Source organism: Streptosporangium sp. NPDC000396, from assembly GCF_042898655.1.
Taxonomy (GTDB): Bacteria; Actinomycetota; Actinomycetes; order Streptosporangiales; family Streptosporangiaceae; genus Streptosporangium.
Map to the genome: position 1 here is coordinate 169,203 of NZ_JBIAZA010000006.1, position 56,784 is coordinate 225,986.

Genomic DNA, 56,784 nt, shown 5'->3' on the forward strand with positions numbered 1-56,784 from the left:
GCCGCGTAGTCGTACGGCATGTCCGGAAGGGTGTACTCACCCATGGGTCTACCTCCTCGTTGATCACTGCCCTCCGGACACTATTGCAAGTGATTTGCATTTGCATCAGACCTGCGACCTAGGCCTGATTACTGTTGCGAATTATTCGCAACTGCTCCATGATGGCGGTGTCAGTTTGGTCCAGGGGGTCTCGTGTCTGTCGGACTGACGTCCGGCGTGGAGCCGGTCACCCGCAGCGTTCCGGTTGATCTACGAGGCGGTGTTCGCAGCACCGCCGTGGCACGAGACCCCCGACCAGATCGAGGTGTTCACCACCTGCATGCCCTCCCGCGTCGGGTGCCCGAAGATGTACCCCTTCTGCTCCGCCTCGGTGTTGCGGAGGCGGAGCCGGGCGCGGTCCACCCCGAAGTAGGCCTGGTGGCCGCCCTGCCGCTTCTCCATGACGATCGCGAAAACCGTCGCCGGCCCGATGCCGTGCACGGCCGTGACCGTCTCCACGTAGCCCTTCGCGGCCCACTTCTCCCAGAACACCTGATACTTCTTGGCTGTCAGGTTGTGCGCGGTCACGTACACGACATGAGATCCACCGGGACCCGCCGAGACCCGCGAGGCAGGGCTCAGGCGCCCGCGTATGACCAGCCCGTCCAGGACTCCACCGCGACGAGGACGACAGGACCTCGCGGCGGGCGGTCACGGTACTGCGGGTAGCGCTCCGCGAGGCGTGCCAGGGCCCGTTCCCGGGCCGGTCCCTCCTCGGCGATCCGCGCCCTTCCGTCGGCGCGAACCCACCACAGCCGTGACCAGTCGTCGTCGTAGTGGTCCACCAGCAGGCACACCCGATCGTTGGCGGCGATGTTGCGCAGACGGCGGAGGTTCGTCGTGCGCTTCGGCTTGTGATCGATCGCGAAGGCGATCACGTCGTCGTCCACGTCGAAGGTGACGGGCACCAGATGCGGCGTGCCGTACGCGTCGGCCGTGGCCAGTCTGGCGACCCGGGCGGTCTGGAACCTCGCGCGTGCCCGGAACTCGTCCACCCGGCCATCATCCCCGCGACGGTGCCGGGCTCACCCGAGGGAGACGCGGAAAACGGGAATCCCGAGCTCTGACGCGATGTGCGCGAAGGACGTGCGCCTCGAAGCGGGCTTCGAACCGGCTTTGAACCGGGCTTGAACCGGGCTTCGAACAGAAAGGCCCGGCTCGTGAGGAGCCGGGCCTTTCGGGGGGCGATGGGATCAGCGGCGGCCGATGGACAGGACGGGGCCGGTCGCATCGGCGAAGAAGTCTTCGCCCTTGTCGTCGACGACGATGAAGGCGGGGAAGTCCTCGACCTCGATCTTCCAGACGGCTTCCATGCCGAGTTCGGGATATTCCAGGACCTCGACCTTCCTGATGCAGTCTTGGGCGAGGCGGGCGGCGGGGCCGCCGATGGAGCCGAGGTAGAAGCCGCCGTAGGTCTTGCAGGCGTCGGTGACCTGCTTGGAGCGGTTGCCCTTGGCAAGCATGATCATGGAGCCGCCCGCGGCCTGGAAGCGTTCGACGTAGGAGTCCATGCGACCGGCGGTGGTGGGGCCGAAGGACCCGGAGGCGTAACCCTCGGGGGTCTTGGCGGGACCGGCGTAGTAGACCGCGTGGTCCTTGAGGTACTGCGGCATCTCGCCGCCGGCGTCGAGAAGCTCGCCGATCTTGGCGTGGGCGATGTCGCGGGCGACGACGAGGGGACCGGTCAGGGACAGGCGGGTCTTGACCGGATACTTCGTCAGCTCGGCGAGGATCTCCGGCATCGGGCGGTTGAGGTCGATGCGCACGACGTCGTCGGACAGGTGCTCGTCGGTGGTCTCCGGCAGGAACCTCGCCGGGTCGGTCTCCAGCTGCTCCAGGAAGATCCCCTCGGGGGTGATCTTGGCCAGGGCCTGGCGGTCGGCGCTGCAGGAGACCGCGATGGCGACCGGGCAGGAGGCGCCGTGGCGGGGCAGGCGGATGACGCGGACGTCGTGGCAGAAGTATTTGCCGCCGAACTGCGCGCCGATGCCGAGCTTCTGGGTGAGCTCGAAGACCTTGGCCTCCAGCTCGACGTCACGGAAGCCGTGGCCGCTGGGGGAGCCCTCGGTGGGGATGGTGTCCAGGTAGCGGGCGCTGGCGTACTTGGCGGTCTTCAGGGCGAACTCGGCGGAGGTGCCGCCGACGACGATCGCCAGGTGGTACGGCGGGCACGCGGCGGTGCCCAGGGAGCGGATCTTCTCCTCCAGGAACTGGAGCATCCGCTTCTCGTTGAGGACCGCCTTGGTCTCCTGGTACAGGAACGACTTGTTGGCGCTGCCGCCGCCCTTGGCCATGAAGAGCAGCTTGTACTCGTCGGCGTGGCCCCCGGGGTCTTCGGCGTAGAGCTCGATCTGCGCGGGGAGGTTGGAACCGGTGTTCTTCTCCTCCCACATGGTGATGGGGGCCATCTGGGAGTAGCGCAGGTTCAGCTTGGTGTAGGCGTCGTAGACGCCGCGGGAGATGTGCTCGGCGTCGGCGCCGTCGGTGAGCACGTGGCGGCCGCGCTTGCCCATCACGATCGCCGTGCCGGTGTCCTGGCACATCGGGAGCACGCCGCCGGCCGAGATCGAGGCGTTCTTCAGCAGGTCGAGGGCGACGAAGCGGTCGTTCCCGCTGGACTCGGGGTCGTCGATGATCTTGCGCAGCTGGGCGAGGTGGGATGACCGGAGATAGTGGGAGATGTCGTGGATCGCCGTCTCGGTCAGCAGCCGGAGGGCCTCGGGGTCGACCTCCAGGAACCTGCGGCCCGCGGCCTCGACTACGCGCACCCCCTCGGAGCTGATCAGACGGTACTGCGTCTCATCCGGCCCCATGGGGAGCAGGTCGGTGTAGTCGAACTCGGGCATCGTCTTCGATCCTCCGTGCCAGGGGCCTTCTCTGGTCCTCCTAGAGGGTAAGGCCTCCTGCGCGGCGGTCTGGAGCGCCGTACACGCCAGCCGTACGCACCAAGGGCGGCATGAAGGCGGAAATAAGTATTTGGCACAACCATTAGCCGCCCATGGCATCCATTGTCCCCTTATGTCCGAAAACACGGGGGAAGCTAGAGGAGGGACCGGGCCGTGCCCGGGGGATGCCGGAGGAAGTCATGACTACCGGAAACATCATCACTACCGGAAACATCGTTATGATCGCGATCATCGCGGTTGCCGTGGTGGTCGGTCTCGTTGTCTCGCTGATCACAATCACGCTCAGGAACATCAGGGAGACCGGCGGGCAGACCCCTCAGTGGCCGGTGAGCTGGCCTGAGCGGGAGGTGAACCTGCCCCAGCAGCGGCTGGAACCGTCGCAGGAGAGCGTTTCCCAGCAGCGGGAGGAGTTGCCGCAGCCGAAGACGAACCAACCGCGCTGAGGCCGATGAGGATCCCGGCGACCACCAGGGCGGCTCCGGCCAGGTCGGGCGCGGAGGGCGTGCCCAGGCCGAGAGCCGCGCCGGTGACGATGGCGCCGACCGGGATCAGCCCGGCGAACAGCCCCGCGGTTCCGGCGCCGATCCGGGGCAGCGCGTCGTACCAGAGGAAGAACGCCACGGTGGTCACGATCACCGACTGGTAGCCGAGGCCCAGGGCCTCGGGAAGGGTCGGCGCGCGGAACATGGCGGTGCCGTCCACGAGCAGGCCGATGACCACCAGCAGCGGTACCGCCAGCGCGGCCGAGTAGGCCGAGACGCGGACGGCCCCCAGCTTGGGCAGCAGCGGAATGGCCAGCAGCGAGAAGCAGACCTCGCAGAACAGCGCGCCCAGCGACCACAGCAGCCCCGGCAGGTCGCCGCTGCCCAGCCCGGTCGCCAGCGTCGCCCCGGCCACCACGACCGCCGAGCCCCCGACGACGCGCGGCGACGGACGGCCGCCGAGCAGGGCCAGAGCCAGGGGAACGGTGCCGAGCACGGTGCCGACCAGGGCGGGGCCGCCGCGCCGGGTGGCCTCGATCACGCAGACATTGAAGATCACCAGGCCGAACAGCGACAGCGCGGCCAGCAGCCCGGTCTCACGGGGCGTCAGCCGTACGAACCGCAGGCCCGAGAATCGGGCGGCGGCCAGCAGGGCGACGGCGGCGAGCAGGTAGCGGAGGGCCTGGCCGCCGTAGACCGGATAGTCCTGGATCGTGCCCGAGACCCCCGCCAGGGTGCCCACCAGGAACATCGCTCCCGCCGCCTGAGCCAGGTGGCGAGCCTCCGGGCGGAGGGCGGTGGTGGTGACATCTGCGTTCATGTCGGGAATGCTAGGAAGTCAATGGTTCCCTTGAGGGGTCCAATGAAACGGCGATACAGAGGACCAATTGGCCGACCTGCATGTGATCATCGACCGGGCGGCAGGGGGGCTCGCCGGCCAGCTCGCTCGTGAGCTGCGCGAGGCCGTACGGCAGGGCAGGCTCCCGGCGGGAGAGCGGCTGCCCGCCAGCCGGGAGCTGGCCAGGGACCTGGGACTGTCGCGCGGGGTGGTCGTGGAGGCCTACGAGCAGCTCGCCGCGGAGGGGTTCCTGATCTCGCGGGTCGGCGCGGGCACCACCGTGGCCCCGGCGGCGGGCCGGCCTCCGGCGGACTCCTCCCGCGACCCCCTGGTGCCGGCCTGCGAGCCGTACTACGGGCGCCGTTCCACCTCTCCCGACCTGGGAGCCTTCCCCCGGGAGCGGTGGCTCGCCTCGATCAGGCGGGCGCTCGCCACCCTGCCCGCCGACGCGCTGGACTACGGCGACCCCGGCGGCATCCCGGAACTGCGCGTGGAACTGGCCGCCTATCTGGGCAGGGTCCGCGCGGCGGACGTCACCCCGGACAACCTGGTGATCGTGGGCGGAGTGGCCCAGGGGGTGAGCCTCACGGTCCAGGCGCTCGCCGGGCAGCTCCCCGTAGGCCGGGCCAGCCACGACCTGAACTGGTTCGTCGACCGGATCGCGCATCCCGCACCGCCGCCGGGCCGGATCCGCCTGGCGGTCGAAGATCCGGTCAGCATGCGCCAGCTTCCCCTGCTCCACGCGGCGGGGGCCGACCTGGTGACGGTCCCGGTGGACGGGGAGGGCATCGACGTCGGGGCCCTGGCCGCGACCGGGGCGCGGGCGGTGTTGCTCACGCCCGCTCACCAGTACCCCACCGGAGTGGTGCTCTCCCCCTGCCGCCGGGGCAGGCTGATCGAGTGGGCCGCCGACACCGGCGCGATGATCATTGAGGATGACTACGACGCGGAGTTCCGCTTCGACCGTGACCCGGTGGGCTGCCTGCAGGGGCTCGTCCCCGGCCGGGCGATCCTGGTGGGGAGCGTGAGCAAGTCCCTGGCCCCGGGGCTCCGGCTGGGCTGGGTGGTGGCCCCGCCCGAGATCGCCGAGTCGGTACGGCGGGCCCGCGGCGAGCTGGACCTGGGCTCACCCGTCCTGGAGCAGTACGCGCTGGCGGACCTCATCAGGAGCGGCGGTTACGACCGGCACCTGAGGAAGATGCGCAGGGATTACCGCGCCCGGCGTGACGCCTTCGTGCGGGCGCTGGCCGAACACCTGCCCGAGATCACGGTGCACGGCGTCTCCGCCGGGCTGCACCTGTTCGCCGAGCTGCCCGGCGGCTGGGACGAGCTGTCGGCCGCCGAGACGGCCCAGGCCTGCGGCCTCGCCGCGGAGCCGGTGGGCCCGATGCGGAACTCTCCGGGTCCGCCCGCCCTGGTCATGGGCTTCGCCCGGCTTCCCGTCCACCGCGCCGACGATGCCGTCCGCGCTTTCGCGAACCGTCTTCCACGCTGACCCGGAGTCGCCTCCGCGCCGGCCGCGGGGCCGCCCGTGCGAAGGGCCAGGTCACCTCGCCTCCTCGCAAATGATAGATCGTCCGAATGTCCTTACAAATCCTTGACGGCTTCCGGCACCTTCGCTTAGAACTGGCTTAGAACTGACGGTCAGCTGCTTTCCCCTCGGAGGCATCATGCGTGTTGGTCTGCTGGGGCTCGGCAGGATCGGGGCCTTCCACGCCGCGACCCTGGCCGGGCATCCATGGGTCGACGAGTTGGTCGTGACCGACGCGGACGGCGCGCGGGCGGCCGAGGTGGCCGCCAGGCTCGGCGCCACGGTCGGAGACGCCTTCGACGTCGACGCCGTGGTCATCGCCACCCCCACCGCCACCCATGCCGATCTGCTGATGCGCGCCTGCGCCCAGGGGGTGCCGGTGTTCTGCGAGAAACCGGCCGCGCCGAGCGTGGAGGACACGGTCAGGGTGCTCAAGGCGGCCAAGCAGAGCGGGACGGTCGTGCACATCGGCTTCCAGCGCCGTTTCGACGCCGGTTACATCCACGCGAGAAACGCCCTGCGCAACGGCGAACTCGGCACGCTGCACCGGGTGCACATGATCACAGCCGACCCCCGGCCGCCCGCGCCCGGCTACATCCCGATGTCCGGCGGCATCTACCGCGACTGCCACATCCACGACTTCGACATCCTGCGCTGGGTCACCGGCCGCGAGGCGGACACCGTCTACGCGACCGGTTCGAACCGGGGCGAGGCCTTCTTCGCCGAGGCCGGAGACGTCGACAACAGCGCCGCGCTGCTCACCCTGGACGACGGCACGCTGGTCACGCTCCAGGGCTCGCGCTACAACGGCGCCGGATACGACGTGCGGATGGAGCTGGCCGGCACCCTGCGGACCCAGGCGGTCGGCCTCGACCCTCGCACGCCGCTGACCAGCGCCGAGGGGCTGCAGCCCACGGGCGAGCCGTGGCCGGACTTCGTCACCAGGTTCGAGGCCGCGTACGTCGCCGAGCTCGGCGCGTTCCTCGGCGCCGCGCGCGGCGAGATCGACAGCCCCTGCACCGTCGAGGACGCCTTGGCCGCGCTCTATCTCGCCGAGGCCGCCGAGCTTTCCCGGCGCGAGGGGCGTCCGGTCCGCGTGTCGGAGGTGGTCCGGTGACTTCCCTCCCACGGCTGAAGCCCGAGGCCGCCACGTCCAAGGAGTCGCGATGAAGACGGCCGGTGCCCCCATCTCCTGGGGTGTCTGCGAGGTCCCCGGCTGGGGTCACCAGCTGGACCGCTCCCGGGTGCTCGCCGAGATGCGGGAGCTGGGCCTGACGGCCACCGAGCTGGGCCCCGAGGGGTTCCTGCCGTCCTCGCCGCCGCGGCGCCGCTCCCTGCTTTCCGAGTACGGCCTGCGCGCGGTCGGCGGGTTCCTCCCCGTGGTCCTGCACGACCCCCGGTACGACCCGCTCCCCGAGGTCCGCGACGCCATGCGGGCCTTCATGGAGGGTGACGTGGAGGTGGTCGTGCTGGCCGCGTCCACCGGCGCCGACGGCTACGACGCCAAACCGGTCCTGGACGCGGGCGGCTGGCACACCCTGCTGGCCAACCTGGGGCGGATCCTGGAGAACGCCGGGGAGTTCGGCCGCACGGTCACCCTCCACCCGCACGTCGGGACCATGGTGGAGAACGCGGAGGAGGTGGACCGGGTGCTCGACGGCAGCGCGGTTCCCCTCTGCCTGGACACCGGTCACCTGCTCATCGGCGGCACCGACCCCGGCGAACTGGTCACCCGCGCCGCCGGGCGGATCGCACATGTCCACCTCAAAGACGTGGACGCCGTGCTCGCCGGGCGGGTCAGGGCGGGGGAGCTGACTTACACCGAGGCGGTGAAGGCGGGCGTCTACCGCCCGCTCGGCCAGGGTGACGTGGACGTCCCGGGCATCGTCGCCGGTCTGACGGCCGCCGGATACTCGGGCTGGTACGTCATGGAGCAGGACGTCGTCCTCGACTCCGGGGACGCCGACCCCAAGGAGGACGTCCGCGCGAGCCTGGCATATCTGAGAGGGCTCGCGGCCGAACCGGTCGAGACGGCCGGGCCGGACGGAGGGCACGGCGATGCCCGATCGGGCACCGCCGAGCCGCGAATCGAGGGACGTTCATGATCGATGTTCTGACCATGGGCCGGGTCGGGGTGGACGTCTACCCGCTCCAGGTGGGGGTGTCCCTGCGGGAGGTGGAGACCTTCGGCAAATACCTGGGCGGCAGCCCGACCAACGTGGCCGTGGCGGCGGCCCGCCTGGGCCGCTCCAGCGCGGTGATCACCAGGACCGGGGCGGATCCGTTCGGGCTGTTCATCCATGACGCGCTCGGCGAATACGGGGTCGACGACCGCTACGTCGCCGCGGTGCCTGATCTGCCCACCCCCGTGACGTTCTGCGAGATCCGGCCGCCGGACGACTTCCCGATCTTCTTCTACCGCCATCCCAAGGCTCCCGACCTGGAGATCTCCCCGGACGAGCTGGACCTTGAGGCCATCGCCGGGACCCGGCTGTTCTGGGCGACCGTCACCGGGCTGTCCCAGGAGCCGTCCAGGGCCGCGCACTTCGCGGCCTGGCGGGCCCGGGGGCGCATGCCGTACACGGTGCTGGACCTCGACTACCGCCCGATGTTCTGGCCGGGCCTCGCGGAGGCACACGACCAGGTGCGTGCGGCGCTCGGCCAGGTCACGGTGGCGGTCGGCAACATCGACGAGGTCGAGGTCGCCACCGGCACCCGCAAGCCGCACCAGGCGGCCAGGGCCCTGCTGGACGCGGGCGTGGAGCTGGCGATCGTGAAGCAGGGCGGCGACGGGGTGCTCGGCATGACCTCCGAGGAGACCGTGGAGGTGCCGCCGGTGCCGGTCGAGGTGGTCAACGGGCTCGGCGCGGGAGACGCCTTCGGCGGGGCGCTCTGCCACGGGCTGCTCGAAGGCTGGTCGCTGGAAGACACGCTGAGGTTCGCCAACGCGGCCGGGGCGATCGTCGCGGGGCGGCTGGCCTGCGCGCCCGCGATGCCCACGGCCGACGAGGTGCGGGACATGCTCGGCGCGGAAGCGCCGGGCCGTACGAAAGGGGGCGAGCGATGAGCGCAGCCGGAGGCCTGAGCGAGGAGGACTACCGGAACCTGCTCGACACCCGTGCGCGTTCCCCCTGGCGGATCGCCGAGGCGGCGGTGGCCCGCCGGCGCAGGAACCTGCTGGAGGAACGCGACCGGCTCCTCATCATCGCGGCCGACCATCCCGCCCGCGGCTCCCTCGGCGCGGGGAACCGGCCCTTCGCCATGGGCAGCCGCGTCGGCCTGCTGGAACGGCTGTGCGTGGCGCTGTCCAGGCCCGGCGTGGACGGACTGCTGGCCACCCCTGACATCGTCGAGGACCTGCTGCTGCTCGGCGCGCTGGAGGGGAAGCTCGTCATCGGGTCGATGAACCGCGGCGGTGTGCAGGGCACGGTGTTCGAGTTCGACGACCGCTTCACCGCCTACGACACCGCCTCGATCGTCCGGATGGGCCTGGACGGCGGCAAGATGCTCTGCCGGATCGGCCTGGACGAGCCGGCCACCGCCGACACGCTGGAGTCCTGCAGCCGGGCGATCACCGACCTGGCCTCGCACGGCCTGGTCGCGATGGTCGAGCCGTTCTGGTCGCGGAGGGTGGACGGCGTGATCGCCCACGACCTGTCCGCCGAGGGCGTCATACGGTCGATGCACATCGGCCAGGGTCTGGGCGCGACCTCCGCGCACACCTGGCTGAAGATCCCGGTGGTCGAGGACATGGAACGGGTGATGTCCGCCACCACGCTGCCGACCCTGCTCCTCGGCGGCGATCCCGGGATCGCCGCCGAGCAGGCCTACGCCGCCTGGCGCGACGCGCTCAGGCTCCCCGGCGTCCGGGGGCTTGTGGTGGGCCGCGCGTTGCTGTACCCCTCCGATGACGACGTGGCCGCGGCCGTGGACACCGCCGCGGCGATGCTGGAGGTGGCATGAACGAACGATCGGGCAAGCACACTGCTGAAACGTCATGTCTCGACGAGCCGCGAGCCGAGGAGAAGCCATGACCTTCATCCCGGCCGGTAGCACGGCACTGACGCCGTGGGCGCTGTTGATCACTCCTGAGTCGGCCGGGTGGACCTACACCGGGCTCCGCCTGCTCCACCTGTCCGGTGAGAGCGTCGACTTCACCACCGGTGACGAGGAGATGCTGGTCCTGCCGCTGTCGGGCTCGTGCGCGGTCGAGTGCGACGGCGTACGGCTCTCGCTGGAGGGCCGGACCTCGGTCTTCCACGCGGTCAGCGACTTCGCCTACCTGCCCGTCGGCGCGACCGTCCGGATCACCGGTCAGGGCCGCTTCGCGTTTCCCGCGGCCCGTGCGAGCAGGAGCTTCCCCGTCCGGTACGGCGCGGCGCGCGAGGTCCCCGTCGAGGTGCGCGGCGCAGGCCAGGCCAGCCGCCAGGTCAACAACTTCTGCGCGCCCGACGCCTTCGACTGCGACAAGCTCGTCGCGGTCGAGGTGCTGACCCCGGGGGGCAACTGGTCGTCCTACCCGCCGCACAAGCACGACTCGGCGTCCGAGCACGAGGCCGTGCTGGAGGAGATCTACTACTTCGAGGGCGGTCCCGGTTACCAGCGGGTCTACGGCACCCACGACGTGCTCACCGAGGTGTCGTGCGGAGACGTGGTGCTCGTCCCCCATGGCTATCACGGCCCGTCGATGGCCGCCCCCGGCTACGACCTCTACTACCTGAACGTGCTGGCCGGACCCGCCCCGAAGCGGTCCATGGCCTTCTGCGACGACCCCCGGCACGCGTGGATCCGCTCCACCTGGGCCGAGCAGGCGATCGACCCCAGGGTTCCCATGACGAAGGCGTTGGGATGAGACTCACGGTGGCACAGGCGCTCGTGCGGTTCCTCGGGAACCAGTGGTCCGAGCGCGACGGTGTCGAACAGCGGCTGGTGGCGGGGTGCTTCGGCATCTTCGGCCACGGCAATGTGGCGGGGATCGGTCAGGCGCTGGCCGAGCAGGGAGCCGGGACCGCGGGCGTCCTGCCGTACTATCTGGCCCGCAACGAGCAGGCCATGGTCCACACCGCGGTCGGCTACGCGCGGACGCGAGAGCGCCTGTCCACCTTCGCCTGCACCACCTCCGTCGGTCCGGGCGCCACCAACCTGGTCACCGGCGCGGCGCTGGCCACGATCAACCGGATCCCGGTGCTGCTGCTCCCCGGCGACGTCTTCGCCACCCGCGTCGCCAACCCGGTGCTCCAGGAGCTGGAGGACCCTCGTTCCTACGACGTGAGCGTCAACGACACCCTGCGGCCGGTCTCCCGGTTCTTCGACCGGATCAACCGGCCCGAGCAGCTCCCCTCGGCGCTGCTGGCCGCCATGCGGGTGCTGACCGATCCGGCCGAGACCGGCGCGGTCACCCTCGCGCTGCCCCAGGACGTGCAGGCGGAGGCCTACGACTGGCCCGAGGAGCTGTTCGCCCGCCGGGTGTGGCATGTTGCCCGCCCGGTGCCCGAACCGGCCGCGCTGGCACGGGCGCTGGACCTGCTGCGGGGATCGCGGCGGCCGTTGATCGTGGCCGGGGGCGGGGTGATCTACAGCGGGGCGTCGGAGCCGCTGGCCGCCTTCGCCGCCCGGCACGGCGTCCCGGTGGCGGAGACCCAGGCCGGCAAGGGAGCCGTGCCGTACGACCATCCCCGCGCGGTCGGCGCGATCGGGCACACGGGCACCGCCGCGGCCAACGCCCTGGCGCGCGACGCGGACCTGGTCATCGGCGTCGGCACCCGCTACAGCGACTTCACCACAGCCTCCCGGACCCTGTTCGGCCGGGCCGCGTTCCTGAACGTGAACGTGGCCGCCTTCGACGCCGCCAAGCACGCGGGTGAGATGCTCGTCGCCGACGCCCGCGAGGCGCTGCGGGCTCTGGACCCCGGCGACTGGACCGCCGATCCCGGCTGGACCGCCAGGGCCGCGGAGCTGACCCGCGACTGGCAGGAGCGGGTGTCCCTGGTCACCACGGGAGACACGCTGACCCAGCCGGTCATGCTCGGCGTCCTCAACGAGGTGGCCCGGCCGACGGACGTGGTGGTCAACGCGGCCGGGTCGATGCCCGGTGACCTGCACAAGCTGTGGCGTGCCGCCGACCCCGGGGCCTACCACGTGGAGTACGGCTACTCCTGCATGGGCTACGAGATCGCCGGAGGACTCGGGGTGAAGCTGGCCGCGCCGGAACGCGAGGTGTTCGTGCTGGTCGGCGACGGGTCCTACCTGATGATGGCCCAGGAGCTCGCCACCGCCGTGCAGGAGGGCGTCAAGCTCGTCGTGGTCCTGGTCGACAACAAGGGCTTCGCCTCCATCGGCAACCTGTCGGAGTCGGTCGGGGCCCGGCGCCTGGGCACGGCCTACCGGATGCGCGGCGCCACGGGCGAACTGGACGGCGCGTTCCTCCCGGTGGACCTGGCGGCCAACGCGGCCAGTCTCGGGGCCGAGGTCCTGCGCGCGGACGGCCCCGAGTCCCTGCGGGTGGCCCTGACCAAGGCCCGCGAGTCCGCGCACACCACCGTCGTCTACGTCGAGACCGTTCCCGGTCCCGGCCCGGACACCACGGCCTGGTGGGACGTCCCGGTGGCGGAGGTGTCGGAGCTGCCGGAGGCGCGGCGGGCCCGGCTGGACTACGAGCGGGCCAAGCGGGCCCAGCGGCCCTATCTCTGAGCCGCGAGCTCCTTCGTCTCCGGCTGGAAGCCCCTGGCCAGCAGCACGATCACGGCCACCAGGGCCACCGCGGGCACGAACGCCTCCCGCACCCCCACGGTGTCGTTGATGGTGCCGACCACGGCGGCGCCGACGAGGAAGCCGACGTAGTTGAACATGTTGACCCGCGCGATCGCCGTCTCGGCCCCGGCGCCGAGACGGCCCGCCGCCGAGAACGACTGCGGCGCGATCACCGACAGGCCGATGCCGACCAGGCCGAACGACAGGACGGCCACGAGGACGCTGGGGACGGCGACGACGCCGAGCATGCCCACGGCCGCGATCACCGCGCCCGCCCGGACGACCGGTGCCGGGCCGTACCTGCGCACGGCGAGGTCGCCCGGAACCCGCGCGAGGAGCATGGCCGCCTGGTAGACGAAGTAGGCGAAGGGCACCAGCCAGCCGCTCGCCGACAGCGCCTTCTCCATGTAGACGGTGCTGTAGTTGGAGACCGCCGCGTCGCCGACGTAGAGGAAGGCCATCGCCAGGCAGAGCGGGATGATCGGCCGCCATGGAACCCTGGCCGCCGTCTGTACGGCATGCGCCGTCGCCCGCTCCTCGTCCCGGTCGTAGAGCCGGGGAAGCATGATGATCGAGATCGCGGCGCCGATCGCGACCGGGATGGAGAACGACCAGCCCAGGCTCGTCCCGAGCTCGCTGAAGGCGGAGTTGAACCCGGCGCCCAGCATCGAGCCGACGCTCCAGACGGCGTGGAAACCGGTCAGCACGCTTATGCCGTAGCGGCGCTCGACCGCGACCGCCTGCATGTTCATGGCCGCGTCCACGGCCCCGACGAACAGGCCGAAGACGGCGCTGAGCAGGTAGAGCCCGATGAGCTGGTCGTTCCATCCGGAAAGGGCCACGATGACGCAGACGCCCACCTGGGAGATCCGCAGGACCGGGCCGCTGCCGTACTTGCCGGCCAGGACCCCGGCGATGCCGCTCCCGACACCGGCGATCACCGGCACGAGCAGCAGGACGAGCATGAGGTCGCCGTCGCTCAGCTTGAATCTGTGCTGCAGGTCGGTCACATGGGTGAGCAGCGTGGCGAAGCAGATGCCCTGGACGAAGAACGAGGCCCAGGTCGCCACCCGTGCCTGCTTGTCGCGTGGGGTCGGCACCACGACCTCCGTGGAACATGAGGGGGGTTCAAGTTCCCGTCAGGTTAGGGGTGTCTTCTCCGGCGGTCAATGGCCGATCACCGTGAAAGGCAGACGGTCACCGTGAAAGGCGTCCGATCGCTGTGGCAGGCAGACGGTCACCGTGAAAGGCGTCCGATCGCTGTGGCAGGCAGACGGTCACCGTGAAAGGCGTCCGATCGCTGTGGCAGGCGTCGGATCGCCGCGGCAGGCGTTCGATCGCTGTGGCAGGCGTCCGGGAGGCGAAGATTTCCGGGTACGGCGAAGCCACCCGCCGATCTCGCCGCTCCGCGGGGTCCGGCGAATATCGTCGAAGGGTGGATGGTTTCCAGTTTCCGATCATGCGCAACCACGGGCACGAGCCGCGCCCCGGAGATCTTCGGGCGGGAGACTCCGACCGGGAACGGGTGGCCGCCGTGCTGAACGACGCGCTCGCCGACGGGCGGCTGGACCACGACGAGCACGAGCAGCGACTCGGAGCGCTCTACCGGGCCCGCACGCTGGGCGAGCTCACCGCCCTCACCGCCGACCTGCTCCCGGCCGAGGCCCAGCCGCTGCGGACCGACGTCCAGCCGGTGGCGGCGTTCTTCGGTTCCGCGGAACGCTCGGGCCGCTGGGTGGTGCCCACCCGCTACTCCGTCACCGCGATCTGCGCCAACGTCACACTCGACCTGTGCGAGGCGCTTCTCCAGTCCAGCCGTGTGACCCTCCAGGTCACCGTGATGGCCGCGACCCTCACACTGATCGTCCCGGAGGGCGTCCGGATCGAGATGCCCGCCTCCACGGTCATGGGCGGCAAGAAGAACCAGGTCCCGCCCTCGCCGGACGGCCCGGTCATCGAGATCGCCGGGCTCGTCACCCTGGGCAGCATCGTCGCCAAGTCGCCCAAACGCCCGCGCCGCCCCTGGTTCCGCCGCTGACCGGCGGAACCGGGAACGACGGAGGGATCAGCTCGCGCTGTCGAAGTTGATCGCGCTGTAGGCGCGCAGCTTCCAGAGCTGGTGCTCGCTCTCGATCTTGCGGATCGTGCCGGAACGGCCCCGCATGACCAGAGAGTTGGTGATGGCGCGGCCACCGCGGTAGCGGACCCCCTGCATGAGCTCCCCGTCGGTGATCCCGCTGGCCGCGAAGAACACGTCGTCGGAGCGGACCAGGTCGTCGGTGGTCAGCGTGGCGTCCAGGTCGTGACCCGCGTCCAGCGCCCGGCGGCGCTCGGCGTCGTCCCGCGGCCACAGCTTGCCCTGGATGACTCCGCCCAGGCACTTGAGCGCGCAGGCCGCGATGATGCCCTCGGGAGTGCCGCCGATGCCGAGCATCAGGTCCACACCGGTGTCCGCGCGAGCAGCTGTGATCGCTCCGGCCACGTCGCCGTCGGTGATGAGCTTCATCCGCGCGCCGGCCTCGCGGACCTCCCTGATGATCTTCTCGTGGCGCGGCCGGTCGAGGATGACCACGGTCACGTCCGACGGCTGGCACCCCTTGGCGCGCGCCACCACGGCGATGTTGTGGGCCACCGGCGCGTTGATGTCCACCGACGCGGCGGCCTCGGGACCGGTGACCAGCTTGTCCATGTAGAAGACAGCTGACGGGTCGTACATCGAGCCACGCTCGCTGACCGCGATGACCGAGATCCCGTTGGGCATGCCGAGCGCGGTGAGCCGGGTGCCGTCGATCGGGTCCACCGCGACGTCGCACTCGGCGCCGCTGCCGTCGCCGACCTGCTCGCCGTTGTAGAGCATCGGCGCGTTGTCCTTCTCGCCCTCGCCGATCACCACCACGCCGTTCATCGACACGGTGTTGATCAGCTGGCGCATCGCGTTCACGGCGGCGCCGTCGGCGCCGTTCTTGTCGCCGCGGCCGACCCAGCGGGCCGCGGCCATCGCGGCCGCCTCGGTGACCCGGACCAGTTCGAGCGCGAGGTTGCGATCGGGTGCGTGTTCACCCGTGGCGAGCGCGGCGGGGACGGACGTCTCATCGGACATGGTGAAAGCCCCTCTCATGGATTACTGCAACGATCGTAGTTGGCCCCCTCTCACCGGGTTGAGGAGGATAATCTGCCCACCATGAGCAGCGACACGGAACGGCTAGTGACAGGCGCGAGTGCACGGACCTCCGAGCGGGGTGCCGCCACACGGGTCGCACTCCTCGCGGCGGCCAGGGAGGTCTTCGTCACGAGCGGTTTCGCGGATGCAGGGGTCACCGACGTCGTCTCCCGGGCGGGAGCGAGCGTCGGCAGCCTCTACCACCACTTCTCCGGCAAGGCCGATCTCTATCTGACCCTCTTCGAGGAGTTCCAGGCCCGGCAGGCCCAGCGAACCAAGCAGGCCGTCCAGGAGGCCCGCGCCGGAGGCGAGACCGATCCGATGCGGCTGTTCATCGCCGGCGCCCGCGCCTACCTGGAGGGCTGTCTGGCCGAGCGCGAGATCTCCGCGCTGTTCCTGCGCGGCGACGGGCCGCCCGGGTTCGAGGTCATCATGCGCGACCGGCTGCGCCAGTGGACCAAGCGCAACGCCGCGCTGTTCGGGGGAGACGAGGGCCCCCTGGTCGTGGTCCTGACCGGCGCGCTCGCCGCGGCCGTCTCCGAGGTCGCCCTGTCGGAGGACGAGGAGGCCTCCCGGGATCTCGCCGACGGCGTGCTGTCCATCATCGGGCGGATCGGCCGCCCCTGAGGCCGGGCCACCCCGTTGAACGACTAGTCTCGATAGTCGTGCGAAAGTTCACTCAGGGTTTCTACGGCTACGCGTTCGCGATGCTGGTCTGCCTCGCCGCCGTCGGCCTCTTCCTACTGGTCACACCCCAGAGCAGGACCGAGCGCATCCCCAAGGTCGACTACTCGATCGACGTGGCCAACCTGCGCCGCACCGCGCCCTACCAGGTGTGGACGCCCGAACCGGCGCCCGCCGGCTGGATTCCGACCAGTTCGCGGGCGACCACGGAGAAGGGCGTGACGACCTGGAAGCTCGGCTTCGCCACCGCCGGGCGCCCCGGCGCGACGCGCTCCCACGCCATGCTCGCCCAGAGCGACGAGAAGCCCCCGGCCGAGTTCGCCAACCGGATGGCCAACACCAGCGAGGTCACCGGCAGCGTCCAGATCAACGGCGTGACCTGGGAGCAGCGCTTCCGCGAGGACAAGAACCAGCGATCTCTCATCCGGCTTCTGCCCGAGGCCACCGTCGTCGTCACCGGCACCGCCCAGTGGGATGAGCTGTCCGCCCTGGCCGGATCCCTCAAGCAGCAGGCGAAGGCCACACCGTAGCGCCGTCCGGCGACCGCCCCGCTTCTCGGGGGATGATTTCCCACTCCGGCTTTCAGGGAAGATCTTGCGCTCCGGCGCCCCAGAGACGATCTCCCGCCCCGGCCTTCGGAAGTTTTCAGAGACGATCACCCGTCCCGGCCTCGGAGACGATCTCCGGCCCCGGCCTTCAGAAGGGCGCCCCCGGAGTGAGATCGGGTTGCTTGCGCTGCGCCATGGCGGCGGCGAGCTTCACCCTGGCGCCCTGAAGCCACTCCTCACACAACGCCGCCAGCTTCTCGCCGCGCTCCCACAGCTCGATCGACTGCTCCAGCGTGAGCCCGCCCGCTTCGAGACGGCGGACCACCTCGGTCAGCTCCTCACGCGCCTGCTCGTAGGACGGCGTCTTCTCATCTGACGGTGTCTTCTCATCGGCCACGTACCCACCTTAGGTCGTGCCCGCGGATCTTTCGTCTCACGATCCGCGAGACGCTCCGCCGCCGCTCCCCGGCAGCCGCCTCATGCCTGCGACCTGGAAGACTGCATGAATGACTGTTCGTGACGCGACTTGCGCGGACATCCCCGAGCTGATCCGCCTGCGGGAGATCCTGGCCGATCGCATGGCTCAGGACGGCACCTACCCGGTCGACGCCCAATGGCAGGAGGCCTACGCCGACGACCTCAGGGAGCGCCTGGGCAGCGACGACATGGCCGTCCGTGTGGTGGACGCGCCCGAGGGCGGGCTGGCCGCCTGCGGGGTCGGTCTCATCTTCGAGCGTCTGCCCGGCCCCGGCCTTCCCGACGGCCGATACGGCTACATTCAGGGCATGACGACCGACCCCGGCCACCGGCGCCGCGGGCACAGCCGGGCCATCATGGTCGCGCTCATGGAGTGGTACCGGGAGCGCGAGGTCCGCAGGGTGGACCTGCACGCCACCTCGGACGGAGAGCCGCTCTACCGGGAGTTCGGCTTCGTCGAGGACGGCTACCCCTCGCTCACGTGGCGGGATCCTTCTTGACCGCCACCACCGCCACCCGGTCGTCGGAGAACCGGACCATCAGCTCGTCGCCCGGGGCGACGTCGCGCGCGAGCCGTACGACGTCGCCCGGGGGACGCTGCACGATCGCGTAGCCGCGTTCCAGGGTGGCGGCGGGGGACAGGGCGACCAGGCGCGCTCGCAGGTGTTCCAGGGAGTCCTGGGCGCGGTCCAGGGAACCGGTGAGGGAGCGCCTCACCCGATCCCTGAGCTGCTCGGCCTGCTCGGCTCTGCGCTCGATCTCGCGGACCGGGTCGGCCAGCGAGGGGCGGGAGCGGACCGCCGCCAGCCAGGCCGTCTCGCGGTCCAGCCAGCCGCCGGCCACTCGCCGGCCCCGGTCGCGAAGCTGGCGGATGAGCGTGAGCTGCTCGCCGACGTCCGGCACGACCTTTTTGGCCGCGTCCGTGGGTGTGGACGCCCGCAGGTCGGCGACCAGGTCGAGCAGCGGGTTGTCCTGCTCGTGGCCGATCGCGCTGACCACCGGCGTCCGGCACGCGGCCACCGCCCGGATCAGCGACTCGTCGGAGAAGGGCAGCAGGTCCTCCATCGACCCACCGCCCCGCGCGATCACGATGACGTCGATCTCGCCGTCCGCGTCGAACTTGCGCAGCGCCTCGGTGACCTCGGTGACCGCGTACGGCCCCTGCACGGCCACGGGCTCGACCTTGAACCGCACCGCGGGCCAGCGGCGCCGCGAGTTTTCCAGCACGTCGCGCTCGGCGGCCGAGTCACGGCCGCAGATCAGCCCGATCGTGCCCGGCAGGAACGGCAGCCGCCGCTTGCGGTCGACTCCGAAAAGCCCCTCGGAGGCGAGCACCTGGCGCAGCCGCTCAAGCCGGGCCAGCAACTCGCCGACGCCGACCGGGCGCATCTCCAGCGCGGTGAACGCGAAGGACCCCTTGTTGACCCAGAAGTCCGGCTTCAGATTCATGACGACCCGGGCACCGTCCACCGGCCGGGGGACGGTCGCCTCGTAGACGCCACGCGGGCAGGTGACCCGGGCGGACATGTTCGCCACCGGGTCGCGCAGGGTCAGGAACACCGTGCCGCCGCGGGCGGTCAGCTCGGTGATCTGTCCCTCCACCCAGACGGTGCCGAGCTTGCCGATCCAACCGCCGACCATCTGCAGCACGGTGCGAACCGGGAGGGGCTGCTCCGGTGTGGTCTTCGAGCTCATGGTCGGGAGCCTACGCGCCGGCCGCCGTTATTCGGCGGCTTCCAGCTTGGCCAGCCGGTTCTCGTACATCCGCACGACCTCCGCGCGAGCCGTGGTGGCCCGCTCGTAGGTGAGGAGTTCCCGGATCTGCTCGGCCGTCTTGCCGCGCATGCGGGCGCGCAGGGACGCGATCGTCAGCTGGGCGTAGCCGGGCATCGGTTCGGCGGGCACGGTGATCGCGTCGGTGGCGGGCGTCGCCACTGCGGGCTCCGCGACCTTGGTCTCCGTGACCTCGGCCACCGTGGTGTCAGCCGTCTCGGGGGTGGCGATCTCGACCTTCGCGACCTCGACCTTCACGGCCGCGGGAGCGGCGGCCTCGGGCGCGGCCTCCTCGGTCTCGGGGGTGGCGGTCCTGGTCGCCGGAACCTCGATGGTCTCGGTCTCGGAGACGGCGGCTTCGGCCTGCTCAGCCTCGGCTTTCTCGGGCTGGGCCTTCTCGGGCTGGACCTTCTCAGCTTCGGCCTTCTCGGCTTCGGCGGTCTCGGCCGCGGGGGCGGCGGTCTCGGTCGCCTCGACTTCGGCGGGCTTGGTCTCGGGAGTGGTGGCTTCGGCCTTTTCGGGCTCGGTCGCCTTGGGCTCGGCCTTCTCAGCCTCGGTCGCCTTGGGCTCGGTCGCCTTGGGCTTGGCCGGGGAGAAGATCACGGGCTCGGGGCGGGCCTTGACGCCGTTGACTCCGGCGTCGCCGTCCTTGGGGGAGGTGCTCTCCGGGCGGGGGGCGAAGATGACCGGCTTCCGGCGGACCGGCTTCTCCTCGTCGGCTTCGACGTCGTCCAGCTGGTCGGCGGCTTCCTGACGAGGCTCGTCGAGGTCCTCGTCCTGGCCGGCGAGGCGCTTGATCCTGTTCTTGACGCGGTCGCCGAGCAGCAGGGCCTGGCCCACCCCGCTCAACGCGGACTGGAACACGAAGAGCGGCAGATCCTTGGCCTTCTCTTTGAACTCCTCGCGCCCGGAAAGCGCTTCGCGGACGTTTTTGGTGACATTGCGGAAGATGTCGGGGACTGACATGTCGTCTCCCTGGGAGGTTTGCACTGGACACATAGTCTGGCAGGACTGTGCCGTATGAGGTCATAGGCCCTACTGGACAGGTGGGGCAGGCGCTCCACGTAGCATAAGAACATGACTTCTGAGACCCCCGCGACCCGACGCGTACTTGTGGCGAAGCCCCGTGGTTACTGCGCGGGGGTCGACCGTGCGGTCCAAGCGGTGGAGAAGGCCCTTGAGCAGTACGGCGCGCCGATCTTCGTCCGCAAGCAGATTGTCCACAACACCCACGTCGTCAAGACGCTGGAAGAGCGTGGAGCGGTTTTCGTCGAGGAGACCGAGGAGGTGCCCGAAGGCGCCATCGTGGTCTTCTCCGCCCACGGAGTCTCCCCTGAGGTCCACCGGCAGGCCGCCCAGCGCCACCTGAAGACGATCGACGCCACCTGCCCGCTGGTGACCAAGGTGCACAACGAGGCCAAGCGTTTCGCCTCCCAGGACTACGACATCCTGCTCATCGGCCACGAGGGCCACGAGGAGGTCGAGGGCACCGCTGGTGAGGCGCCCGACCACATCCAGCTCGTCGACGGCCTCGACTCGGTCGGCACCGTCCAGGTGAAGGACCCTACCCGGCTGGTGTGGCTGTCGCAGACCACGCTGTCGGTGGACGAGACGGTCGAGACGGTCTCACGGCTCAAGGAGCGCTTCCCCAACCTGATCGACCCGCCGAGCGACGACATCTGCTACGCCACCCAGAACCGCCAGGTCGCGGTGAAGGAGATCGCCGCCCAGGCCCAGCTGGTCATCGTCGTCGGCTCGGAGAACTCCTCCAACTCCAAGCGACTGGTCGAGGTCGCCCTCGATCACGGGGCCGACGCCGCCTACCTGGTCGACGACGCCTCCTTCATCAAGGACGAGTGGCTCGGCGGCGTCACCACGGTCGGCGTGACCAGTGGCGCCTCGGTCCCCGACGAGCTCGTCGCCGGAGTTCTGGACCGTCTCGCCGGGCACGGCTTCAACGACGTCGAAGAGGTCGAGTCCATCGAGGAGAGCGTGCGCTTCGCGCTCCCGCACGAGCTCCGCAAGGATCTGCGCGTCACCGTCTGACCCGGACCCCGCGCCGGTCCCGCCCCGCGCGCCGGTTCCACTCCCTGGGCCGGTTCCGTCCCCGGGTTGATCCAGACCCCGCGCCGGCCCAGGTCTTGCTCTGATCCGATTCCTGGGCCTTCCCACGCCGTACGGTCGCACCGCGACGCGGCCGTACGGCGGCCGGGCGCCCCGCCCGCCTTCGCGCCGGGGGCGTCTTCGCGGTGCTGTCGCGCCCTACTTGCCTTCGCGCGGCGTGCCGTACACCTTGGGCTCGAAGTAACCCTCGGGCTCGGGAACGAAACTCACCCCGCCCTTCGAGCGGGGGACGTCGGGGCCGGCCGCTCGCAGTTCCTCACGCAGCTCCCGGACGCACCGGGCGAGCCCGCGGCGCCAGGCGATGATCAGAACCAGGAGCGAGCCGCCGAACAGCCAGGGCGCGCCGGCGGACAGCGCCGTGAACATGCCCAGGCCGAGAGACTGGATGGGCGAGGGCGTGGTCAAGGACCGGACCGCCTCGATGACCAGCGTGGCCGCGAAGAAGATCAACGGTGGGGACACCACCAGGGAAAGCAGGTCCCGCCGGTTCAGCAGCGACACCGCGACCACACAGCCCGCCACGAAGGCCAGACCGATGAGCGCCGACAGCCCGAGAAACGCCTGTAAGACGCTGCCCGCCAACGTGCACGCCAGCACGAACGCCACCGCGCCCCGGGCGGTCAGCCGGATGCCGCCACTCCGGTTCTGCTCACTCATGCGATCACCCCGCCAAGCGGCTGCCCATCGCCTCGCTCGTCCACCAGTCGCCCCCCTCGACCTCGGCTCCTCATCGCAACTCCCCGCGCCTCCAGTGTCCGGCCATCGGCGCCTTCAGGGAACGGCTTCTAGGGCAGGTCGTTCGTCAACTTACCGTTCAGCCGGGACATGAGAGACGAGCTTGGCTCCTCTTCTTGTAGTAGTTCGGGTGAGGTCAGCGCACGTGGCAGATCCTCGACCGTCTGGGGGGTGTCGAGTTCGGCCTCGACCAGCCCCAGATCGTTCAGCTTGCGCGCGCTCACCAGCACCCGGGTCTCCAGGGAGCCGACCGTCCGGTTGTAGGACTCCACCGCGCGGCTCAGCGATCGGCCCATCGTCTCCATGTTTCGTCCCATGCTGCTCAGTCGCTCATAGAGTTCCTTGCCCAGCTCGAAGACCGCCCGGGCGTTCTCGCTGAGCGCGGCCTGCTGCCAGGCGTACTGAGCGGTGCGGAGCATGGTGATCAACGTGGTGGGCGTGGCGATGTGGATTCGCCGCCGCATGGCGTACTCCAGCAGGGCCGGGTCGCGTTCCAGGGCCGGAGACAGGAAGGCCTCTCCCGGGATGAACAGCACCACGAACTCCGGTGCCGGGCTGAACGCCTGCCAGTAGGACTTGGCGGCCAGCCGGTCGACGTGCTCGCGCACGTGCCGGGCATGCGAGTCGAGCCGAGCCGCCTGGTGGTCGGGGTCGGCGGACTCCGCCGCCTCCAGGTAGGCGCTCAGGGAAACCTTGGAATCGACCACGATGTTCTTGCCGCCGGCCAGCCGTACGACCATGTCAGGTCGCAGGGCCCCGTTGACGGTGGTGACGCTCGCCTGCTCGTCGAAGTCACAGAACCGCTGCATCCCGGCGATCTCCGCGACCCGGCGGAGCTGCAGCTCTCCCCACCGGCCCCGGGCCTCCGGCCGCTGCAGGGCCCGCACCAGGGCGTTCGTCTGCGCGCGGAGCTGGTCGTTGCTCTCCCGGACGACGTCGATGTGCTTGGCCAGCTCGGCGTGAGCCACACGCTGGCCCGCCTGCGTGTCGCGCAGCTGCGTCTCGACGCGGGCCAAAGTGTCCTTCAGCGGCTCGATCAGGTGCTCGACGGCCTGCTTGCGCTGCTCCAGCTCTCCGGCCGCCTCGGCACGGCCGGCGGCCAGCCGGGTCTCGGCCAGTTCGAGGAACCGCAGGTTGTTGACGTCGAGCGCGCGGGCCGACAGAGCCTGGAACCGTTCGGCGAGCTGTCCCTCGACATAGGCGACCTTCTCCTCGGCGGCTCTGGCCCTGGCCTCGGCGTCCGCCAGGCGTGCGCTGACGTCCGCCGTTCCCGCGGAGGCACGCGCCCGGCCCAGGAGGAACCCGATCGCCAGTCCCGCGACGAGCCCCACGGCGAGCTGGAAAGCGAGTGCCATGACGTCCATCACGGAATGATCGCAGGCCCGCGGACTCCTGGCCTCCCGACACGCCTTTCGGACCGGCCGTCGCATTCCCCTTGTGCGAACGCGTCCTGTCACCCAGAGTTTTCCCTTGAGCACGGAAGGTGGTGGATCTGCGAGTATGCACAGCTCGCGTTCGAAAACGGTGCTGTCGTTGGGCGCCACGATCGTCCTCGTGCTGACCGCGGTCGTCGTGACGAGCGCGTTCATCGCCGGGCGCGCCGACCGGCAGCCCGAACCGACGGGGGAAAGCGTGTCCCCGCCCCCGCTGACCTGGAAGAAGGGGGCCTGCGTGAAGCGTGAGGGCGCCAGGTTCGACCTGGCGCCCTGCGAGGCGGCCGACGGGAAGGTGACCTCCGTGGTCGGCGCCTGGGCGCCGGACTGCCCGGCGGACACCGACGAACTCGTCAAGATCGAGCCCGCCGCCATGTCACCTTCCGCGGCCTCCGCCATATCAGCCGCATCCGCCGCCTCCGAGGCGTCCTCCCCGGGGCGCGGGACGGCGGTGGAGGCCCCGCACGACTTCGGTGCCGGCCGTACGGCCTGCGTCCGGGACCTCGACCCCCCGCACCCCGGCGATCCCGGTGAAGGGGGCGGGGTGCTCCGCGCGGGCGACTGCGTGGCGCTGGGCGGCAATGAGCGGCCGTGCTCCGAGGAAGGCTGGTACGGCAGGGCGCTGGCCGTGGTGGAGCGGGCCGGGCAGTGCCCGCGACGCACACTTGACGCGTTCACCGTCGGCCCCCGGGTGGTCGCCTGCCTGGGCGAGGGCGGCCGGGTTCTCGCGGTGGGCGACTGCGTGACACGGCCGCGCGGCCGTCTGGTGAGCCGCGGGGCGCTCGACAGGGTTCCCTGCGGTTCCGCGCGGGCCTGGGCGAAGGTGACCGCCAGAACCGGGTCCCAGGATCGCTGCCCGGACGGCTCCGATCGCTACCTGCGGGTGCGTGAACGCGACGTCCCCCGCCCGGTGACATGCCTGCGGCGGGTGTAGCACCGGGTGATTCCCCGTAAACTCGGCTTACGTGAGCCTGAGCATCGGCATCGTCGGATTGCCCAACGTCGGCAAGTCCACGCTTTTCAACGCGCTGACCAAGACCGCCAACGCCCTGGCGGCGAACTATCCGTTCGCCACCATCGAGCCCAACGTGGGCATCGTCGGCGTTCCCGACTCGCGCCTGGAGAAGCTGGCTGAGATCTTCGGTTCCGCGAAGATCCTTCCGGCGAAGGTCGAGTTCGTCGACATCGCCGGGCTGGTCCGCGGCGCCTCGGAAGGGCAGGGGCGGGGTAACCAGTTCCTCGCCAACATCCGCGAGACCGACGCCATCTGCCAGGTGATCCGGGTCTTCAGCGACCCCGACGTGACCCACGTGGACGGCGAGGTCGCCCCCGAGCGCGACATCGAGACGATCAACACCGAGTTGATCCTCGCCGACCTGCAGACGCTGGAGAAGGCCATTCCGCGCCTCCAGAAGGAGTCCAGGACCAACAAGGACCGCAAGTCCGTCCTGGAGGCCGCCGAGGCGGCCGTCAAGCTCCTCGACGGCGGCACCACCCTGTACGCCGGGGCCAAGGGCGCCGGGATCGACGTGGCCGATCTGCGTGAGCTTCACCTGCTGACCGCCAAGCCGTTCCTCTACGTGTTCAACCTCGACGCCGACGAGCTGGTGGACGAGGAGCTGCGGGCCAAGCTGTCCGCGATCGTCGCGCCGGCCGAGGCCGTCTTCCTGGACGCCAAGATCGAGTCCGAGCTCGTCGAGCTTCCCGATGACGAGGCGCTCGAACTCCTGCAGTCCGTCGGCCAGGAGGAGTCCGGTCTGGCCCAGCTGGCCCGCGTCGGGTTCGAGACCCTCGGTCTGCAGACCTACCTGACCGCCGGTCCCAAGGAGACTCGGGCCTGGACGATCCGCAGGGGCGCCACCGCGCCCGAGGCGGCGGGGGTCATCCACACCGACTTCCAGCGCGGCTTCATCAAGGCGGAGATCGTCTCCTTCGACGAGCTGGTGGAGGCGGGCTCCATCGCCGCCGCCCGCCAGGTGGGCAAGGCCCGTATCGAAGGCAAGGACTACGTGATGCGCGACGGCGACGTCGTGGAGTTCCGCTTCAACGTCTGAGCGGACGTGTATTCGCGGCTGGGGAGGCTTAGGGCGTGATCGAAGTCCGCTGTGACGTAGGAGCCGGCCTGACGGCACGGAGCGGATCAGAGATCGACAACGAGTGAGGTCTCCGGTAGGTGGTTGGTCGACCAAGACGAACCACCTACCGAGACCTCGTGGCCGGCTGAGCGGTGACGAGGCGGTTCGACCTGACCGATGCGCAGTGGGCGGTGCTGGAACCGCTGCTGCCTGTGCCGAAGCGGTCGGGGCGGCCGTGGTTGTTCAGCAAGCGGCAGTTGATCGACGGGATCCGCCGACGGGTGCGTGTCGGGGTGGCCTGGCGCGATGTGCCCGCCTGCTACGGATCCTGGCCGGCGGTGTATGCGCTCTTGCGGCGATTTCAGCGTGAGGGCACCTGGCAGCAAATCCTGACCACGCTGCAGATGCCGGCGCTCAAGCAGATCTCCTGGCACGACGGCGTCTACGGCGACGTGCTCTGAGACACCGGCGTCACCAAACAGGACAACTCCTCGGTCGGCAGACACGATGTCCTCACACCGGTCGCCAAGCGCATCACTGAGACAGCCAGGCATACGCGGCTTCAGCGCCTACGTCTGTCAAGGCCATCCCGCACTATCGTTGCGGCATGAACACCCCGGCGGCGGAAGCCAACATCGACGACGATCTTGTTGACCGCCTGATCCGCACGCAGCACCCGGATCTGGTGGGCCCGCTCACCCCCGTCGCCAACGGCTGGGACAACGTCATCTACCGCCTGGGGACGGACCTGTCCGTACGACTGCCGCGCCGCCAGGTCGCCGTCGACCTCATCGTCAACGAGCAACGCTGGCTGCCAGTCCTGGCCGAGTACGTCGAGGTCGCGCTGCCCATACCCGTCAGGACCGGCGTGCCCGGCGGGGGCTACCCGTGGCCGTGGACGATCGCGCCCTGGTTCGAAGGCCGCACGGCCGCCGACGTGCCGCCGCCCGCCCGCTCCAGCATCGCCGTTCCGCTGGCCGACTTCATGACAGGCCTCCACCGGCCCGCACCGCCTGACGCACCGCGTAACCCCGTCCGCGGCGTCCCACTCGCCGCCCGCGACGAAGCGGTACGGCAACGCCTACAGTCCATTTCCCGATCAGCTGAGCTTCTCCCCCTTTGGGAGAAACTGGCCGCCCTCCCGCCCTGGCAGGGCCCCGCGCTTTGGCTCCACGGCGACCCGCACCCGGGAAATCTCCTGCTCAATGGGGAAGAGCTGGCGGCTGTCCTGGACTTCGGCGATCTCACCAGCGGCGATCCCGCCACCGACCTGGCCGCCGCGTGGCTGGTGTTCGACGAGAACGCGCGCGAGGTCTTCCGATCACGCGTGGACGCCGACGAGGTGACCTGGGAGCGCGCACGGGGCTGGGCCCTCGCCATGGGCACTGCTCTGGCCGCCCATTCGGCCGACAACCCCAGCATGGCGGCCATCGGCGATCACGTCCTCGACCAGGTGCTTTTGACCTAGAGGTGCTACGCAGCGCTCGATAGAGCACGGGGTTGAGGAGTCTGGGACAGCAGAACGACCGCCGCGTTCCGCAGTTCGGTCCTCGGCCGACGGCCACAGGTGCGCGTAGGTGTCGCTGGCCGGGTAGCGGCGGTCTTGGCCTACTGCTCGCAACAGATGCCGACGGTGCCCTGCTCCTGCTTCGCCGTACCGACAACGACCTGTGGACCATCCCCACGGGCGGCATCAAGACGGGCGAGACCGTCGCCGAGTGCGGCGTCCGCGAGTGCCGCGAGGAAACCGGCCTTGAGATCGAAATCACGGGTCTTGTGGGGATCTTCTCCGACCCCGGACATGTGATCGCCTACATGCACGGAGACAAGATCGACGAGGTGCGACAGCCGATCAACGTCTGTCTGCGAGGGCACGTGACAGGCGGCAAGATCCAGCCGAATCCTCGCGAATCCCGCGAAGTGCGCTGGGTGGACGCGGGCCAACTCGACGACTACGCGATCCATCCTGCTCTGCGACGGCGGATCGACTGGGGACTTCACCACCAAGATCCACACGTAGGATGACGCTTTCCAGGCAAGGTGACGCCTCGCCGGTCGATGACCGGTGGGGCGTTCGCTTGTGGATCAACGGCTGGGTGGTCCGCAAGTAGTCCGCAGACAGTCGGCAAAACGGCCGTCTTCGATCATCGTTGCCCCACGCTTCTCAACGGTCGAAACCGCAGGTCAGTGTGGGTGTTCTGACTCTGACCGCAGGTAGACGAGCCGCTGTCGGACGTTCCGCTTCAACGTCTGATCGCGTGAAATGACACCGCATCTTTGACCCGGCAAACATGCAGGTCAAAAGGGGTCGGCCCCTCCGGGGGGCCCCTTCATCATGCCTGTGCTGGATATTCTGACGCGGGGTCAGTGGGGATCAGGTGTCGTAAACGGTGGAGCGGTGTCCGACATGCACAACCCATACCACCAGTTCGCCGTTGTCGATCGTGTAGACGATCCGGTAGTCACCCACCCGTAGGCGGCGGCGGTCGGGCTGGGACACGAGTGCGGTGGTGTTGAAGCCGAGCGGGTCGCTTTCCAGTTCTGTCAGCTTGGCCAGGATGCGGAGCGCCATGTCCCGTGGGATCTTGCGTAGCTCTGCTTGAGCCTCGGGCCGGAAGACGGTGCGGTACTCACTCACTGCGCGCCAGCGTCTCCCTCATGATGTCCTCGATGGGGATGCCGGCCGAGGGATTCGCCATGCGCTCGTCGATGATCCGGTTAATCTCGCGCTCTTCCCATTCCTGGTACTTCCGCAGTACCTCGATGGATACGACGGCGGCCACTTCCTTGCCTCGGCGCGTGATCACGGTGGGCACGTCGTCGCGGTCAGCCCGCTCCACAACCTCGGCCAGGTGGGCGCGCACGTCGCGGATGGATTCTATGGGCATCTGACTCATGCGCTCAAGAGTACCGAGTGTTCCATGTGTACACAATGTGCGACTAGGGTTGGGTGTCGCTGCGGTCGGGCCTGCTGGATGCGCTGAATGAGATCTCCCAGAAGCTTGTTTTCACAGGTCGGAGCGTTGTGCGGCACGTTTCGTTGCAACGTCTGACGCCGTGTGCGCGAGAGAACGGGCCTGGTCCTCCGACCAGGCCCGTTCTGTCGTTGGTGACGCTGCGTGATGTATTTACGATAAATACGCAGGTCGCGACAGTCACGGCGCCGTTTGGACAGCAATGCGTGGCGTTTGAGTAATCAGCCCATGCGTTGGCCAGGCGTAACGTACTTTCTCCCACGGTGTCGACGGAGGTGGGGTCCGAAGGCGGTTCTAGACCTGGTTTGCTCAGTAACGACGATGCCTGCAGCATAGGCGTGGCTTTCCTGGAACAATCAGTGGGGCGGTTAGAGTAAGTGCTTCACCATGGCTAACGGGATCGGGAGTAATACGACACCGCGCCAGCCGGGGGATTGGCGCGAGCGGAGGCAAGATGGCTCGAAGGGCAACGGTCCAGCGTGATCCTCGGATTGCTGGCGACCCTGAGCTGTTGGCATACCCAGGAGCGTCCCACGACCCTGAGTTCGACCGCGCCCCGGCGCGCGGCCGTGGCGTGCCATCCCGTGGCCGCTGGGCTGGCGGAGGCGGGCGCTGGCTCGTATGGACCGGCCGTGCGGTGCTTTGGGCATTAATCGTGGTCATCGTGGTGAACGGGGTCCGTGCACCTTTTGAACGCTTTACTCGGCAGAACGCCGCCGGCGGATCCACCCCGGTTCCCACGGACTCCCAATTCCCCATCAGCCGGGCGACCTCTTTCGCCAGCCAGTTCGCCGCCGTCTATCTGAATTTCGAGGCCGTCCGTTCACAGGAAAGGGCGGCGAGACTCGCGCCCTACCTGCCCGAAGGCGCCGAACCGCAGTTCGGCTGGGACGGGCTCGGCCGGATGTCCGCCGGAGCGGTCCAGCCGTACGGCACGGAGGTCGTCGACAAGGACAACGCCGTCGTGACCCTGGCGTTCCAGGCGGGAAGCCGCCGCCAGCTCCTGTCCGTGCCGGTGTACTACGACAGCGCGACGAACAAGCTCGTGGTCTCCGGGCGGCCGGGGATCCTCCCCGCGCCGACGCCGGCGAAACTGCCCCCCGTGGGCGAGGGCGATCGCGACGACGCCGCGGAGGCCGAGCTCCAGACATCGCTGGCCAACTTCTTCAAGGCCTACGCCGCGAGCGACGACGCCTCCCTGCAGCAATACGCCGCCGCCGGGGTCACCCTGGAGGGGTTCGACGGCGCCTTCACCTTCGTGCAGCTCAAGGATCTCGTCGTGCCGATCGTCGGCGGCGCCACCCGCGAGGTGACCGCCACGGTCGTGTGGGGGGTGCCCTCGGGGGCGACCCCGTCCACCGGGCCCACCTCCAACCCCGGAGACATGAGCGGAAAGCTGGAGCAGGCCTACCGGCTCACTGTGGTCAAGCAGGGCGACAAGTGGTTCGTCAAGGACATCCGAGGCGCGAAACGGTCTGTGGGGTAACACATGATCGAATGGTGCCGGTTCACAGTGAACAGATCCCCCCTGATCGGTGAGTCGGCGATCGGCGGGCTCGGGCATGCGTGTCGCGGGTCCATGGCCGCCCCGCGAGCGCGATCATAAGCACGGAGGACGAGAAGTGACCCTGAAGACCATCCTGCTGAGCGTGATAGACCTCGCCCAGCCGAGCACTCCTCCGACAGGTGTGAACACCGAGGGCCTGGCCGACTTCCTCCGAAAGTTCTTCGCCCCGCTCTTCCTCGTCGTCGTCTCCGTCGTCGCGCTCTTCTTCCTCTTCACCCGTGAGATCACCAGGTTCGTGCAGTTCATCATCCTCGCGGTCGCCATTGGAGTGATCTTCTACGTGCCCAACATCATCGAGGTGACGGCTAAGGCGATCGCGGGGGCGCTTGGCATCACGGGGGGCTGAGGCCGCGCCCAAGCGGTCAAAGAACGACAGGTGGAGAGGAGGAGCGCGTGGACCTGCCCACATACACCAATATCTGGCGGATTGAGAAGCGGCTCTACAAGCTGTACGACCTACGGCTGCCGATGCCGCTTCCGATCGTCTGGATCGGTGTGTTCGTGGGCGTGGTGGTGCCCTGGTCCCTGCTGCTCTACCTGCTGGGCCTGCCCTTCGACGCACCCTGGCACGTGGTGTACCTCGTGCCGCCCGGGGTCGTCACCTGGCTGTCCACCAGGCCGGTGATCGAGAGTAAGAGGCTCACCGAGCTGCTCCAGTCGCAGGTGCGTTATGTGGGTGAGCCGCGCTCCTGGTGCCGGATGGCCCCCGCCTCCGAGCCTTCGGAGGTCAGTCTGAGTGGCCGGGTCTGGCGGGCCGCGCCCCAGCAGGCCGCTCCGGTCCGGGTCAAGGCCGCTCGCAAGGCCCGGCATGCCCAGGCCAGGCGTCCCGCCGCCGCTTCTCCCCGCGAGGTCCGTCCCGCGGTGGCCGCCGCCGCCGCGGCGGCGGCCACCGCCCCGGTCACCCGTGATCGCGTTGCCTGGGGTACGGCACCGGCTCCTCGCCGGGGCGTCGCTCCGGCCCTCGGGCAGGTTGTTCCCGGTGAGGCGCCCGCGATCGCTCCGGCCCTCGGGCAGGCTGTTTCCGCCGAGGCGTCCGCGGCCGCTCCCGCCGATCTCGCGCCCGCCGCCCCCGCGATCGCTCCCGCCGAGCCTGCCGCCCCTGCGGTCGTCTCTGCCGGGCCCCCCGCACCCGTTGCTCCCGCTCCGGCTTCCGTGACACCGGTCGAGCGGGTCTCTCCCGTGCCTCCTCATCGGGCACCCGCCGCGCAGGTCAAGACTCCGGCCGATCCCGATCGGGCAGTCCGGGCCACCGACCGGGCCGCCGAAGACTCCGCGCCCGAGCAGGTTTCCGACGTCCCCGCCGCCTCGGCGGCTCCGATCGGCACCGAGGCGCTGCGGCGCCTGCGCAGGCTCGCGGCCTCGGCCGAAGCCGATCGTGCTCAGCCTTCCGAGGAGCCCACGGCCGCGCCCGAGCCCGCGGAGCGGCAGTCCGAGATTCCGCTGTCCGCCGGCCAGCTTCCCGAGCCTGAACCCGCCGGGCAGCGGCCCGAGGCTCCGCTGCCCGCCGGACAGTCCGCGGTCGCCCCAGGGCCGATGGATGTCCCAGGATCGGTGGATGCCCCCGAGACGGTTGACCAGCCTCCCGCCTCGCCGCGGTTCGTCGGCCCGGCTCCGTTCGGGCGGCGTGCCGCCGAGCCGGTGGTGAAGGTGAAGGAGGCGGAGAAGGCGCCCACGGAGCCGGACGAGAGCCCGCGGACCCGCCATCGCAAGGGGCACCCGGCGCCGGTGGGACAGTTTCCCGAGGCGCAGAGGGTGTGGCCGCCGGAGCGTTCCACCGGGACGCCGGCAGGTGTCTCGATCCGGGCGGTCGTCTCGGACTCCACTGCCAAGGCCGATCCGGTCATGCCCGCGGTGCCGGTGTCGGTGCCGGGGTCGGCCCAGAGCGGAGCCAGGGTTCGCCGGGTGGAGTCGGTCGTCGGCCGCGACTCCTCGGGCGGATGGCGGAGGCTGGCCCAGGTCGTCATCGGACCGGGAGGCACGAGCCGTACGGACGGGTCGGAGGTCGACGAGGCGCGGACCAGGACGGTGTTCAGCGGCAGCCGCCGGGTGGTGGTGCTGGGGTGCACCGGAGGCGCCGGGCAGACCACCACCGCGCTCATGCTCGGGCACACCCTCGCCCGCTATCGCGAGGACCGGGTGCTCGCGGTCGATGCCAACATCGGCATCCACTCCCTGTCCAGCCGGATCCAGGGTGAGTCGCCCGAGACGCTGAGCTCCCTGCTGGCCGGTCTCGACAACGTCCGCGGCTACCTGGGCATGCGCGCCTACACCAGCCGCTGCGCCTCCGGCCTGGAAGTCCTCGCTGGCGACACCGACTCCGGTGCCGAGCAACGGCTCTCCGACCGCACGCTCTTCTCCGACCGGCGGCTCAGCCAGGCTGTGGACGTGCTGGACCAGCACTACAAGCTGATCGTCGTGGATCCGGCGGCGGCGCTGGCCGCGCGGGTGCTGTCCTACGCCGACCAGCTCGTCCTGGTCGTGCCGGCCAGCGAGGACGGGCCGGACGCGGTGGCCATGACCTACGAGTGGCTTGACGGACACGGCTGCGCGGACCTTCGCCGACGCGCGATCATGGTGGTCAACGGAGTCAGCCGCCGGAGCATGAGCGACGTCGAGCAGGCCGAGGCGGTCGCGCGTGGCCGATGCCGGGCGATCGTGCGAGTGCCCTGGGAAGACGAGCTGGCTCCCGGCAGGTCAGAGCGGGTGGAGCCATCCCACCTGCGGGCCCCGGGTCGCCGAGCCTATCTCGCGCTGGCCGGAGTCGTGGCGGCGGGCTTTGGAGCGGCACAGGCGGTTAGACCGAGCGAGGAGGAATTGGCCCAGTGATCCCCCGGGCGCGAGGAGTCGCGGTGAACGGGCATGACGAGGTGACCTCGTGAGCGAGCGCGGAGAGCGAGCCGGCAGTCGCTACGGTCTGGCCACACGGCCGGCGAGGGGGGCGATGTGAGCCGCGCGTCGCGGGCACACAGCCGCCTCGCCGTCCGATACTTCGACGATCGCATCCTGCTGACCGACTCGTCGGTCTGGGCATACTTCCGGTTGCCGACCGTGAGTTACGAGTTCGTCACGCCCGAGGAGCGGGAGGCGCTGGCCACCAACATCACGATCGCGCTGGCGGCGATCCGGATGCCGGACGCCGAGGTCCATCTGCGGGTGGCGCACCGCACCTATCCGGCCGCCGAGTGGGCGATGGCGCTGAACGCCACCTCCGACGAAGGCCCCGGGTGGCGCGACTACCTGGAGGAGATGTACCGGCACGTCTGGGCCAAGGACTTCTGGAGCAAGGAGGTCTATCTCGGCGTACGGCTCGGCGCGCGCGGCAGGCAGCTGGGCACCGGGGTGCTCTCCCAGCTGCTCGGCTTCTACCAGCGCAGCGAGAAGGTCCTGGGCATCGAAGACGACCACGTCCCCAAGGCCGAGATCACCAGGTGGACCGAGCAGGCGGAGCGGCTGGGCCGGGCCCTGTCGGCCAGCGCCCTGTACGCCCGGCACGCCACCTCCACCGAGATCGCCTGGCTGTTCCAGCACGCGGCGACCGGTTCCCTCGGCGATCCGCCGGCTTCGGCCAGTCCCAAGCGGCCGTGGGGCAGGGGCGAGATCGAGTCGCTGGTGGAGGGGCAGATCCACAATGGCAGGTCGTTCCTGCGCATCGAGCAGCCGTACGGCGACTCCTACGTCGCCCACCTGTCCTTCGCCCGGTTCCCCGACCTGATGCCGTTCCCCGACGGGGAGCCGTGGTTGCACTTCGCCGACCAGATGCCCTTCCCGGTGGAGATCAGTTCGAGGATGCGGCTGATCTCGCCGGTCAAGGCGAGCAAAGACGTCGCGCGCAAGCTCGCCCACGCCCGCGACATGGACATCCACATCCGGGAGGCGGGCGCGGAGGCGCCGCTGGCGCTCGCCGAGCAGATCGACGCGGCCCGGATGCTGGAGCACGGCATCACCAAGGAGCGCCTGCCCTTCGTGTACGGCTGGCACCGGCTGATCGTGTCCGCCCCGACCGAGGAGATCTGCGTGCAGCGGGTCGAGGCGGTCGTGGAGCACTACCGTGACATGGGCATCGACATCGTCAACTCCACCGGTGACCAGTTCTCTCTGTTCTGCGAGGCGCTGCCGGGCGAGAAGGTCCGGGTCAACGCCTACGCCCAGCGGCAGCCGCTGCGCACCATCGCGGGCGGCATGGCGACCGCCACCGTGGACCTGGGCGACCGGGTGGATGAATCCAACGCCGGCTGGATGGGACCGTACGTCGGGGAGACCCTGGGCCGGGCCCGGAGCATCGTGCACTTCGATCCGCTGGTGGCGGCCACGCGCAACCGGCCGACGGCCATCGCGATCACCGGTGAGCCGGGCGGCGGCAAGACCACGCTGGCACTGCTGATGATCTACCAGATGGCGTTGCGCGGGGTGACGATCGCGGTCATCGACCCCAAGGGTGACGCGGACTCCCTGGTCCAGCTGCTGCAGCGGCGGGGCAGGAAGGCGCGGATCATCCCGCTCGGCTCGGCCGCGCCGGGCCTGCTCGACCCGTTCTCGTTCGGCGAGGACATCGCGACCAAGAAGACGATGGCCAGCGAGACCCTGCGCCTGCTGCTGCCGCGCATGTCGGAGGAGCGCGAGTCGGCGATGATCCAGGCGGTCTCGGCGGTCTCCAACGGAGAGGATCCCTCTCTGGGTAAGGTCGTCGACTTCCTGGAGCAGGCCGAGGACGCCGCCTCCAAGAACCTGGGCGCCGTGCTGCGCTCGATGTCGGAGATGCACCTGGCCCGGCTCTGCTTCGACCCCTCCGGCGGCGAGCAGATCGACACCGAGGGCTGGACCACGGTCTTCACCCTCGGCGGCCTGACCCTTCCGGACGCCTCCACCGGTCGTGACGACTACTCCTACGAGCAGCGGCTGTCGGTGGCGCTGCTCTACCTGGTCGCGCAGTTCGCCCGGGGCCTGATGAACGGCCTGGACCGGCGGACGCCCAAGGCGATCTTCCTGGACGAGGCGTGGGCGATCACTTCCACGCCGGAGGGCGCCAAGCTGGTGCCCGAGGTCAGCCGGATGGGCCGCTCCCGCAACACCGCGCTGGTGCTGGTCTCGCAGAACGCCGGTGACCTGCTGAACGAGCAGGTGACGAACTGTCTGTCGTCGGTCTTCGCGTTCCGCTCCACCGAGCGGGTCGAGGTGGAGCATGTGATGGCGCTGCTCGGGGTGGAGCCGTCCGAGGAGCACAAGGCGGTGCTGCGCTCGCTGGGCAACGGTGAGTGCGTCTTCCGGGATCTGGACGGCCGTGCGGGCCGTATCGGGGTGGACCTTATCTCCGATGAGCTGCTCCGCTGGCTCGATACGAATCCGACCCACGACAAACCCGATGACAACGTGCATGATCCTTCTGGGGGCGACAGAGTCAGTAGGCCGGGGGCTGCGGCGCTGGAGGTGCGGTCATGAAGGGTTCCCCGAAGGGGTTGAGGAAGTCGCGCAGGGGCCGACTACGCAGGCGGATCGCCATCGCACTGGTGGCGTTGGCCGCCTTTCTCGCACTTCCGCTGGTGTTCCCGGCGGAGACGTCCGTCGCCGTCGCGGCCGCTCCCTGCGATCTCTCTCCGGATCTGGCGCCCGAGGTCGTCGGAGGGGGTGTGGACGGCCTGCTCAAGCCTCCGGCTCCGGCCGCGCCCCCGGCGGGGACGGCGGCCACGCCTGCGCCCGCCGCGACCCCGCAGGGCAACTACGCCACCTACGGCATGGGCGGCCAGTTCTGGCACACCCACCTTCTCGGCTGCGACGACGTCGGGGCGGTGATGGGCAACACGATGGCCAATACGGTCTTCTCGTGGGCCAAGGCGCTGGACCGGCTGACCATCACGACCTACCAGGCGGCCGCCACCGAGGGGCCGCTGGAGTCGATCAAGAATGTCGTCGACGAAATGGTGAAGCGGCTGTCCGACGCGATGTACTGGCCGTTCCTGCGGCCGATCGTGATCCTCGGGGCCATCTGGCTGGCCTGGTACGGCCTGATCCGCAAGCGTGCGACGACGACCGCCGAGGGCGTCATCTGGATGGTCCTCGCGGTCACGGTGGCGGTCTGGTTCTTCAGCCGCCCCGGCGACTTCACCGGGCTCGGCAAGGTCGTCACCGACAAGACCGGCGAGATCGTCAACTCGGCCTTCTCCGGTCTGCCCGGCGCGGGCGGGACCTCCTGCCTGCCGCCCAAGGGTGAGACCAACCCCCAGGCCTCGTCCGGCGGTTACGGCCAGAGCGGGGTTCCGAGCGTCGATCAGAACGCCGAGGCGCTCTGGTCGACCCTGGTGTGCAAGCCGTGGCTGATGGGCGAGTTCGGCACCGCCGACCCCAACGCGCCGGTGGTGCGGACGTTCGGGGCCGAGCTGCTGGACATCCAGGCGCTCGACGCGGCCGAGATGAGGGCCACCCAGACCCCCGACTCCAGCGCCCACCAGGCACGATACGAGGAAATCGCCAACAAGCTGCAGAACACGCCGATCTTCTTCCTCTTCCAGGGCAAAGACTGGACGAACCGGCTCGGCATCGCGATCGGCGCGCTGCTGGCCGCGATGGTGGCGGGACTGCTGATCTTCCTGGTGGCCGTCTCGCTGCTGGTGCTCAAGGTCGGGTTCCTCCTGCTGCTGATCCTCGCGCCGGTCTTCCTGTTGCTCGGCGTGCATCCGGGGTCCGGGCGGATCATCGCGATGCGCTGGGTGGAGATGCTGGTCGGCACCCTGCTCAGGCAGGGGGTGCTGGCGCTGGTCCTGGGTGTCCTGGTGTACGGCTACGCGCTGATCATCTCCACGGCGATGCCGTGGGGCATGCAGGTCATGTTCATGGCGCTGCTGACGAGCGCGGTGTTCTTCTACCGGCGGCCGTTCCAGCACCTGTTCGCCTCCATGAACGGCCACACGATCACCACCCGCATGCTGGGCGACGCGGCGACCGCGCCGACCCTGCAGCGCGCGGCGGGTGTGCTGCCGCCGGTCGCGGCGGCCCGGGTGGGTCGCTGGGGCATGCGCAAGGCGGAGCCCGTGCTGCAGGCGGCCGCGGTCGTCAGCGGCGCCTCCGTCGCGACGGCGGCCGCGGCGGTCGCCCAGGGCAAGGCCCGCGGGGAGGACGGCGGCTCCACGCCGGGCACGCCCTCGGGCACCCGGGTCCCGGCCGGCGCGCAGCCCGTGCCCCTGGACACCGACGCTCAGGCGGGTTCGCGTCGCAAGGGCACGGGCCGTCCGGTCACCGCGCCCCGCACAGGTGCCGCGCCGCCGCTCAACCTGTCCGGTGGCCGTACGGCGGGCGGCGCCTCCGGGGCTTCCGGAGCCTCAACGGCCCAGCCTGCCGGTTCGGCCCGGGGCGGCTCCGGTGCCGGTGGAGGCTGGTTCGGCGGTCGCTCGGGCGGCGGCTGGGCGTCGCAGGGCGGCTCGGGCTCGGCGGGTGGTTCCTCTTCGGGCGGTTCCTCCTCCGGCAGGTCTCCGGCGCCCTCGTCGGGCGGTGGCCGGTCGGGCGGGAGTCTCTTCGGAGGAGGCGGCGGGGGCGGAGGTTCCCGGCGTGCCGAGTCCGGCTCCCGCGGTTCCGGTTCGCGAGGAGGCGGCGGTTCCCGCGGTTCCTCCGGATCGGGCGGCAGCCTGTTCGGCGGAGGTTCCTCGGGGTCGGGGGGCAGCCTGTTCGGTGGAGGCTCGCGGAACGACCACGCCGGGCGTGCGGACAGATCGTCCGAGGCACCCCCGCTATGGCTGCCCAGCAGGTCGGAGCGAGACAGGGGAGCCGGAGAGTCGGCTGCGCCGTTCTGGCTCCGGGCGTCGAACCCTGACAAGGACTGACGATGGTGGAAGGCGGCAACCGCCGGGGACTCGTCTTCGCGGTGCTGGTCGTGATACTCGCCGTGGTCGGGATCTATCTGACCATGTGGCCGGATTCCGGCGACGGGCAGCAGACCCCGGCCGATCCGGTGGGTGTGAGCCGTACCGCCCCCGGATCGCAGGCGCAGGTGAGCGCCGAACCACCGCGCGCGCTGGCGACGGCCAGCAACGCGCCCTTCGACGTCTACTCCTACCTGCCGATGACCAAGCAGGAGCTGGCCGCGTCCGCCGACTACGCCCAGCGGTTCACCGCCGCGTACGGGACCTTCAGATACGACGAGGACCCGGCGGCCTACGGTGACCGGCTCAGGGGTTACACCACGGGTGAGTTCGCCGATGTGCTGCTGCGCACGCTCACCTCGCCGGGCACCGTCGAGGCCAACCGGGCCGAGGAGGTGGTCTCCGTCGGGACGGCGCGGGTGAAGGAGATCCGGCAGATCCAGAACACCTCGGTGGTGTTCGTGGTCACCGGAAGCCAGAAGGTCACCGGCAAGAGCGGGCCGACGGAGCGGACGGAGGACTACGCCGTCACGCTCATCGAGGTCGGCGCCGACTGGCGGGTCCACGACCTGCAGCCCGCCGACTCCGGGCAAGACGGAGACGACCAGCCCTCACAGGCCGGTGAGGCCGGATGACGGGGAACCGGAAGGTCCGCCTCGGACTGGTTCTCGGTGTCGCGGCAATATGCCTGATCGCGTTGGTTCTGGCGCCGATGATGATGCTGAGCACCTTCCCCTCCTTACCCGGCGGGTTCGGGGCGCAGCCCGACTGCGAAGAGAACGTCGAGATGGTGGGGGACCAGTCGGAGACGGCGGCGTCGGACATCCCACCGGAATATCTGAAGCTGTACCGCAAGCACGGCGCGAAGATCGGCGTGCAGTGGAACGTGCTCGCCGGGGTCGGCAAGCGGGAGACCGATCACGGGCGCTCCACGCTTCCCGGGGTGCGCAGCGGGACGAACTACGCCGGGGCCGCCGGGCCGATGCAGTTCCTGATCAGCACGTGGGGCGGCAAAGCGAAGATCAAGATTCCGTCGCAGTTCAGCGGCTACGCCTCCGACGGCGACGGCGACGGCTGGGCGGATGTCTACAACCCGGCCGACGCCATTCTGGGCGCGGCGAAGATGCTCAAGCGCAACGGCGCGCCGGAAGACGTACGGCGGTCGCTGTTCGTCTACAACCGGGCCTGGTGGTACGTGGACCAGGTCATGGAGATCGCCAGAAAGTACGCCAAGGACGGCGCGATCAGCACTCCGCCGGAGGCGGAGCCGGTCTGCGACGAGCCCCTGCTGGAGGCGGCGCCGACCGGCACGGTGGCCAGGATCCTGGCGTACGCCCTGGCCCAGCGCGGCAAGCCGTACCTGTGGGGCGGCACCGGACCGGACGCCTTCGACTGCTCCGGGATCATCTACATGGCATACCGGAGCGCGGGCCTGAGCATTCCGCGCACCACCTTCGAGCAGTGGCCTTTCGGGGTGAAGGTCCCCCCGGGACAGGAACAGGCGGGGGATCTGGTCTTCTTCAACTCCGGTCCGGGCACCGGGGTCGACCGGCCCGGACACGTGGGCATGGTCGTCTCGCCGGGCAAGATGGTCGAGGCCAGGTGCCGTCTGTGCGGGCCGATCAAGGTCACCTCCTACCGGGAACGCCCCAGCATCGTGGGTTTCACCCGGCCCTTGCAGAGTCCACAGGTCCTGGCGCAGCTGAAACTGAAGGAGCAGGGCTGACACAATCGGGTCCCATGGACAAGGTCGTTGTGGGAGCCGCGATCGTCGACGACGCGGGCAGGCTGCTCGCCGCCCAGCGTGCCGAGCCGCCCGAGCTCGCCGGTGGCTGGGAGTTCCCCGGGGGGAAGGTCGACCCCGGGGAGGACGAGCTTGAGGCGTTGGTCCGGGAGTGCCGGGAGGAGCTCGACGTTCTGATCGAGACCGGTGCGCAGGTCGGCGGCGACTGGCCGCTTGCGAACGGTTACATTCTGCGAGTGTGGCTGGCGAAGATCGTGGAAGGGGAGCCGGAGGCCAAGGAGCACCTGGCCCTGCGCTGGCTGGCCATGGACGAGCTGTACGAGGTGCCGTGGTTACCGGCCGATCTGCCGATCGTGCGGGCCGTGCGCCTTCAGCTCACCGAGGGTTGAGCGACAGCATGCAGTGACATAACAATTACCGACTGTATTGTTGTCGCGTATCCGTATCGGGGGATCGGAGAAATGCGGTGACCGGATGGTGGCAGCGTGCCCGGGTCGTGTCAGCTGTGGGCGCGGGCGCGCTCATCCTGGGAGGCGGATCGGCCGTAAGCGCGATCTCGGCGGGCAGTCCCGTCCCGTCACCTCGTGACCTGGCCGGAGCCGACGATCTCAATTCCTGGTCACGCTGGGTCCGTGCGAACGACGTGATCCGGTTCCGGGTGTGGCTGAAGGGCACCGGAACCGACGCGCGGCTGACGGTCACGACGAAGCCCGCCCAGGCACTCAAGCACATCGAATGCCCCCTGATGGCGGATGCGCCGATGCAGGTCGCCCCGATGATGGGCGCACCGGCGCCGGTCGCTCCGGCGGTCGCTCCAGTGGCGGCGGCTCCGGCGGTGACTCCGGCGATGGCCGCTCCGGCTCCGGCCCAGGCGGGCCCTCAGGTGTGCTCCATGAGCGAGGTCGGGATGCACGAGCCCGTCGACGTGTTGCTCGCCATGCCGGAAAAGGCGGAAGACATCGAACTGACCGCCGTGGCCCGGTTGCGCGATTCCCGCGGCGAGTGGGTGATCCAGACGGCCCAGACCACGATCGAGAGTCCGGCCGCCAGGGCGGCCAGGGCGGCGGAGGTGGCGAAGGCGGCGCAGATCGTGCGGGAGGGCGAGCCTGTCGCTCCCCGCCCGGCCCCGGGCCTGGTTCCCAGGGCCCCGGGTGCCCTCGCGGAGGGCATCCGGGGCGATCAGACACGAAGCGTGCGAAGCGTCGGGGAGATCGATCTGGTGCCCGTCCAGGTGATTCCAGGAAAGGCTCTTCAAGGGCAGGGAGAGCCGGTGAGCCCGTCGGTGCGCGAGGTTCCGGGGGTTCCCTGGGGGCCGGAGGCGCAGGCCATACCGCCGGATCCGCGGCTGGAAGCCCAGCCTGCCGCTCCGGGCGAGAGGGAGGGTGTGCCGGTGGTCCCGGGGGATCCCTTGGTGTTCCCGCCGGGAGCCCCGGCAGAGGAAAGGCCGCCGGGGGCGAAGCCGCGGGTCTCCGGTGGTTCGAAGAGTGCGAACCAGGGCGTCAAACCGGAGCAGGAGGGGAGCGAGACCTCGAAGAAGGGCGGCCGGGGCGCGGGGACGTCGCGGAAGCCGATGTCGGCCAGGACGCCCGCCAGTCCGCTGCTCCAGATTCCGGGCGCGCAGAGTGGGCTGCCACCGGCGATCGGGCAGCAGAATCAGCCCGCCGTACCGACCCAGATGCCGCCTGTCTCGGACGGGCTGGTCGAGTCGGGGCGGATGCCGGGACTGTGGAACGACCCTCAGCTCCGGATGCCGCTGGCCGCACCCACGCCGATCGAGCCGCCGCCATCCTCCGTCGCGGCGTCCTCCGCCACGGCGAACTCTCAGCCGTTGGGAGCGCCGTTGCCCCGGGACGTGGACGGCCCGGGCGGAGAGATCAAGCCCGTGGCCGAGTCAAACCCGCTCCTGACTGGCATACGGGGTCTTCCGGCGGTGGGAGTCGCGGTCGGCGGGTTGCTGGGCCTGTTGTGGCTGCAGGTGAGGATTCACAATCGGCGCGGGCGTCGACCTGTGTTGTAAAAAGCGCTTTGCTGTTACTTTTGCCCAACTAGTATTTCCTTGACTCTGTTTGCATGGGGAATTCGCGGAGGGCACCGGTGACGCGATCACGGCGTACGGCGGCCGTCTCCGCCGTTGTCATGGCTCTGGGCTTGAGCGGCGCGGCTCTTGTCGCCGCCGCGCCCCTCGCAGCCCCGATCCCGGCCGACGCGGCCGTCCGGTTGATCGCCGCAGATCCCACCGATGTCCCGGGATGCGAGCCCCCCTGTGGCGAGGAAGAGGAGCCCACGCCGGTCGTCACCGTCACGATCACCCAGGATCCCGGCAACGCCACGCCCACGCCCACCCAGACGCCACGGAAGACGGTGACCGCCACGGTCACCGTTTCCCCGACGCCGAAGCGTCCCACGCCCAAAACCCCGAAGACACCCAGGACCACGACGCCTCCGCTGGTGCAGCCGACGTCGGCACCCGTCATGGAGACCCCCGTCGCTCCTGTCACCCCGCCGCCGACGACGACCCCCGAGCCGGACCCCGTCTTCCCCACCACCCAGCCGACCCCGACCGGGGCCCTCCCCACCGCCACGCCCACTCCCACATCGACCGACACCACCATGTTCGAGGGGACGGAGCCCTCCTCGGTGTCGCGTGAGATCCGCAACGCGGGTTCCGACTTCGACGGCGCCGCGCTGAGCCAGCAGCTCGGCATCCCGGCGCTGATCCTGGTGCTGCTGGTGTTGTTCGCCGTGCTGATCTTCGAAGGCAGGCTGCGCCGCCTGGCTCACGCCGCGGCGATCCGCCGGGCCGGTCCCCGAGCTCTGGGCCCCAGGTCAGGTGACTCCGCGAACATGGCGGGCTATCCCGTGGCCCCCGGCTACGCCCCCGGGCCGGGCTTCCCGCCCGGGGTATATCAGGGCGGTACGGCTTACGCCCCGATAATCAGCCTCGTCCCCATGCACATGTACGCCCCCACCTATCCGGAGGGCTACGCGCCGGAACAGTACCTCCAGCCGTATGGCCAGTCGGCGGCATACCCGCCTGGGCCGGGTTACGAGCAGCCTCCCGCCGGCTACGGGGATCAGCAGGGCTGGCCCCCGGCGGGTCCCGAGCAGCAGGGTTGGCCCCCGGCGGGTCCCGAGCAGCAGGGTTGGCCTCCGGCGGGTCCGGAGCAGCAGGGGCAGCCTCCGATGGGCCCCGAGCAGGGCTGGCCCTCGGCGGGTCCCGAACAGCAGGGTCAGGCTCCGCTGGGTCACGAGCAGGCGCCGTTCCCTTCGGGGCCGGACCAGTATCGCGAGCCCTTCCAGCCCGGCTTGCCGGACGGTTCCCTTCCGGGGGGGCCTGGCGGCCCCTTCCCTGAGGGAGATCTCCACGCTCAGGGCGTTCCGCTTCCTCCGCAGGGTCCGGAGTTCCCGGACGGTCCCTTCTTCCACGGGCCGGGTGACCTCCCTGGTGCGCCGTTCCCGCAGGAGCCGGCGCGTCCCGACGGCCTCGGCCAGGAGCCGCCCCTCGACCCGCCGCCCTCTCCGGGACCCACCGGCACGGCGGTCTACCCTCTCCCGGGCCAGGAGACCGGTAAGAAGAAGCGCGGTCTCTTCCGCCGCTCCAAGTAGGCCAAGTAGGCCGCCCGCGAGACTGCCGCGGAGACGCGACAGCGCCGGCCGCGTGAATGCGGACCGGCGCTGCCGAGGGAATGTCAGCTTTTCGTGCTGGAGCGCTTGAAGATCTTGTTGCCCAGCCAGACCAGCGGGTCGTACTTGCGGTCGACGACGCGCTCCTTCATCGGGATCAGCGCGTTGTCGGTGATCTTGATGTGCTCGGGACAGACCTCGGTGCAGCACTTGGTGATGTTGCAGTAGCCGAGGCCGTGCTCCTCCTGCGCGGCTTCCTTGCGGTCGGCCACGTCATAGGGGTGCATGTCCAGCTCGGCGATCCGCATGAGGAAGCGCGGACCGGCGAAGTTGGTCTTGTTCTCCTCGTGGTCACGGATCGCGTGGCAGACGTTGTTGCACATGAAGCACTCGATGCACTTGCGGAACTCCTGCGACCGCTCGACATCGATCTGCTGCATGCGATACTCGCCCGGTTGCACGTTCGCCGGAGGAGTGAAAGACGGGATCTCGCGGGCCTTCTGGTAGTTGAACGACACGTCCGTGACCAGGTCCTTGATCACCGGGAACGTCCGCATGGGCGTCACGGTGATCGTCTCGTCCTCCGAGAAGGTGGACATCCGGGTCATGCAGCCGAGCCTGGGCTTGCCGTTGATCTCCATGGAACAGGAGCCGCACTTGCCGGCCTTGCAGTTCCAGCGAACCGCGAGATCGGGGGCCTGGGTGGCCTGGAGCCTGTGGATGATGTCGAGGACGACCTCGCCCTCGTTCACCTCGACGGTGAAGTCCTCAAGCCTGCCCTCGCCGCCCTCGCCCCGCCACACGCGGAACTTCGCCTTGTAACTCATGGCTACTCCTTGACCAACGCGTCGAAGTCGGCCAGCTCTTCCTCGGTCATGTACTTCTTCAGCTCGTCACGGTCGAACAACCTGATCAGGTCGTCGCGCATGGGAGGCTGGGTCTTCTCCTCGACGGTGATGCCCGAGCCGTCCGGGGAAACGCTGCAGAGCAGAAGCTTGCGACGCCACTGGGGTGACATGCCGGGGAAGTCGTCACGGGTGTGCCCCCCGCGGCTCTCCTCGCGGATGAGAGCCGCCTTGGCCACGCACTCGGAAACCAGGAGCATGTTGCGCAGGTCGAGGGCGAGATGCCAGCCGGGGTTGTAGATCCGGCTGCCGGCCGCGCCGACGGTCTGGGCCCGCTCCTTGAGCTTCTCCACGGCCTCCAGCGCCTCGGTGACCTCCTCGGCCTTGCGGATGATGCCGACCAGCTCGTTCATCGTCCGCTGCAGTTCGTGGTGGACCTCGTAGGGGTTCTCGCCCGAGCGCTCCAGCGGGGTCAGCGCCTCCGCCCTCGCGGTGCTCACCGACTCCTCGGAGATCTTCGGGCGGGACGCGAGCCGGTCCACATAGGAGGCCGCCCCGGCGCCCGCGCGCCGGCCGAACACCAGCAGGTCGGACAGCGAGTTGCCGCCGAGCCGGTTGGAGCCGTGCATGCCGCCGGAGACCTCGCCGGCCGCGAACAGGCCGGGGACGCTCGCCGCGCCGGTGTCGGCGTCCACTTCGACGCCGCCCATGATGTAGTGGCAGGTCGGGCCGACCTGCATGGGCTCCTTGGTGATGTCGACGTCGGCCAGCTCCTTGAACTGGTGGTGCATCGACGGCAGCCGCTTGATGATCTCGGCGGCCGGAAGCCGGCTGGAGACGTCCAGGTAGACGCCGCCCTGGGGTGATCCGCGACCGGCCTTCACCTCGGAGTTGATGGCGCGGGCCACCTCGTCACGGGGCAGCAACTCCGGAGGGCGGCGGTTGTTGACCTGGTCGGTGTACCAGCGGTCGGCCTCCTCCTCGGAGGTGGCGTACTTGTCCTTGAACACCTCGGGGATGTAGTCGAACATGAAGCGCCTGCCCTCGGAGTTCTTCAGCACCCCGCCGTCGCCGCGGACGGACTCGGTGACGAGAATGCCGCGGACCGACGGGGGCCAGACCATCCCGGTGGGGTGGAACTGGATGAACTCCATGTTGAGCAGCTTCGCCCCGGCCAGCAGGGCCAGCGCGTGGCCGTCTCCGGTGTACTCCCACGAGTTGGAGGTCACCACGTAGGACTTGCCGATGCCGCCGGTGGCCAGCACGATCGCGGGGGCGTCGAAGAGGATGAATCCGCCGTTCTCCCGCCAGTAGGCGAAGGCGCCGGAGATGGCACCGCTTTCGCCGTGCACGGAGTCGGTGTCCTTGAGCAGGCGGGTCACCGTACATTCCTGGAAGACCTTGATGTAGGCCTCCGGATCGCCGTGCAGCTTCTCGTCCTCCTGCTGGAGCGCGACCACGCGCTGCTGCAGGGTGCGGATCAGCTCCAGGCCGGTACGGTCGCCGACGTGGGCCAGCCGGGGGTATTCGTGCCCGCCGAAGTTACGCTGGCTGATCTTGCCGTCCTTGGTGCGGTCGAACAGCGCGCCCCACGCCTCCAGCTCCCAGACCCGGTCCGGGGCTTCCTTGGCGTGCAGCTCGGCCATTCGCCAGTTGTTGAGGAACTTTCCTCCGCGCATGGTGTCGCGGAAGTGCACCATCCAGTTGTCGTTGCTGTTGACGTTGCCCATGGCCGCGGCCGCGCCGCCCTCGGCCATGACCGTGTGCGCCTTGCCGAACAACGACTTGCAGACGATCGCGGTTCGTTTGCCCTGCTGGCGGGCTTCGATGGCCGCCCGCAGTCCTGCGCCGCCGGCGCCGATGACGACGACGTCGTATTCGTGACGCTCGATTTCCACAGCTGATCCTTATGCGAACGGGAAGTTGACGATGCCCTTGGCGACCAGCCGGACGTAGAGGTCGGCACCCATGACCGTGAACATCGAGACCAGCGCGAGTTCCTGGTGCTTGGCGTTGAGCTTGGAGACGAAGCCCCACGCCTTGTACCGGATCGGGTGCTTGGAGAAGTGGTTCAGGCGCCCGGCCGTGATGTGGCGGCAGGAATGGCACGACAACGTGTACAGGTTGATCAGGACGGCGTTGATGATCAGGATCCAGGCCCCGAGTCCCCACGGCTTGCCGATGAGGGCCTTCACCGCGTCATAGGCGAGGACCAGACCGATCAGGATCGCCCCGTAGAAGAAGTAGCGGTGGATGTTCTGCAGGATCAGCGGGAAGCGGGACTCGCCGGTGTATTTGCCGTGCGGCTCGTTCACGGCGCACGCCGGGGGCGACAGCCAGAAACCCCGGTAGTAGGCCTTGCGGTAGTAGTAGCAGGTGAAGCGGAATCCGGCGGGGAGGCCCAGGACCAGCAGTGCCGGCGACAGGGTGTACCAGTCGCCGAACGGCGCGAGGCCGAACAGCCGTGCCTCCGGCGGGCAGCTCGTCGCCAGGCAGGGAGAGGCGAACGGAGCGTGGTACGGGGACACGAAGTAGTCCGTGTCGAAGATCGCCCACGTGGAGTAGACGAGAAATCCTGTGAAGATGATGAACATGACCAGGGGGTAACGCCACCACTGGTCGGTTCGCAGGGTGCGCTCCTTGATCTGCGCACGCTGCCTTCTGGCCGAGCTTTCGGCCGTTGTCTGGGTCATCGGTGACCTCTCCACCTCCCGCGGACCCTGCTCGCCAAAAGGGGTCCGGGTCGTTTCAGTTGTGCCGCGCGCTGGGCCATGGTCGCGCCGGCTCACACGTGCGCGCGTATTGGTGGGGGATACGTTACGACGCGACCCGGGGGTTGTGTGAGAAGGGTCACTCACATTTTCACCGGCCTGGTGTGATTCCTGTCACGTTAGTCAGGAAGAAACCACCGGCCGGTCATTTTCTGTGGGCGGGAGGAGGCCTCCGGAAGATTCTCGGTCAGCGGGTCCCGCAGTCGCGGGCCCGTGGATCAGTAGTGGTGGCCGGGGTTCGGCAGCTTGACCACGGTCACGAAGAAGTCGTCGATCCGCCGGACCACGCTGATGAACTGGTCGAAGTCGACCGGCTTGGAGACGTAGGCGTTGGCGTGCAGGTTGTAGCTGCGCAGGATGTCCTCTTCGGACTCCGACGTCGTCAGCACGACCACCGGGATCCTGCGGAGCTTCTCGTCGGCCTTGATCTCCTGGAGCACCTCCCGGCCGTCCTTGCGGGGCAGGTTGAGGTCGAGCAGGATCAGGTCCGGCAGGGGGGCGTCGGCGTATTCGCCCTCCCTGCGCAGGAAGGCCATGGCCTGCTCGCCGTCGTTGACGACGTGCAGCTTGTTCCTCACCTTGTTGAGCTCGAACGCCTCCCGCGTCAGCAGGACGTCGCCGGGGTCGTCCTCGACCAGGAGCACGTCTATCCAGCGCAGGTCATTCATCCGTCTCTCCTGGGGGAAGGGTCCAGCGGAAGGTTGTTCCGGGTTTGTCTGATTCGTTGTCGTCTACCCAGATTCGACCGCCGTGATATTCGACGATTTTCTTGCACAGTGCCAGTCCGATGCCGGTGCCCGCGTAAACGTCACGTCCGTGGAGCCGCTGGAAAATCAGGAAGATCCGGTCGGTGTATTTGCTCTCGATGCCTATGCCGTTGTCGGAGCAGGAGAACTCCCACATGTCCCCGTCACGCCGTACTCCGATGTGGATCTCCGGGGGCTCCGGCGAGCGGAACTTGATCGCGTTGCCGATGAGGTTCTGGAAGAGCTGGGTGAGCTGGACCCGATTGCCGTGCACCTTGGGCATCTCGTCGTGGGTCACCGTCGCCCCGGTGTCCTCGATGGACACGGCGAGGTTGTTCAACGCCGCCTGCAGGGGCGCGCCGGCGTCGATCGGGGCCCGCTCGCCGCCGAGCCTGCCGACCCGGGAGAAGTCGAGCAGGTCGTTGATGAGGAGCTGCATGCGCTTGGCGCCGTCCACGGCGAAGGCGATGTACTGCTTGGCCCGCTCGTCGAGCTGGTCGCCATAGCGCTGTTCCAGCATCTGGGTGAAGCTGGCCACCTTGCGCAACGGTTCTTGCAGGTCGTGGCTGGCCACGTAGGCGAACTGCTCCAGCTCGCTGTTGGACCGGCGCAGCTCCGCCGCCTGCTCCTCCAGCTTGCTCTGCGTCTCGGAGGCCCGGCGCCACTCGGCGAGGATGCGGCGGCGCATGGCGTCCACGTGGCTGGACAGCTCGGCCAGCTCGGACGGGCGCTCGACCTTGAGCCTGTGGTCGAAGTCTCCCTGGGCGACCGCGCGGACCTGGCTCGTCAGCTCGGCCGTCGGCCGCAGTACGGCGTAGCGCACGATGACCACCGCGGCGATCCCGATCAGGACCAGCACCGCGGTCACCCCGCCGAGCGCGAAGTAGAGCGCCCGCCAGCCCCGTTCCAGCCGGGCGCTGCTCGCGTCGTGCAGCCGGGTCAGGTGGTCCTGGAGCACGGTGAGCGGCTGGCGGACCTCGGTGAAGCGCGCGGCGTTGACGGCCGCGCTCTGCCGGTTGGAGGCCTCGGTCTTCAGGACCGGCACGGAGGCGATGAGCTTTTCGGCGTAGTCGCGCCGCCACGCCTGCACGGCCGCCTTCAGCTGGGCGACCTCGGCGCCGACCGCCTTGCCTTCGGGCATCCGGGCCACCAGTCCGTCTATCGCGGCCAGCGCGGTGGCCTCCTCGGCGATCGCGTTCCGGTAGTCGCGGAGGGACGGATCCTCGTTGGTCCTGCCGTACGCCCTGACCGAGCTTTCCTGCGCCGTCAGGGCGTTGGAGACCTCCAGGGCGTGCAAAATGGCGGGGTCGACGACGTCGAGCAGGGTCACCCTGGCCTCGCGCGTCTCCTCTATCGAGCGGATCGTGACGGCGGCGGCGATCGTGAACAGCAGCGCGGCGAGCATTCCCACGATCAGGAACCACTGTCCCACCCGGAGCTTTCCGAAGCCCTTCGGGGGAGTGGCCGCCGGAAGGGGGCGCAGGCCGGGGGAACCGTTCACCGTTGTTCGCCTCCCGAGGGGGTCCGGGAGATGAGAACGGTGGCGAGGTCGTCACTGAGCGTGTCGCGATTCAGTTCGATCACCCTCTCGATGAGCCGGTCCAGGTGGATGCTCCCGCCCTGCTCATGGACCAGGTCGAGCAGGCCCTCGGTGCCGAGCAGGTCGGGCCCGCCGCCCACGGTGGCCTCGATCAGCCCGTCGGTGTACAGCAGCATCGACCAGTCGTCGCCCAGCGGCACCTCGATCTCCGACCAGTCCACCTCCTGGAAGATGCCCAGTGGCGGTCCCGAAGGAGTGTTCCGCACCACGTCGACCTCGTCGCCGCGGATCAGCAGCGGCGGCGGATGGCCGACCACGTGCATCCGGGCGTGGCCGAGCGCGGGGTCGATCGTGACGGTGCACAACGTCGTGAAGATCTCCGCGGACTTGCGTTCGAGGCGGAGCACGGAGTCGAGGGTGCGCAGCAGCTCGTTGCCGGTGTGCCCGGCCAGGACCAGGGTCCGCCAGGCGATCCGCAGGGCGACCCCCAGCGCGGCCTCGTCGGGACCGTGCCCGCACACGTCGCCGACCACCACGTGCACGGCACCGTCGGGACTCTGCACGGTGTCCCAGAAGTCACCGGCGAGCAGGGCGCGGCGGCGGCCGGGCAGATAGCGGGCCTGGTGTTCCACGAGCCCGGTGTTCAGCAGCGGAACCGGCAGCAGTCCGCGCTCAAGACGGGAGTTCTCCTTGGTGAGCAGTTCGGCCTCGACCAGCTTGCGATGGGCCAGGTCGGCGCGCTTGCGCTCCATCGCGTAGCGGATCGCACGCGCCAGCAGCCGGGCCTCCACATCCTGCTTGACCAGGAAGTCCTGGGCGCCCGCGGCCACGGCCTCCACACCCACGTGGCTGTCGTTCAATCCGGTCAGCACGAGCACCGCGGCGTGCGGCGCCATCGACAGCACTTCCTCCAGCGTTTCGAGGCCGCTCGCGTCGGGGAGGGAGAGATCAACGAGCACGCACTGCACGTCCTCGGTCAGCCGTACCCGGCTCTCGGCCAGACTGCGCACCCAAATGATTTTGGGTGGATTGTCCGCCTGGCTGAGCAGCTCCTCCACCAGGAATGCGTCGCCCGCGTCATCTTCGATGAGAAGAAGGGTGAGCGTTTCGTTGGGAGGGGCGGTCACTGACGCCTCTTCTTCGTGAGATCGGAGTAAACCTGCTTGATGGTAAGCAGGATAGTCAGGATCTATGGACGTTGGTCGGCGCGTCGCCCGCTGACTCCGGCCGTTTCATGCGGTTTCGCGTGGCCGGAGCCTCTCCGGCGAGCCGAGCCGGAGGGGCCCGTTCACCCCTCGGTGATCAGCTCCAGGCCCTCGGGGAGGCTGCCGTCGTGGGCGGCCTCGGCGAGGAAGAAGAGCAGGGTGGCGCGGAAGGCTTCGGCGGCGCGGGTGGGTTCGACGTCCTTGCGGTGGGCGATGGCGATGGTACGGCGGAGCCCGGGCGGCGCGAGGGGCGTTCCGGTCAGGCCGGGACGGCCGTCCAGGACCATCGAGGGGACCAGGGCGATGCCCAGCCCGGCCTCCACGAAGCGCAGCACGGCGTCCATCTCACCGCCCTCCACCGCCAGCCTGGGCTCGAACCCGGCCTGGCGGCAGGCGTTGAGCGTGGCCTCCCGCAGGTCGTAGCCGCGCCGGAACATCACCATCGGCCGCCCGCGCAGCTCCTCTATCCGCAGGTACGGCTTGCGCACGTGCGAGTCGGAAGGGGAGACGACGACCAGGTTCTCCCGCAGGATCTCCTCGGTGACCAGGGCGGGGTCGTCGCTCTGCAACGGCATGATGATCAACGCCAGGTCGAGCTGTCCCCGGGCGAGCGCGCGGACCAGGTCGCGGGAGCCACCCTCCTCCACGAGCAGCTCGATGCCGGGGTAGGTGCGGTGGAACCTGGCAAGCGCGTCGGCCAGCAGCCCGGCGCAGAGCGAGGGCGTGGCACCCAGCCGGACCCGGCCGCGGCGCAGTCCGGCCAGCTCGCCCACCTCCCGCCGGGCGGTCTCGGCGTCGGCCAGCATCCGGCGGGCCAGCGGCAGCAGGGCCTCTCCGGCGGGGGTGAGGGTGACGTTTCCCCGGGCGCGGCTGAACAGCGGCGCGCCGAGCTCGGCCTCCAGAGCCCTGATCTGCTTGCTCAGTGACGGCTGGGCGACACGCATCCGCTCGGCGGCCTGGGTGAAGTGCCGAGCCTCGGCTACCGCCACGAAATAGGCCAATTGCTGGAGCTGCACGTCTCCTTAGCGTACGGATGTCGTGGCCGCGGATCCGGGGCGCCCCCTGGCGGGGGAGAGGATGTGAGATTGCTCGCATCCGTTGACGGGCCCCTGTCAGGAAAGCCGCCTGGACGCAGAGGTAATAGCCACAGGCTATGGAAACCACATCCATGATGACTTGGACGAAGGGAAACATCGCTACATAGCGTCACGTGAGTGACTGCCACGATTGAGCGCGGCTCCGCCACCGCGCCGCTCAACCCCCCAGGGAACGCCACTCCCAAAGCCGTGAAGACTGTGAAGCCCAAGAGGTCCGGCGGGTTCCTGGGCTCCTCCAACGGGAAAAAGGCCGTGATGGCCGTCACGGGCGCCATCATGGTGCTCTTCCTGATCGGCCACATGGCCGGGAACCTCAAGAGCTTCTTCGGCGCCGAGAGCTTCAACGCCTACGCCGAGTTCCTGCGGACCATGGGCGAGCCGATCTTCCCGCGTCGCGTCCTGCTGAGCCTGGTCGAGGTCGTGCTGGCCGTGTCGGTCGGCCTGCACATGTGGTCGGCGATCTCCCTGGCCCGCCGGGCGAACAAGGCCCGTCCGGTCAAGTACGCGGCCAAGCGCAAGTCCCAGGCGGGCGGCTATGCCGTGCACACCATGCGCTACGGCGGCGTCATCATCGTTCTGTTCCTGATCTGGCACCTGCTGGACCTCACCTTCGGCACGGTCAACCCGGCCGGTTGGAACGGCACGCCGTACGAGCGGCTGGTGGAGGGCTTCGACCCGTCGCGCTGGTGGGTCACGATCTTCTATGTGGCCGCTGTCATCATGGTCGGTCTGCACCTGCGGCACGGCCTGTGGAGCGCGTTCCAGACGCTCGGCCTGGCGAGCGGCCGCAGCTACCGCCCGCTGAAGGGCATCGCCGTCGCGATCTCCGCGGTGCTGGTCCTCGGCTTCCTCGCGGTTCCCGTCGCGGTCATGATCGGAGTGGTCAAGTGAAGAAGTACACCGAAGGCGAGCCGATCCGCGACACCAAGGCTCCCGACGGTCCGATCGAGGACCGCTGGGAGAAGCGGAAGTTCAGCGCCAAGCTGGTCAACCCGGCGAACAAGCGCAAGCTCAACGTCATCGTCGTCGGCACCGGTCTCGCGGGCGGCTCGGCCGCCGCGACCCTCGGCGAGCTGGGCTACAACGTCAAGTCGTTCTGCTACCAGGACTCGCCCCGGCGCGCGCACTCCATCGCGGCCCAGGGCGGCATCAACGCGGCGAAGAACTACCGCGGCGACGGCGACTCGATCTACCGGCTGTTCTACGACACCGTCAAGGGCGGAGACTTCCGCGCCCGCGAGTCGAACGTCTACCGGCTCGCCCAGGTCAGCGTGAACATCATCGACCAGGCCGTGGCCCAGGGCGTACCGTTCGCCCGCGAGTACGGTGGCCTGCTCGACACCCGGTCCTTCGGTGGCGCGCAGGTCTCCCGGACCTTCTACGCCCGGGGACAGACGGGCCAGCAGCTCCTGCTCGGCGCCTACCAGGCGCTGGAGCGGCAGATCGCGGCCGGGACCGTGGAGATGCACACCCGCCATGAGATGCTCGACCTGATCATCTCCGACGGCCGGGCGCGCGGCGTCATCGTCCGCGACATGGTCACCGGCGAGATCGAGCGGCACATCGCCGACGCGGTCGTGCTGGCCAGCGGCGGCTACGGCAACGTGTTCTTCCTGTCCACCAACGCCAAGGGCTGCAACACCACGGCGATCTGGCGGGCGCACCGGCGCGGCGCGATGTTCGCCAACCCCTGCTACACCCAGATCCACCCGACCTGCATCCCGGTCAGCGGTGACTACCAGTCCAAGCTGACCCTGATGTCGGAGTCGCTGCGCAACGACGGCCGCGTGTGGGTGCCGGTCAAGGCGGGCGACAACCGGCCCGCCTCGGAGATCCCCGAGAACGAGCGCGACTACTACCTGGAGCGCATCTACCCGGCGTTCGGCAACCTGGTCCCGCGTGACATCGCCTCGCGCGCCGCCAAGAACGTCTGTGACGAGGGCCGCGGCGTCGGCCCCGGCGGCCTGGGCGTCTACCTCGACTTCGCCGACGCGATCCGCCGCCTGGGTCGCGAGGCGGTGGAGAAGAAGTACGGCAACCTCTTCGAGATGTACGAGCGCATCACCGGTGAGGACCCCTACACCCAGCCGATGCGCATCTACCCCGCCGTGCACTACACGATGGGCGGCCTGTGGGTGGACTACGACCTGCAGTCCACGATCCCCGGCCTGTTCGTGATCGGCGAGGCCAACTTCTCCGACCACGGCGCCAACCGCCTCGGCGCCTCGGCGCTGATGCAGGGCCTGGCCGACGGCTACTTCGTGCTGCCGACCACGATCGGCGACTACCTCGCGAACGGCCCCTACGGGGAGGTCGACGAGGAGGCCGTGGCCGAGGCCGAGGTCGCGGTGCGCGAGAAGATCAACAAGCTGCTGTCGAACAACGGCAGCCGCACCGCCGACTCCTACCACCGCGAGCTGGGCAAGCTCATGTGGGACTACTGCGGCATGGAGCGCACCGACGAGTCGCTGCGCAAGGCGCTGGAGCGGATTCCGGAGCTTCGCAAGGAGTTCTGGGAGAACGTGAAGGTGTCCGGCGAGGCCGACGAGCTCAACCAGGCTCTGGAGCGGGCCGGCCGGGTGGCCGACTTCTTCGACCTGGCCGAGCTCATGTGCATCGACGCGCTGCACCGCACCGAGTCGTGCGGCGGCCACTTCCGCGCCGAGTCGCAGGACGCCGACGGTGAGGCCCTGCGCGACGACGAGAACTTCGCCTACGTCGCGGCCTGGGAGTACGGCGAGCAGGGCCCGATCCTGCACAAGGAAGACCTCAACTACGAGTACGTCAAGATGAGCCAGCGGAGCTACAAGTGAGCGAACAAGGAGCGGTGAGCGAACCATGGGTATGAACCTCACCCTCAAGGTCTGGCGTCAGAAGGGCCCCGAGGACAAGGGCCGCATGGTCACCTACCGGGTGGAGGACGTGTCCCCGGACATGTCCTTCCTGGAGATGCTCGACGTGCTCAACGAGCGTCTCATCCTGGAGGGCGACGACCCGATCGCCTTCGACCACGACTGCCGCGAGGGCATCTGCGGCATGTGCGGCATGGTCATCAACGGTGTCGCGCACGGCGAGCAGGTGGCCACCACCACCTGCCAGCTGCACATGCGGCACTTCGAGGACAACGCGGTCATCACCATCGAGCCGTGGCGCGCCGCGCCCTTCCCGGTGGTGAAGGACCTGGTCGTGGACCGCTCCGCGTTCGACCGGATCATCCAGGCGGGCGGCTTCATCTCCGTCCCGGCCGGATCGGCCCCCGACGCGCACAGCGTTCCGGTGAAGAAGGTCGACGCCGACGCCGCGTTCGACGCGGCCACCTGCATCGGCTGCGGCGCCTGCGTCGCCGCCTGCCCGAACGGCTCGGCCTCCCTGTTCACCGCCGCGAAGATCACCCACCTCAGCCTTCTCCCGCAGGGCCAGCCCGAGCGCGACTCCCGCGCCAGGGCCATGGTCGAGCAGATGGACGCCGAGGGCTTCGGTGGCTGCACCAACACCGGCGAGTGCACCGCGGTCTGCCCCAAGGGCATCCCGCTGGACACCATCGCCCAGATGAACCGCGACTACCTCAAGGCAGCGAAGTAGGTTCAAGGCACCTCGCCGCGACCACGCCGCGGGCCGTACCGGATCCCCTCCGGTACGGCCCGCGTTTTCGTTCCAAGCACGGGGGCACGTGGTGCCGTGGTGCGGGCCGGCCAGTCAAGACGGGCTTGACGGCCGGGCAAGGCCGGTCTGGTGAGTAGTTCCAGGCTCAGCCCTCACGTGCTTCCTCACGGGCCACTCTCAGCCGCCATCCGGCCGCTGTCCAGCATGCCCCCCAGAGCAGGAAGAACGGCGACCACAGCAGCAGATCCCAGTGCGCCAGGTCGCGAGCCAGCGTGGCGTGCTCGACCGGTGGCGGGCGGACCCCGGTCAGCAGCAGCGTGTCGCCGACGAAGCCGAACCCCAGCACTCCGACCGACCTGGCGATCATGAAGATCCCCAGCGTCAGGGTGATCATGAGCAGCAGTCGGCGCGGGACGGCCGCGCCCCAGGGCCGCACGGTGGCCAGCGCGACGATGACACCGACCACCGCGGCGCCGGCCAGCACCCAGTGGCTCGCCACGAACAGCGGATCACGTGCGAGCAGCCGTTCGTGCAACTCCGGGGGTAGCGGGTCCTTGTCGGCCAGCGCATTGGCCCCCAGCGCCTGGGCGAGCTTCATCGATCCGTAGGCGGCCGCGCATGCCGCCGCCCCGTACGCGCCCACCCGCGCCCGATCAGCCCACGACATGTCGTCTCGTCGCTGCCACGTAGGACCGGGCCATCTCCACGAACAGCCCAATGACGACGACCCCGAGGACGCCGTGGTACCACTGCCAGCCCACGCCGATGCCGATGAACCCGTCCAGGATCATGATCCCGGCGCCGCCGCCGACGGCCGGCAGCATCACGGCGAGCACGAGCAGCATCAACGTTCTGGGCACCTTGCGCCCCAGCGCCGTGACCGTGGCGACGGCGACGCACGCGCCCAGCACGCCGGACGCGCTCGCGAGCCACTGCCCCCGGGCCGGGTCGAGGAAGTAGCTTGCCGTCTCGGCAGCCGACACGGGCGGGCCGCCGGGAAACCCGAGCTGAGCCTGCAGGGCGAAGGCGGCCTTCCCCGCGGCGTAGCCGAGGAACAACACCGCCAGCGCGTACGCAGGCCAGCGCCGTGAGTGAGCAGAATCAACCATGACCGCGACCGTAGTCACCGGGCAGAAGGCATCACTCCCCCCTGTGAGGGAGACGCCTCCCCCATAGGGGTGCTTTGGGCCTGTCCAGTTAATACAAGTAGAGGCACACGTCGACCGAAGATCACCCAGCGCCCACTTCACCTGGTTTCACGGGCCTGGAGTGGAGCAGGACCGGTCCGGTGAGTAGTGCCATAGTGGTGGCGATGCCGATGGTGGGCTGCGCCGGGTGAGCCACCTCCAGCCCACCCGTGAGGCGGCAGCTTCGGTGATGCGTCTGATGCCCACCCCACCACCTGACCGCGTCCCCGAGAGCCACGAATAAACCTTGATACGGCCTACGACACCTGATCGTCGATCGAAGGTGGTTCTGTAGGCGAATTGCGAATCTGGATCAAAGTCCGTGAAGCGCTCACGGACAGTGGTCCAGAGTCAACTGATGGAAAGGCCGGGTGGCGTCCTGAAGCCGGTGTAAATGAGGAACGGGCGTAGGTTCCAGCTTCGAGACCTGCGAAGTTTCGAAGGAAGGGACCCACGCCCGTGTCCTCACGGGGATCAC

At 69.4% G+C, this 56,784-nt stretch carries 53 protein-coding genes (1 of these 53 cut by a window edge); 30 read left to right on the forward strand and 23 right to left on the reverse strand.

From position 1 onward, the window contains the following. The 5 genes from ACFY2X_RS11925 to ACFY2X_RS11945 all read right to left on the reverse strand — a co-directional run. Positions 1-44: the 5' end (the start) of a superoxide dismutase gene (locus ACFY2X_RS11925; protein ID WP_389936259.1), read on the reverse strand. The gene continues 565 nt to the left of window position 1, outside the view; the window shows 44 of its 609 coding nt (coding positions 1-44); it begins with the start codon at positions 42-44; the stop codon falls past the left edge of the window. Between the two features lie 205 nt (positions 45-249). Continuing rightward, a complete protein-coding gene (locus tag ACFY2X_RS11930; protein ID WP_389936262.1) occupies positions 250-567 on the reverse strand; it encodes a hypothetical protein in 318 nt (105 codons plus the stop codon). Positions 568-617: 50 nt separating this feature from the next. Further along, on the reverse strand, positions 618-1,034 hold the full coding sequence (locus ACFY2X_RS11935; protein ID WP_389936265.1) for a TIGR03668 family PPOX class F420-dependent oxidoreductase: 417 nt from the start codon (positions 1,032-1,034) through the stop codon (positions 618-620). Positions 1,035-1,232: 198 nt separating this feature from the next. Next, entirely contained in the window at positions 1,233-2,885 is a 1,653-nt protein-coding gene (locus ACFY2X_RS11940) for a fumarate hydratase (RefSeq protein ID WP_389936268.1), read from the reverse strand. A 351-nt stretch (positions 2,886-3,236) separates the two neighbouring features. Beyond that, the gene (locus ACFY2X_RS11945) at positions 3,237-4,247 is read right to left on the reverse strand and encodes a DMT family transporter (protein WP_389936271.1); all 1,011 of its coding nucleotides are present in this window, start codon (positions 4,245-4,247) and stop codon (positions 3,237-3,239) included. 67 nt (positions 4,248-4,314) lie between these two features. On the opposite strand from ACFY2X_RS11945, the gene ACFY2X_RS11950 reads away from it, so the two are divergent. From ACFY2X_RS11950 to iolD, 7 genes are all read left to right on the forward strand, one after another. Beyond that, positions 4,315-5,760 (forward strand): PLP-dependent aminotransferase family protein, encoded by a 1,446-nt coding sequence (locus ACFY2X_RS11950; protein WP_389936274.1) that lies wholly within the window; start codon positions 4,315-4,317, stop codon positions 5,758-5,760. Between the two features lie 175 nt (positions 5,761-5,935). After that, positions 5,936-6,913: a Gfo/Idh/MocA family oxidoreductase gene (locus ACFY2X_RS11955; RefSeq protein ID WP_389936277.1), complete on the forward strand. Its 978-nt coding sequence runs from the start codon at positions 5,936-5,938 to the stop codon at positions 6,911-6,913. 49 nt (positions 6,914-6,962) lie between these two features. Next, positions 6,963-7,901: a TIM barrel protein gene (locus tag ACFY2X_RS11960; RefSeq protein WP_389936280.1), complete on the forward strand. Its 939-nt coding sequence runs from the start codon at positions 6,963-6,965 to the stop codon at positions 7,899-7,901. Further along, complete coding sequence (gene iolC / locus ACFY2X_RS11965; protein WP_389936283.1) at positions 7,898-8,863, forward strand: 5-dehydro-2-deoxygluconokinase; 966 nt, start codon at positions 7,898-7,900, stop codon at positions 8,861-8,863. Before ACFY2X_RS11960 ends, iolC begins: the two co-directional genes overlap by 4 nt. 14 nt (positions 8,864-8,877) lie before the next feature. After that, a complete protein-coding gene (locus ACFY2X_RS11970) occupies positions 8,878-9,759 on the forward strand; it encodes a class I fructose-bisphosphate aldolase (RefSeq protein WP_389936833.1) in 882 nt (293 codons plus the stop codon). A gap of 67 nt (positions 9,760-9,826) precedes the next feature. Beyond that, on the forward strand, positions 9,827-10,648 hold the full coding sequence (gene iolB / locus ACFY2X_RS11975) for a 5-deoxy-glucuronate isomerase (protein ID WP_389936286.1): 822 nt from the start codon (positions 9,827-9,829) through the stop codon (positions 10,646-10,648). After that, complete coding sequence (iolD, locus tag ACFY2X_RS11980; RefSeq protein ID WP_389936289.1) at positions 10,645-12,486, forward strand: 3D-(3,5/4)-trihydroxycyclohexane-1,2-dione acylhydrolase (decyclizing); 1,842 nt, start codon at positions 10,645-10,647, stop codon at positions 12,484-12,486. Before iolB ends, iolD begins: the two co-directional genes overlap by 4 nt. Here the strand turns inward: iolD and ACFY2X_RS11985 are convergent. Then, positions 12,477-13,646, reverse strand: coding sequence for an MFS transporter (locus ACFY2X_RS11985; RefSeq protein WP_389936292.1), 1,170 nt, complete (start codon positions 13,644-13,646; stop codon positions 12,477-12,479). The two genes, iolD and ACFY2X_RS11985, sit on opposite strands and share 10 nt — an antisense overlap. A gap of 335 nt (positions 13,647-13,981) precedes the next feature. Here ACFY2X_RS11985 and ACFY2X_RS11990 point away from each other — a divergent pair, with 335 nt between their 5' ends. Next, entirely contained in the window at positions 13,982-14,584 is a 603-nt protein-coding gene (locus ACFY2X_RS11990; protein WP_389936295.1) for a DUF1707 domain-containing protein, read from the forward strand. Between the two features lie 27 nt (positions 14,585-14,611). Here ACFY2X_RS11990 and glpX read toward each other — a convergent pair whose 3' ends face one another. Next, positions 14,612-15,646 carry a class II fructose-bisphosphatase gene (gene glpX, locus ACFY2X_RS11995; RefSeq protein WP_389936298.1) on the reverse strand — a complete coding sequence of 345 codons (1,035 nt, stop codon included), beginning with the start codon at positions 15,644-15,646 and terminating at the stop codon, positions 14,612-14,614. An 81-nt stretch (positions 15,647-15,727) separates the two neighbouring features. Between glpX and ACFY2X_RS12000 the strand changes: the two genes are divergently transcribed. Next, positions 15,728-16,333, forward strand: a complete 606-nt coding sequence (locus tag ACFY2X_RS12000) for a TetR/AcrR family transcriptional regulator (protein WP_389936301.1) — start codon at positions 15,728-15,730, stop codon at positions 16,331-16,333. Between the two features lie 38 nt (positions 16,334-16,371). Further along, on the forward strand, positions 16,372-16,920 hold the full coding sequence (locus ACFY2X_RS12005; RefSeq protein WP_389936304.1) for a DUF4245 domain-containing protein: 549 nt from the start codon (positions 16,372-16,374) through the stop codon (positions 16,918-16,920). A 166-nt stretch (positions 16,921-17,086) separates the two neighbouring features. Here ACFY2X_RS12005 and ACFY2X_RS12010 read toward each other — a convergent pair whose 3' ends face one another. Next, positions 17,087-17,335: an exodeoxyribonuclease VII small subunit gene (locus ACFY2X_RS12010; protein WP_389936307.1), complete on the reverse strand. Its 249-nt coding sequence runs from the start codon at positions 17,333-17,335 to the stop codon at positions 17,087-17,089. 109 nt (positions 17,336-17,444) lie between these two features. On the opposite strand from ACFY2X_RS12010, the gene ACFY2X_RS12015 reads away from it, so the two are divergent. Next, positions 17,445-17,915 (forward strand): GNAT family N-acetyltransferase, encoded by a 471-nt coding sequence (locus ACFY2X_RS12015; RefSeq protein WP_389936310.1) that lies wholly within the window; start codon positions 17,445-17,447, stop codon positions 17,913-17,915. On the opposite strand, the gene xseA is transcribed toward ACFY2X_RS12015, so the two are convergent. Together xseA and ACFY2X_RS12025 are read right to left on the reverse strand one after the other, a co-directional pair. Beyond that, positions 17,893-19,110, reverse strand: coding sequence for an exodeoxyribonuclease VII large subunit (xseA, locus tag ACFY2X_RS12020; protein ID WP_389936312.1), 1,218 nt, complete (start codon positions 19,108-19,110; stop codon positions 17,893-17,895). The two genes, ACFY2X_RS12015 and xseA, sit on opposite strands and share 23 nt — an antisense overlap. Positions 19,111-19,137: 27 nt before the next feature. Then, a complete protein-coding gene (locus tag ACFY2X_RS12025; RefSeq protein ID WP_389936315.1) occupies positions 19,138-20,154 on the reverse strand; it encodes a hypothetical protein in 1,017 nt (338 codons plus the stop codon). Between the two features lie 111 nt (positions 20,155-20,265). On the opposite strand from ACFY2X_RS12025, the gene ACFY2X_RS12030 reads away from it, so the two are divergent. Next, on the forward strand, positions 20,266-21,234 hold the full coding sequence (locus tag ACFY2X_RS12030) for a 4-hydroxy-3-methylbut-2-enyl diphosphate reductase (protein ID WP_389936318.1): 969 nt from the start codon (positions 20,266-20,268) through the stop codon (positions 21,232-21,234). A gap of 216 nt (positions 21,235-21,450) precedes the next feature. Here the strand turns inward: ACFY2X_RS12030 and ACFY2X_RS12035 are convergent, their stop codons facing one another. Next, a complete protein-coding gene (locus tag ACFY2X_RS12035; protein WP_389936321.1) occupies positions 21,451-21,969 on the reverse strand; it encodes a DUF6542 domain-containing protein in 519 nt (172 codons plus the stop codon). A 128-nt stretch (positions 21,970-22,097) separates the two neighbouring features. Further along, complete coding sequence (locus ACFY2X_RS12040; protein ID WP_389936324.1) at positions 22,098-23,411, reverse strand: DNA recombination protein RmuC; 1,314 nt, start codon at positions 23,409-23,411, stop codon at positions 22,098-22,100. A 136-nt stretch (positions 23,412-23,547) separates the two neighbouring features. On the opposite strand from ACFY2X_RS12040, the gene ACFY2X_RS12045 reads away from it, so the two are divergent. The 5 genes from ACFY2X_RS12045 (at position 23,548) to ACFY2X_RS12065 (ending at position 27,580) form a co-directional block, all read left to right on the forward strand. Continuing rightward, positions 23,548-24,414: a hypothetical protein gene (locus ACFY2X_RS12045; protein WP_389936327.1), complete on the forward strand. Its 867-nt coding sequence runs from the start codon at positions 23,548-23,550 to the stop codon at positions 24,412-24,414. A 31-nt stretch (positions 24,415-24,445) separates the two neighbouring features. Then, positions 24,446-25,534 (forward strand): redox-regulated ATPase YchF, encoded by a 1,089-nt coding sequence (gene ychF, locus ACFY2X_RS12050; RefSeq protein ID WP_389936329.1) that lies wholly within the window; start codon positions 24,446-24,448, stop codon positions 25,532-25,534. A gap of 173 nt (positions 25,535-25,707) precedes the next feature. Then, positions 25,708-26,016, forward strand: a complete 309-nt coding sequence (locus ACFY2X_RS12055; RefSeq protein WP_389936332.1) for a transposase — start codon at positions 25,708-25,710, stop codon at positions 26,014-26,016. Between the two features lie 146 nt (positions 26,017-26,162). Then, positions 26,163-27,023: an aminoglycoside phosphotransferase family protein gene (locus tag ACFY2X_RS12060; RefSeq protein WP_389936334.1), complete on the forward strand. Its 861-nt coding sequence runs from the start codon at positions 26,163-26,165 to the stop codon at positions 27,021-27,023. A 32-nt stretch (positions 27,024-27,055) separates the two neighbouring features. Then, positions 27,056-27,580, forward strand: coding sequence for an NUDIX hydrolase (locus ACFY2X_RS12065; protein WP_389936337.1), 525 nt, complete (start codon positions 27,056-27,058; stop codon positions 27,578-27,580). 349 nt (positions 27,581-27,929) lie between these two features. Here ACFY2X_RS12065 and ACFY2X_RS12070 read toward each other — a convergent pair whose 3' ends face one another. After that, the gene (locus ACFY2X_RS12070; RefSeq protein WP_389936340.1) at positions 27,930-28,193 is read right to left on the reverse strand and encodes a type II toxin-antitoxin system RelE/ParE family toxin; all 264 of its coding nucleotides are present in this window, start codon (positions 28,191-28,193) and stop codon (positions 27,930-27,932) included. Further along, positions 28,186-28,452 carry a type II toxin-antitoxin system Phd/YefM family antitoxin gene (locus ACFY2X_RS12075; RefSeq protein WP_389936343.1) on the reverse strand — a complete coding sequence of 89 codons (267 nt, stop codon included), beginning with the start codon at positions 28,450-28,452 and terminating at the stop codon, positions 28,186-28,188. The genes ACFY2X_RS12070 and ACFY2X_RS12075 overlap by 8 nt, the downstream gene beginning before the upstream one ends. Positions 28,453-29,167: 715 nt before the next feature. Here ACFY2X_RS12075 and ACFY2X_RS12080 point away from each other — a divergent pair. From ACFY2X_RS12080 to ACFY2X_RS12125, 10 genes are all read left to right on the forward strand, one after another. Next, the gene (locus ACFY2X_RS12080; protein ID WP_389936346.1) at positions 29,168-30,016 is read left to right on the forward strand and encodes a conjugal transfer protein; all 849 of its coding nucleotides are present in this window, start codon (positions 29,168-29,170) and stop codon (positions 30,014-30,016) included. Positions 30,017-30,152: 136 nt separating this feature from the next. Beyond that, positions 30,153-30,443, forward strand: coding sequence for a hypothetical protein (locus ACFY2X_RS12085; protein ID WP_389936349.1), 291 nt, complete (start codon positions 30,153-30,155; stop codon positions 30,441-30,443). Positions 30,444-30,490: 47 nt separating this feature from the next. Continuing rightward, positions 30,491-32,923: a TcpE family conjugal transfer membrane protein gene (locus tag ACFY2X_RS12090; protein WP_389936352.1), complete on the forward strand. Its 2,433-nt coding sequence runs from the start codon at positions 30,491-30,493 to the stop codon at positions 32,921-32,923. A 117-nt stretch (positions 32,924-33,040) separates the two neighbouring features. Next, entirely contained in the window at positions 33,041-35,533 is a 2,493-nt protein-coding gene (locus tag ACFY2X_RS12095; protein WP_389936355.1) for an ATP-binding protein, read from the forward strand. Continuing rightward, entirely contained in the window at positions 35,530-37,905 is a 2,376-nt protein-coding gene (locus ACFY2X_RS12100) for a type IV secretion system protein (protein WP_389936358.1), read from the forward strand. Before ACFY2X_RS12095 ends, ACFY2X_RS12100 begins: the two co-directional genes overlap by 4 nt. 2 nt (positions 37,906-37,907) lie before the next feature. Further along, on the forward strand, positions 37,908-38,579 hold the full coding sequence (locus ACFY2X_RS12105) for a hypothetical protein (protein ID WP_389936361.1): 672 nt from the start codon (positions 37,908-37,910) through the stop codon (positions 38,577-38,579). After that, entirely contained in the window at positions 38,576-39,670 is a 1,095-nt protein-coding gene (locus ACFY2X_RS12110; RefSeq protein WP_389936364.1) for a C40 family peptidase, read from the forward strand. Before ACFY2X_RS12105 ends, ACFY2X_RS12110 begins: the two co-directional genes overlap by 4 nt. Positions 39,671-39,684: 14 nt before the next feature. Next, on the forward strand, positions 39,685-40,077 hold the full coding sequence (locus ACFY2X_RS12115; protein WP_389936366.1) for a (deoxy)nucleoside triphosphate pyrophosphohydrolase: 393 nt from the start codon (positions 39,685-39,687) through the stop codon (positions 40,075-40,077). A gap of 77 nt (positions 40,078-40,154) precedes the next feature. Beyond that, positions 40,155-41,705, forward strand: coding sequence for a hypothetical protein (locus ACFY2X_RS12120; RefSeq protein WP_389936369.1), 1,551 nt, complete (start codon positions 40,155-40,157; stop codon positions 41,703-41,705). Positions 41,706-41,782: 77 nt separating this feature from the next. Further along, the gene (locus ACFY2X_RS12125) at positions 41,783-43,294 is read left to right on the forward strand and encodes a hypothetical protein (protein ID WP_389936372.1); all 1,512 of its coding nucleotides are present in this window, start codon (positions 41,783-41,785) and stop codon (positions 43,292-43,294) included. Between the two features lie 83 nt (positions 43,295-43,377). On the opposite strand, the gene ACFY2X_RS12130 is transcribed toward ACFY2X_RS12125, so the two are convergent. The 7 genes from ACFY2X_RS12130 to ACFY2X_RS12160 all read right to left on the reverse strand — a co-directional run bounded on the left by ACFY2X_RS12130 (position 43,378) and on the right by ACFY2X_RS12160 (position 51,435). After that, positions 43,378-44,139: a succinate dehydrogenase/fumarate reductase iron-sulfur subunit gene (locus tag ACFY2X_RS12130; RefSeq protein WP_389936374.1), complete on the reverse strand. Its 762-nt coding sequence runs from the start codon at positions 44,137-44,139 to the stop codon at positions 43,378-43,380. 2 nt (positions 44,140-44,141) lie between these two features. Then, positions 44,142-46,055, reverse strand: coding sequence for a fumarate reductase/succinate dehydrogenase flavoprotein subunit (locus tag ACFY2X_RS12135; RefSeq protein ID WP_389936376.1), 1,914 nt, complete (start codon positions 46,053-46,055; stop codon positions 44,142-44,144). A gap of 9 nt (positions 46,056-46,064) precedes the next feature. After that, positions 46,065-46,850, reverse strand: coding sequence for a hypothetical protein (locus ACFY2X_RS12140; RefSeq protein WP_389936379.1), 786 nt, complete (start codon positions 46,848-46,850; stop codon positions 46,065-46,067). 296 nt (positions 46,851-47,146) lie between these two features. Beyond that, positions 47,147-47,596: a response regulator gene (locus ACFY2X_RS12145; RefSeq protein WP_389936382.1), complete on the reverse strand. Its 450-nt coding sequence runs from the start codon at positions 47,594-47,596 to the stop codon at positions 47,147-47,149. Further along, a complete protein-coding gene (locus tag ACFY2X_RS12150) occupies positions 47,589-49,175 on the reverse strand; it encodes an ATP-binding protein (protein WP_389936385.1) in 1,587 nt (528 codons plus the stop codon). The genes ACFY2X_RS12145 and ACFY2X_RS12150 overlap by 8 nt, the downstream gene beginning before the upstream one ends. Beyond that, positions 49,172-50,341: a PP2C family protein-serine/threonine phosphatase gene (locus tag ACFY2X_RS12155; RefSeq protein ID WP_389936388.1), complete on the reverse strand. Its 1,170-nt coding sequence runs from the start codon at positions 50,339-50,341 to the stop codon at positions 49,172-49,174. Before ACFY2X_RS12155 ends, ACFY2X_RS12150 begins: the two co-directional genes overlap by 4 nt. Positions 50,342-50,502: 161 nt before the next feature. Continuing rightward, positions 50,503-51,435 carry a LysR family transcriptional regulator gene (locus ACFY2X_RS12160; protein WP_389936391.1) on the reverse strand — a complete coding sequence of 311 codons (933 nt, stop codon included), beginning with the start codon at positions 51,433-51,435 and terminating at the stop codon, positions 50,503-50,505. Between the two features lie 198 nt (positions 51,436-51,633). Here ACFY2X_RS12160 and ACFY2X_RS12165 point away from each other — a divergent pair, with 198 nt between their 5' ends. From ACFY2X_RS12165 to ACFY2X_RS12175, 3 genes are read left to right on the forward strand one after another with little or no spacing between them, the layout of a single operon-like run. Continuing rightward, a complete protein-coding gene (locus tag ACFY2X_RS12165; protein ID WP_389936394.1) occupies positions 51,634-52,407 on the forward strand; it encodes a succinate dehydrogenase cytochrome b subunit in 774 nt (257 codons plus the stop codon). Next, positions 52,404-54,329: a fumarate reductase/succinate dehydrogenase flavoprotein subunit gene (locus ACFY2X_RS12170; protein ID WP_389936397.1), complete on the forward strand. Its 1,926-nt coding sequence runs from the start codon at positions 52,404-52,406 to the stop codon at positions 54,327-54,329. Before ACFY2X_RS12165 ends, ACFY2X_RS12170 begins: the two co-directional genes overlap by 4 nt. Before the next feature lie 31 nt (positions 54,330-54,360). Continuing rightward, a complete protein-coding gene (locus ACFY2X_RS12175; RefSeq protein WP_389936836.1) occupies positions 54,361-55,098 on the forward strand; it encodes a succinate dehydrogenase/fumarate reductase iron-sulfur subunit in 738 nt (245 codons plus the stop codon). A gap of 166 nt (positions 55,099-55,264) precedes the next feature. Here the strand turns inward: ACFY2X_RS12175 and ACFY2X_RS12180 are convergent, their stop codons facing one another. Continuing rightward, positions 55,265-55,786: a DUF3995 domain-containing protein gene (locus tag ACFY2X_RS12180; RefSeq protein WP_389936400.1), complete on the reverse strand. Its 522-nt coding sequence runs from the start codon at positions 55,784-55,786 to the stop codon at positions 55,265-55,267. Continuing rightward, positions 55,773-56,228 (reverse strand): hypothetical protein, encoded by a 456-nt coding sequence (locus ACFY2X_RS12185; RefSeq protein WP_389936403.1) that lies wholly within the window; start codon positions 56,226-56,228, stop codon positions 55,773-55,775. Before ACFY2X_RS12185 ends, ACFY2X_RS12180 begins: the two co-directional genes overlap by 14 nt. Between the last annotated feature and the right edge of the window lie 556 nt (positions 56,229-56,784).

What these genes read in the sequence shown, in the direction of transcription:
- ACFY2X_RS11940 (WP_389936268.1), bottom strand. Translation starts at nt 2,885, where the DNA reads ATGCCCGAGTTCGACTACACCGACCTGCTCCCCATGGGGCCGGATGAG.
- ACFY2X_RS11945 (WP_389936271.1), bottom strand. Translation starts at nt 4,247, where the DNA reads ATGAACGCAGATGTCACCACCACCGCCCTCCGCCCGGAGGCTCGCCAC.
- ACFY2X_RS11955 (WP_389936277.1), top strand. Translation starts at nt 5,936, where the DNA reads ATGCGTGTTGGTCTGCTGGGGCTCGGCAGGATCGGGGCCTTCCACGCC.
- ACFY2X_RS11960 (WP_389936280.1), top strand. Translation starts at nt 6,963, where the DNA reads ATGAAGACGGCCGGTGCCCCCATCTCCTGGGGTGTCTGCGAGGTCCCC.
- iolC (WP_389936283.1), top strand. Translation starts at nt 7,898, where the DNA reads ATGATCGATGTTCTGACCATGGGCCGGGTCGGGGTGGACGTCTACCCG.
- iolB (WP_389936286.1), top strand. Translation starts at nt 9,827, where the DNA reads ATGACCTTCATCCCGGCCGGTAGCACGGCACTGACGCCGTGGGCGCTG.
- iolD (WP_389936289.1), top strand. Translation starts at nt 10,645, where the DNA reads ATGAGACTCACGGTGGCACAGGCGCTCGTGCGGTTCCTCGGGAACCAG.
- glpX (WP_389936298.1), bottom strand. Translation starts at nt 15,646, where the DNA reads ATGTCCGATGAGACGTCCGTCCCCGCCGCGCTCGCCACGGGTGAACAC.
- ACFY2X_RS12000 (WP_389936301.1), top strand. Translation starts at nt 15,728, where the DNA reads ATGAGCAGCGACACGGAACGGCTAGTGACAGGCGCGAGTGCACGGACC.
- ACFY2X_RS12015 (WP_389936310.1), top strand. Translation starts at nt 17,445, where the DNA reads ATGACTGTTCGTGACGCGACTTGCGCGGACATCCCCGAGCTGATCCGC.
- xseA (WP_389936312.1), bottom strand. Translation starts at nt 19,110, where the DNA reads ATGAGCTCGAAGACCACACCGGAGCAGCCCCTCCCGGTTCGCACCGTG.
- ACFY2X_RS12025 (WP_389936315.1), bottom strand. Translation starts at nt 20,154, where the DNA reads ATGTCAGTCCCCGACATCTTCCGCAATGTCACCAAAAACGTCCGCGAA.
- ACFY2X_RS12030 (WP_389936318.1), top strand. Translation starts at nt 20,266, where the DNA reads ATGACTTCTGAGACCCCCGCGACCCGACGCGTACTTGTGGCGAAGCCC.
- ACFY2X_RS12035 (WP_389936321.1), bottom strand. Translation starts at nt 21,969, where the DNA reads ATGAGTGAGCAGAACCGGAGTGGCGGCATCCGGCTGACCGCCCGGGGC.
- ACFY2X_RS12040 (WP_389936324.1), bottom strand. Translation starts at nt 23,411, where the DNA reads ATGGACGTCATGGCACTCGCTTTCCAGCTCGCCGTGGGGCTCGTCGCG.
- ACFY2X_RS12045 (WP_389936327.1), top strand. Translation starts at nt 23,548, where the DNA reads ATGCACAGCTCGCGTTCGAAAACGGTGCTGTCGTTGGGCGCCACGATC.
- ACFY2X_RS12060 (WP_389936334.1), top strand. Translation starts at nt 26,163, where the DNA reads ATGAACACCCCGGCGGCGGAAGCCAACATCGACGACGATCTTGTTGAC.
- ACFY2X_RS12075 (WP_389936343.1), bottom strand. Translation starts at nt 28,452, where the DNA reads ATGAGTCAGATGCCCATAGAATCCATCCGCGACGTGCGCGCCCACCTG.
- ACFY2X_RS12100 (WP_389936358.1), top strand. Translation starts at nt 35,530, where the DNA reads ATGAAGGGTTCCCCGAAGGGGTTGAGGAAGTCGCGCAGGGGCCGACTA.
- ACFY2X_RS12105 (WP_389936361.1), top strand. Translation starts at nt 37,908, where the DNA reads ATGGTGGAAGGCGGCAACCGCCGGGGACTCGTCTTCGCGGTGCTGGTC.
- ACFY2X_RS12110 (WP_389936364.1), top strand. Translation starts at nt 38,576, where the DNA reads ATGACGGGGAACCGGAAGGTCCGCCTCGGACTGGTTCTCGGTGTCGCG.
- ACFY2X_RS12115 (WP_389936366.1), top strand. Translation starts at nt 39,685, where the DNA reads ATGGACAAGGTCGTTGTGGGAGCCGCGATCGTCGACGACGCGGGCAGG.
- ACFY2X_RS12130 (WP_389936374.1), bottom strand. Translation starts at nt 44,139, where the DNA reads ATGAGTTACAAGGCGAAGTTCCGCGTGTGGCGGGGCGAGGGCGGCGAG.
- ACFY2X_RS12140 (WP_389936379.1), bottom strand. Translation starts at nt 46,850, where the DNA reads ATGACCCAGACAACGGCCGAAAGCTCGGCCAGAAGGCAGCGTGCGCAG.
- ACFY2X_RS12145 (WP_389936382.1), bottom strand. Translation starts at nt 47,596, where the DNA reads ATGAATGACCTGCGCTGGATAGACGTGCTCCTGGTCGAGGACGACCCC.
- ACFY2X_RS12175 (WP_389936836.1), top strand. Translation starts at nt 54,361, where the DNA reads ATGAACCTCACCCTCAAGGTCTGGCGTCAGAAGGGCCCCGAGGACAAG.
- ACFY2X_RS12180 (WP_389936400.1), bottom strand. Translation starts at nt 55,786, where the DNA reads ATGTCGTGGGCTGATCGGGCGCGGGTGGGCGCGTACGGGGCGGCGGCA.
- ACFY2X_RS12185 (WP_389936403.1), bottom strand. Translation starts at nt 56,228, where the DNA reads ATGGTTGATTCTGCTCACTCACGGCGCTGGCCTGCGTACGCGCTGGCG.